Annotated in this window: 62 protein-coding genes and 2 tRNA genes (2 of these 64 cut by a window edge); 39 read left to right on the top strand and 25 right to left on the bottom strand. The window is 62.0% G+C overall.

Annotated features, from left to right (window positions below):
* Nucleotides 1-340, top strand: partial view of a 2-isopropylmalate synthase gene (locus C5F53_RS01885; protein ID WP_105259629.1) — the 3' portion only. Its footprint begins 1,199 nt before the window's first position; the window shows 340 of its 1,539 coding nt (coding positions 1,200-1,539); the start codon falls outside the window, past its left edge; it ends in the stop codon at nucleotides 338-340.
* A 150-nt stretch (nucleotides 341-490) separates the two neighbouring features.
* Complete coding sequence (pbpG, locus tag C5F53_RS01880; protein ID WP_370446696.1) at nucleotides 491-1,516, top strand: D-alanyl-D-alanine endopeptidase; 1,026 nt, start codon at nucleotides 491-493, stop codon at nucleotides 1,514-1,516.
* 38 nt (nucleotides 1,517-1,554) lie between these two features.
* On the opposite strand, the gene C5F53_RS01875 is transcribed toward pbpG, so the two are convergent.
* The 3 genes from C5F53_RS01875 to aat are packed head-to-tail and all read right to left on the bottom strand — an operon-like array spanning nucleotide 1,555 to nucleotide 3,929.
* Nucleotides 1,555-2,340: an IclR family transcriptional regulator gene (locus tag C5F53_RS01875; RefSeq protein WP_105259627.1), complete on the bottom strand. Its 786-nt coding sequence runs from the start codon at nucleotides 2,338-2,340 to the stop codon at nucleotides 1,555-1,557.
* A 20-nt stretch (nucleotides 2,341-2,360) separates the two neighbouring features.
* A complete protein-coding gene (locus C5F53_RS01870) occupies nucleotides 2,361-3,167 on the bottom strand; it encodes an arginyltransferase (protein ID WP_105259626.1) in 807 nt (268 codons plus the stop codon).
* A gap of 12 nt (nucleotides 3,168-3,179) precedes the next feature.
* Complete coding sequence (gene aat / locus C5F53_RS01865; protein WP_105259625.1) at nucleotides 3,180-3,929, bottom strand: leucyl/phenylalanyl-tRNA--protein transferase; 750 nt, start codon at nucleotides 3,927-3,929, stop codon at nucleotides 3,180-3,182.
* A 70-nt stretch (nucleotides 3,930-3,999) separates the two neighbouring features.
* Here aat and C5F53_RS01860 point away from each other — a divergent pair.
* Both C5F53_RS01860 and C5F53_RS01855 read left to right on the top strand, forming a co-directional pair.
* Nucleotides 4,000-4,076 (top strand) — tRNA-Pro (locus tag C5F53_RS01860).
* 40 nt (nucleotides 4,077-4,116) lie between these two features.
* Nucleotides 4,117-4,193: transfer RNA gene (locus tag C5F53_RS01855), tRNA-Arg, on the top strand.
* A 40-nt stretch (nucleotides 4,194-4,233) separates the two neighbouring features.
* On the opposite strand, the gene murI is transcribed toward C5F53_RS01855, so the two are convergent.
* On the bottom strand, nucleotides 4,234-5,055 hold the full coding sequence (murI, locus tag C5F53_RS01850; RefSeq protein ID WP_105259624.1) for a glutamate racemase: 822 nt from the start codon (nucleotides 5,053-5,055) through the stop codon (nucleotides 4,234-4,236).
* A 22-nt stretch (nucleotides 5,056-5,077) separates the two neighbouring features.
* Nucleotides 5,078-6,631: a fumarate hydratase gene (locus C5F53_RS01845; protein ID WP_105259623.1), complete on the bottom strand. Its 1,554-nt coding sequence runs from the start codon at nucleotides 6,629-6,631 to the stop codon at nucleotides 5,078-5,080.
* 110 nt (nucleotides 6,632-6,741) lie between these two features.
* Here C5F53_RS01845 and fumC point away from each other — a divergent pair, with 110 nt between their 5' ends.
* Both fumC and acs read left to right on the top strand, forming a co-directional pair.
* Entirely contained in the window at nucleotides 6,742-8,139 is a 1,398-nt protein-coding gene (gene fumC, locus C5F53_RS01840) for a class II fumarate hydratase (protein WP_105259622.1), read from the top strand.
* Nucleotides 8,140-8,340: 201 nt separating this feature from the next.
* Nucleotides 8,341-10,338: an acetate--CoA ligase gene (gene acs / locus C5F53_RS01835; protein ID WP_105259621.1), complete on the top strand. Its 1,998-nt coding sequence runs from the start codon at nucleotides 8,341-8,343 to the stop codon at nucleotides 10,336-10,338.
* A 113-nt stretch (nucleotides 10,339-10,451) separates the two neighbouring features.
* On the opposite strand, the gene C5F53_RS01830 is transcribed toward acs, so the two are convergent.
* Nucleotides 10,452-10,766: a c-type cytochrome gene (locus C5F53_RS01830; protein ID WP_105259620.1), complete on the bottom strand. Its 315-nt coding sequence runs from the start codon at nucleotides 10,764-10,766 to the stop codon at nucleotides 10,452-10,454.
* A gap of 96 nt (nucleotides 10,767-10,862) precedes the next feature.
* On the opposite strand from C5F53_RS01830, the gene C5F53_RS01825 reads away from it, so the two are divergent.
* A complete protein-coding gene (locus C5F53_RS01825; RefSeq protein WP_105259619.1) occupies nucleotides 10,863-11,108 on the top strand; it encodes a TIGR04438 family Trp-rich protein in 246 nt (81 codons plus the stop codon).
* Between the two features lie 86 nt (nucleotides 11,109-11,194).
* Here C5F53_RS01825 and ilvD read toward each other — a convergent pair whose 3' ends face one another.
* Nucleotides 11,195-12,889 carry a dihydroxy-acid dehydratase gene (ilvD, locus tag C5F53_RS01820; RefSeq protein WP_105259618.1) on the bottom strand — a complete coding sequence of 565 codons (1,695 nt, stop codon included), beginning with the start codon at nucleotides 12,887-12,889 and terminating at the stop codon, nucleotides 11,195-11,197.
* Nucleotides 12,890-13,002: 113 nt separating this feature from the next.
* On the opposite strand from ilvD, the gene C5F53_RS01815 reads away from it, so the two are divergent.
* The 8 genes from C5F53_RS01815 to C5F53_RS01780 all read left to right on the top strand — a co-directional run bounded on the left by C5F53_RS01815 (nucleotide 13,003) and on the right by C5F53_RS01780 (nucleotide 21,619).
* Nucleotides 13,003-13,956, top strand: a complete 954-nt coding sequence (locus C5F53_RS01815) for a LysR family transcriptional regulator (RefSeq protein WP_105259617.1) — start codon at nucleotides 13,003-13,005, stop codon at nucleotides 13,954-13,956.
* On the top strand, nucleotides 13,934-14,746 hold the full coding sequence (gene lgt / locus C5F53_RS01810; RefSeq protein ID WP_105260363.1) for a prolipoprotein diacylglyceryl transferase: 813 nt from the start codon (nucleotides 13,934-13,936) through the stop codon (nucleotides 14,744-14,746). The genes C5F53_RS01815 and lgt overlap by 23 nt, the downstream gene beginning before the upstream one ends.
* A gap of 115 nt (nucleotides 14,747-14,861) precedes the next feature.
* Nucleotides 14,862-15,530: a GntR family transcriptional regulator gene (locus C5F53_RS01805; RefSeq protein WP_105259616.1), complete on the top strand. Its 669-nt coding sequence runs from the start codon at nucleotides 14,862-14,864 to the stop codon at nucleotides 15,528-15,530.
* Nucleotides 15,527-17,026: a malonyl-CoA decarboxylase domain-containing protein gene (locus C5F53_RS01800; protein ID WP_105259615.1), complete on the top strand. Its 1,500-nt coding sequence runs from the start codon at nucleotides 15,527-15,529 to the stop codon at nucleotides 17,024-17,026. Before C5F53_RS01805 ends, C5F53_RS01800 begins: the two co-directional genes overlap by 4 nt.
* Nucleotides 17,027-17,082: 56 nt before the next feature.
* A complete protein-coding gene (locus tag C5F53_RS01795; RefSeq protein ID WP_105259614.1) occupies nucleotides 17,083-18,090 on the top strand; it encodes a tripartite tricarboxylate transporter substrate binding protein in 1,008 nt (335 codons plus the stop codon).
* Nucleotides 18,091-18,123: 33 nt separating this feature from the next.
* Complete coding sequence (locus C5F53_RS01790) at nucleotides 18,124-18,945, top strand: enoyl-CoA hydratase/isomerase family protein (RefSeq protein WP_105259613.1); 822 nt, start codon at nucleotides 18,124-18,126, stop codon at nucleotides 18,943-18,945.
* A 22-nt stretch (nucleotides 18,946-18,967) separates the two neighbouring features.
* Entirely contained in the window at nucleotides 18,968-20,500 is a 1,533-nt protein-coding gene (locus tag C5F53_RS01785) for a malonyl-CoA synthase (RefSeq protein ID WP_201740771.1), read from the top strand.
* Between the two features lie 54 nt (nucleotides 20,501-20,554).
* Nucleotides 20,555-21,619 (top strand): HD domain-containing phosphohydrolase, encoded by a 1,065-nt coding sequence (locus tag C5F53_RS01780; protein ID WP_105259612.1) that lies wholly within the window; start codon nucleotides 20,555-20,557, stop codon nucleotides 21,617-21,619.
* 36 nt (nucleotides 21,620-21,655) lie between these two features.
* On the opposite strand, the gene C5F53_RS01775 is transcribed toward C5F53_RS01780, so the two are convergent.
* The gene (locus C5F53_RS01775) at nucleotides 21,656-22,099 is read right to left on the bottom strand and encodes a universal stress protein (RefSeq protein WP_105259611.1); all 444 of its coding nucleotides are present in this window, start codon (nucleotides 22,097-22,099) and stop codon (nucleotides 21,656-21,658) included.
* Nucleotides 22,100-22,203: 104 nt separating this feature from the next.
* On the opposite strand from C5F53_RS01775, the gene C5F53_RS01770 reads away from it, so the two are divergent.
* From C5F53_RS01770 to C5F53_RS01735, 8 genes are all read left to right on the top strand, one after another.
* On the top strand, nucleotides 22,204-24,528 hold the full coding sequence (locus C5F53_RS01770) for a cation-translocating P-type ATPase (protein ID WP_105259610.1): 2,325 nt from the start codon (nucleotides 22,204-22,206) through the stop codon (nucleotides 24,526-24,528).
* A complete protein-coding gene (gene ccoS / locus C5F53_RS01765; RefSeq protein WP_105259609.1) occupies nucleotides 24,528-24,668 on the top strand; it encodes a cbb3-type cytochrome oxidase assembly protein CcoS in 141 nt (46 codons plus the stop codon). Before C5F53_RS01770 ends, ccoS begins: the two co-directional genes overlap by 1 nt.
* 116 nt (nucleotides 24,669-24,784) lie before the next feature.
* On the top strand, nucleotides 24,785-26,221 hold the full coding sequence (gene ccoN, locus C5F53_RS01760) for a cytochrome-c oxidase, cbb3-type subunit I (protein ID WP_105259608.1): 1,437 nt from the start codon (nucleotides 24,785-24,787) through the stop codon (nucleotides 26,219-26,221).
* Between the two features lie 13 nt (nucleotides 26,222-26,234).
* Entirely contained in the window at nucleotides 26,235-26,861 is a 627-nt protein-coding gene (gene ccoO, locus C5F53_RS01755) for a cytochrome-c oxidase, cbb3-type subunit II (protein WP_105260361.1), read from the top strand.
* Nucleotides 26,862-26,879: 18 nt separating this feature from the next.
* Entirely contained in the window at nucleotides 26,880-27,017 is a 138-nt protein-coding gene (locus C5F53_RS01750) for a cbb3-type cytochrome c oxidase subunit 3 (protein WP_105259607.1), read from the top strand.
* A gap of 19 nt (nucleotides 27,018-27,036) precedes the next feature.
* Nucleotides 27,037-27,951, top strand: coding sequence for a cytochrome-c oxidase, cbb3-type subunit III (gene ccoP, locus C5F53_RS01745; protein WP_105259606.1), 915 nt, complete (start codon nucleotides 27,037-27,039; stop codon nucleotides 27,949-27,951).
* Nucleotides 27,952-27,977: 26 nt separating this feature from the next.
* A complete protein-coding gene (ccoG, locus tag C5F53_RS01740) occupies nucleotides 27,978-29,447 on the top strand; it encodes a cytochrome c oxidase accessory protein CcoG (RefSeq protein ID WP_236635174.1) in 1,470 nt (489 codons plus the stop codon).
* Between the two features lie 9 nt (nucleotides 29,448-29,456).
* Nucleotides 29,457-29,735 carry a FixH family protein gene (locus tag C5F53_RS01735; RefSeq protein ID WP_105259605.1) on the top strand — a complete coding sequence of 93 codons (279 nt, stop codon included), beginning with the start codon at nucleotides 29,457-29,459 and terminating at the stop codon, nucleotides 29,733-29,735.
* Between the two features lie 16 nt (nucleotides 29,736-29,751).
* Here C5F53_RS01735 and fnr read toward each other — a convergent pair whose 3' ends face one another.
* Nucleotides 29,752-30,471, bottom strand: coding sequence for a fumarate/nitrate reduction transcriptional regulator Fnr (gene fnr / locus C5F53_RS01730; protein WP_105260359.1), 720 nt, complete (start codon nucleotides 30,469-30,471; stop codon nucleotides 29,752-29,754).
* Between the two features lie 190 nt (nucleotides 30,472-30,661).
* Between fnr and hemN the strand changes: the two genes are divergently transcribed.
* From hemN to C5F53_RS20220, 4 genes are all read left to right on the top strand, one after another.
* Nucleotides 30,662-32,062, top strand: a complete 1,401-nt coding sequence (gene hemN, locus C5F53_RS01725) for an oxygen-independent coproporphyrinogen III oxidase (protein ID WP_105259604.1) — start codon at nucleotides 30,662-30,664, stop codon at nucleotides 32,060-32,062.
* A 9-nt stretch (nucleotides 32,063-32,071) separates the two neighbouring features.
* Nucleotides 32,072-32,755, top strand: coding sequence for a sulfite exporter TauE/SafE family protein (locus tag C5F53_RS01720; RefSeq protein WP_105259603.1), 684 nt, complete (start codon nucleotides 32,072-32,074; stop codon nucleotides 32,753-32,755).
* A 39-nt stretch (nucleotides 32,756-32,794) separates the two neighbouring features.
* Nucleotides 32,795-33,865, top strand: coding sequence for a diguanylate cyclase (locus C5F53_RS01715; RefSeq protein ID WP_105259602.1), 1,071 nt, complete (start codon nucleotides 32,795-32,797; stop codon nucleotides 33,863-33,865).
* A 586-nt stretch (nucleotides 33,866-34,451) separates the two neighbouring features.
* Nucleotides 34,452-34,838, top strand: coding sequence for a hypothetical protein (locus C5F53_RS20220; RefSeq protein ID WP_161499866.1), 387 nt, complete (start codon nucleotides 34,452-34,454; stop codon nucleotides 34,836-34,838).
* A gap of 23 nt (nucleotides 34,839-34,861) precedes the next feature.
* Here the strand turns inward: C5F53_RS20220 and C5F53_RS01710 are convergent, their stop codons facing one another.
* From C5F53_RS01710 to C5F53_RS01645, 15 genes are all read right to left on the bottom strand, one after another.
* Nucleotides 34,862-35,098 carry a pyocin activator PrtN family protein gene (locus C5F53_RS01710; RefSeq protein ID WP_146097269.1) on the bottom strand — a complete coding sequence of 79 codons (237 nt, stop codon included), beginning with the start codon at nucleotides 35,096-35,098 and terminating at the stop codon, nucleotides 34,862-34,864.
* The gene (locus C5F53_RS20215; RefSeq protein ID WP_161499865.1) at nucleotides 35,095-35,268 is read right to left on the bottom strand and encodes a hypothetical protein; all 174 of its coding nucleotides are present in this window, start codon (nucleotides 35,266-35,268) and stop codon (nucleotides 35,095-35,097) included. Before C5F53_RS20215 ends, C5F53_RS01710 begins: the two co-directional genes overlap by 4 nt.
* Nucleotides 35,265-35,519 (bottom strand): hypothetical protein, encoded by a 255-nt coding sequence (locus C5F53_RS01705; protein WP_105259600.1) that lies wholly within the window; start codon nucleotides 35,517-35,519, stop codon nucleotides 35,265-35,267. The genes C5F53_RS20215 and C5F53_RS01705 overlap by 4 nt, the downstream gene beginning before the upstream one ends.
* Nucleotides 35,516-35,761, bottom strand: coding sequence for a hypothetical protein (locus tag C5F53_RS01700; RefSeq protein WP_105259599.1), 246 nt, complete (start codon nucleotides 35,759-35,761; stop codon nucleotides 35,516-35,518). Before C5F53_RS01700 ends, C5F53_RS01705 begins: the two co-directional genes overlap by 4 nt.
* Entirely contained in the window at nucleotides 35,758-36,261 is a 504-nt protein-coding gene (locus C5F53_RS01695) for a hypothetical protein (RefSeq protein ID WP_105259598.1), read from the bottom strand. The genes C5F53_RS01700 and C5F53_RS01695 overlap by 4 nt, the downstream gene beginning before the upstream one ends.
* On the bottom strand, nucleotides 36,258-36,887 hold the full coding sequence (locus C5F53_RS01690) for an HD domain-containing protein (RefSeq protein WP_105259597.1): 630 nt from the start codon (nucleotides 36,885-36,887) through the stop codon (nucleotides 36,258-36,260). Before C5F53_RS01690 ends, C5F53_RS01695 begins: the two co-directional genes overlap by 4 nt.
* The gene (locus C5F53_RS01685) at nucleotides 36,884-38,989 is read right to left on the bottom strand and encodes a ParB/RepB/Spo0J family partition protein (RefSeq protein WP_161499864.1); all 2,106 of its coding nucleotides are present in this window, start codon (nucleotides 38,987-38,989) and stop codon (nucleotides 36,884-36,886) included. Before C5F53_RS01685 ends, C5F53_RS01690 begins: the two co-directional genes overlap by 4 nt.
* Nucleotides 38,986-39,210, bottom strand: a complete 225-nt coding sequence (locus C5F53_RS01680; RefSeq protein WP_146097268.1) for a hypothetical protein — start codon at nucleotides 39,208-39,210, stop codon at nucleotides 38,986-38,988. The genes C5F53_RS01685 and C5F53_RS01680 overlap by 4 nt, the downstream gene beginning before the upstream one ends.
* Entirely contained in the window at nucleotides 39,198-39,584 is a 387-nt protein-coding gene (locus C5F53_RS01675) for a hypothetical protein (RefSeq protein ID WP_105259594.1), read from the bottom strand. Before C5F53_RS01675 ends, C5F53_RS01680 begins: the two co-directional genes overlap by 13 nt.
* Nucleotide 39,585: 1 nt before the next feature.
* A complete protein-coding gene (locus C5F53_RS01670) occupies nucleotides 39,586-39,885 on the bottom strand; it encodes a hypothetical protein (protein ID WP_105259593.1) in 300 nt (99 codons plus the stop codon).
* The gene (locus C5F53_RS01665) at nucleotides 39,882-40,208 is read right to left on the bottom strand and encodes a hypothetical protein (RefSeq protein WP_105259592.1); all 327 of its coding nucleotides are present in this window, start codon (nucleotides 40,206-40,208) and stop codon (nucleotides 39,882-39,884) included. Before C5F53_RS01665 ends, C5F53_RS01670 begins: the two co-directional genes overlap by 4 nt.
* On the bottom strand, nucleotides 40,205-40,624 hold the full coding sequence (locus C5F53_RS01660) for a hypothetical protein (RefSeq protein ID WP_105259591.1): 420 nt from the start codon (nucleotides 40,622-40,624) through the stop codon (nucleotides 40,205-40,207). Before C5F53_RS01660 ends, C5F53_RS01665 begins: the two co-directional genes overlap by 4 nt.
* Before the next feature lie 87 nt (nucleotides 40,625-40,711).
* Nucleotides 40,712-41,323, bottom strand: a complete 612-nt coding sequence (locus tag C5F53_RS01655) for a BRCT domain-containing protein (protein ID WP_105259590.1) — start codon at nucleotides 41,321-41,323, stop codon at nucleotides 40,712-40,714.
* A complete protein-coding gene (locus C5F53_RS01650; RefSeq protein WP_201740770.1) occupies nucleotides 41,320-41,637 on the bottom strand; it encodes a hypothetical protein in 318 nt (105 codons plus the stop codon). Before C5F53_RS01650 ends, C5F53_RS01655 begins: the two co-directional genes overlap by 4 nt.
* A gap of 62 nt (nucleotides 41,638-41,699) precedes the next feature.
* On the bottom strand, nucleotides 41,700-42,095 hold the full coding sequence (locus tag C5F53_RS01645; protein WP_105259588.1) for a hypothetical protein: 396 nt from the start codon (nucleotides 42,093-42,095) through the stop codon (nucleotides 41,700-41,702).
* A gap of 58 nt (nucleotides 42,096-42,153) precedes the next feature.
* Here C5F53_RS01645 and C5F53_RS01640 point away from each other — a divergent pair, with 58 nt between their 5' ends.
* Nucleotides 42,154-42,456, top strand: coding sequence for a transcriptional regulator (locus C5F53_RS01640; RefSeq protein WP_370446695.1), 303 nt, complete (start codon nucleotides 42,154-42,156; stop codon nucleotides 42,454-42,456).
* A gap of 218 nt (nucleotides 42,457-42,674) precedes the next feature.
* Here the strand turns inward: C5F53_RS01640 and C5F53_RS01635 are convergent, their stop codons facing one another.
* The gene (locus C5F53_RS01635) at nucleotides 42,675-43,013 is read right to left on the bottom strand and encodes a hypothetical protein (protein ID WP_105259586.1); all 339 of its coding nucleotides are present in this window, start codon (nucleotides 43,011-43,013) and stop codon (nucleotides 42,675-42,677) included.
* A gap of 153 nt (nucleotides 43,014-43,166) precedes the next feature.
* On the opposite strand from C5F53_RS01635, the gene C5F53_RS01630 reads away from it, so the two are divergent.
* The 11 genes from C5F53_RS01630 to C5F53_RS01580 all read left to right on the top strand — a co-directional run.
* The gene (locus C5F53_RS01630; protein WP_105259585.1) at nucleotides 43,167-43,622 is read left to right on the top strand and encodes a phage regulatory CII family protein; all 456 of its coding nucleotides are present in this window, start codon (nucleotides 43,167-43,169) and stop codon (nucleotides 43,620-43,622) included.
* On the top strand, nucleotides 43,619-43,921 hold the full coding sequence (locus C5F53_RS01625) for a hypothetical protein (RefSeq protein WP_105259584.1): 303 nt from the start codon (nucleotides 43,619-43,621) through the stop codon (nucleotides 43,919-43,921). The genes C5F53_RS01630 and C5F53_RS01625 overlap by 4 nt, the downstream gene beginning before the upstream one ends.
* A gap of 80 nt (nucleotides 43,922-44,001) precedes the next feature.
* Nucleotides 44,002-46,710, top strand: a complete 2,709-nt coding sequence (locus C5F53_RS01620; protein WP_105259583.1) for a VapE domain-containing protein — start codon at nucleotides 44,002-44,004, stop codon at nucleotides 46,708-46,710.
* Between the two features lie 384 nt (nucleotides 46,711-47,094).
* Nucleotides 47,095-47,430, top strand: coding sequence for a hypothetical protein (locus tag C5F53_RS01615; protein WP_105259582.1), 336 nt, complete (start codon nucleotides 47,095-47,097; stop codon nucleotides 47,428-47,430).
* Nucleotides 47,417-47,821: an antiterminator Q family protein gene (locus tag C5F53_RS01610; RefSeq protein ID WP_105259581.1), complete on the top strand. Its 405-nt coding sequence runs from the start codon at nucleotides 47,417-47,419 to the stop codon at nucleotides 47,819-47,821. Before C5F53_RS01615 ends, C5F53_RS01610 begins: the two co-directional genes overlap by 14 nt.
* A 473-nt stretch (nucleotides 47,822-48,294) precedes the next feature.
* Complete coding sequence (locus C5F53_RS20750) at nucleotides 48,295-48,654, top strand: HNH endonuclease (RefSeq protein ID WP_105259580.1); 360 nt, start codon at nucleotides 48,295-48,297, stop codon at nucleotides 48,652-48,654.
* A 122-nt stretch (nucleotides 48,655-48,776) separates the two neighbouring features.
* Nucleotides 48,777-49,343, top strand: coding sequence for a phage terminase small subunit P27 family (locus C5F53_RS01600; RefSeq protein WP_105259579.1), 567 nt, complete (start codon nucleotides 48,777-48,779; stop codon nucleotides 49,341-49,343).
* The gene (locus C5F53_RS01595) at nucleotides 49,340-51,061 is read left to right on the top strand and encodes a terminase large subunit (RefSeq protein ID WP_105259578.1); all 1,722 of its coding nucleotides are present in this window, start codon (nucleotides 49,340-49,342) and stop codon (nucleotides 51,059-51,061) included. Before C5F53_RS01600 ends, C5F53_RS01595 begins: the two co-directional genes overlap by 4 nt.
* A gap of 26 nt (nucleotides 51,062-51,087) precedes the next feature.
* Complete coding sequence (locus tag C5F53_RS01590; protein ID WP_105259577.1) at nucleotides 51,088-52,386, top strand: phage portal protein; 1,299 nt, start codon at nucleotides 51,088-51,090, stop codon at nucleotides 52,384-52,386.
* Nucleotides 52,383-53,123 (top strand): head maturation protease, ClpP-related, encoded by a 741-nt coding sequence (locus C5F53_RS01585; RefSeq protein ID WP_105259576.1) that lies wholly within the window; start codon nucleotides 52,383-52,385, stop codon nucleotides 53,121-53,123. The genes C5F53_RS01590 and C5F53_RS01585 overlap by 4 nt, the downstream gene beginning before the upstream one ends.
* Before the next feature lie 76 nt (nucleotides 53,124-53,199).
* Nucleotides 53,200-53,292, top strand: partial view of a phage major capsid protein gene (locus tag C5F53_RS01580; RefSeq protein WP_105259575.1) — the beginning only. It continues 1,110 nt past the right edge of the window; the window shows 93 of its 1,203 coding nt (coding positions 1-93); the start codon lies at nucleotides 53,200-53,202; its stop codon lies off the right edge, out of view.

Raw genomic sequence — 53,292 nt, 5'->3', positions numbered from 1 at the left:
GCACAGCGAAACCGGTGAGCGCCCCCATGCGGCGGTGGTGTTCACGGTGGCTGGCAAAGAGGTGAAGAGTGACTCGGATGGCAATGGCCCCGTCGATGCGTCCCTGAAGGCGATTGAGGCCCATGTGAAGAGCGGGGCCGAGATGGTCTTGTATTCGGTCAACGCCATCAGCGGATCGACCGAGAGCCAGGGCGAAGTGACGGTGCGCCTCCAAAACAGCGGCCGCGTGGTGAACGGCGTGGGAGCCGACCCCGACATTGTGGTGGCCTCGGCCAAGGCCTATTTGAGCGCTTTGAACAAGTTACAAAGCAAATCCGACCGGGTGGCAGCCCAGGGTTAAGGCCAGACATACAAATATTCTTGAGGTTTGGCCTGCAAGTTGTTGATCTAGCATAGGTTTTCTGTTTAAACTGTAGTTCACGACTATTGGGTGTGTAAGGAAATTACGGTTTTCTTACTTCTGGAAGGACTTATGTTGAAACGCGGACTTATGCAACTCTGTGTTGGCGGCTTGGTAGCAGCCTTCATGTTTTTGCCCCAAGAAGGGGCAGCCGCTGCGCAGCGTAAGAAGCCGCGTACCGTTCAGCCGGTAGCCAAACAAGCTTTGGCGAAGAAAGCGGTAGTTAAAAAGACCGCCCGCCCCAAGCTGGTTCGCAAAGTTGTCGCTGTGGCACCCCCCAGGCCTTCGTATGGGCAGTTGGCGGGATTGCACGGTATGCAAGACGAGCTGGATCTGAAGTCCAGCGTGGCGCTGGTCGTCGACCAGGACACCAATGAAGTCTTGTTCAGCAAAAATGAATCGGCGGTGTTGCCTATCGCCTCCATCACCAAGCTCATGACGGGTGTACTGGTCAGCGAAGCCCAACTGCCAATGGATGAAATCATCACGATCACCCAGGCGGATGTGGACACCGAAAAAGGCAGCTCCTCCCGTTTGCGCGTAGGCACCGAACTGAGCCGTGGCGAGTTGTTGCATTTGGCCCTGATGGCCAGCGAAAACCGCGCTGCGCATGCCCTGGGGCGCACATTCCCAGGCGGTTTGCAGGTTTTTGTTACCCAAATGAACATCAAGGCCAAGCTGATGGGCATGCAGGACACCCGTTACGTAGAGCCAACCGGCCTGTCGAGCAAAAATCAGTCCAGCGCCAAGGATTTGGCCACGCTGGTCAACTATGCCCACAGTGACCCTGTTCTGCGGGAGCTGTCGACCTCCACCGGCTACCAAGTGGCTGTTGGCAACCGCACCTTGCAGTACAACAACACCAACCGCTTGGTCAAAAATCCATCGTGGGATATCGGTTTGCAGAAAACCGGCTACATCACCGAAGCGGGCCAATGTTTGGTGATGCAGGCCAAAGTGGCCGGCCGCAAGCTCATCATGGTGTTTCTGGATTCGGCGGGCAAACTCAGCCGCATTGGTGATGCAGAGCGTGTGCGCAAATGGGTGGAAACCAACCACACGCCTGGGGTGCGCCCAGCACCTTTGGCAAGCCGGGAACACGCCCGCCGCGGGTGATGTGAGATGCAACACCTAGCGCCGTCTGGCGCTGGGTGTTATTTTCTGTGGCCCCGGTACCCCAAGGTTTCCGAGATTTGCTTGGCAGTTTCCTGCAACTTGGGCAACCAGTCATCTTCCAGTCGCCCTGAGGGGGCCGAAATCGACAGGCCTGCAACGAGCTTGGCTTGGTCGTCGTAAATGCCTGCGGCCATACAGCGCACTCCCAACTCCAGTTCTTCGTTGTCGCTGGCTTGGCCATACTGGCGCACCTTGGACAGCTCTCGCTCCAGGGTTTCCAGGTCGGTGATGCTGTTTTTGGTGTGGCCCTGCAAACCCGTGCGTGTGGCATAGGCCCGTGTGCGCTGGGGGTCGTCGGCAGCCAAAAACAGCTTGCCTACCGAGGTTAGGTGCAAGGGGGCCCGGCCACCAATGGCGCGCACGACTTGCATGCCGGAGCGTTCGCTGTAGGCACGCTCCACATAAATGATTTCGTCCCCCTGGCGCATGCTCAGGTTGACTGGCTGTTGTGTCAGCTTGTGCAGTTCGCGCATGGGAATCAGCGCTGCGTCGCGTACGTTCAAACGTGCCTTGACCAAATTGCCGAGCTCCAGCAGGCGCATGCCCAGGCGGTAGCTGCCCGATTGCGGCCGATCCACATAACGCCCCGCGACCAAGTCATTCAGGATGCGGTGGGTGGTCGAGGGGTGCAGGCCCGCTTTCTCGCTGATTTCCTTCAGGGGAATGGCTTCCTCGCGCGAGGCCAGCACATCAATCAGGGTGAACATGCGTTCAATCACTTGCACCGTGGGGGTGTTGGGCGGGTCGAGGTCTTTTTTGGTCATAGTCGGTCAGTCGTCCGATGTTAACCCTGTGTCGGCCCCGTGGCGGCTGGGGTGTGGTGTCCGTCAGACGTATTTGCGTGTGTGGCGTCCGCAGTGCCGCCAACCCATTGCCCGTTTTGCAGCAGCTCGTAGGGGCGAAACAGCGACTTGTAGCGCATCTTGGGGCTTTGTTCGATCCAGTAACCCAGGTAGACATAACGCAGCCCCAGGCGTTTCGCCTGGGCCAGTTGCCATAAGACGTTGAATGTGCCGTAGCTGGCTTGTGGGTCGGGCGAGAAGAAGGTGTAGACGGCGGAGATGCCGTCGTCGAGCACATCAAGGATGGACACCATCTTGAGCTCGCCCAGTGTCCCCGCGGCCGAGGGTTCGCGGAACTCCACCAAGCGTGAATTCACCCGGCTCTGCAGCAAGAACTGGATGTACTGGTCCACACTGTCCTCGTCCATGCCCCCGCCCGCATGGCGGCTGGTCTGGTAGCGCAGGTAGAGCGCGTAATGCTCGGCCACGTAGCCCAGCTTCAGCACCCGCACTTCCAGCTGCGCGTGTTGCTTCCAGGCCCTGCGCTGGCTGCGGTTGGAGGTAAAGCTTTCCGCGTTCACGCGCAAGGGGGTGCAGGCCTGGCAGCCATCGCAATAGGGGCGGTAGGTGAACATGCCGCTACGGCGAAAACCTTTGGCCACCAGTCCGGAGTAGGCATTGTTGTCGATCAGGTGGCTGGGCGTTGCCACCTGCGACCGCGCCTGGCGATCGGGCAGGTAGCTGCAGTCGTACGGCGCAGTGGCGTAAAACTGCAGGGCCTGGAGCGGGAGGTCAGTCAGGTCTGTCATGGAGGCGTGGCATCAAGCAGACAAAAGTTCGTTCCAGTATAGAGGGCTGAACTCCCACTGGGGCGCTTGGCCCTCTCGGGCCTGGCGGACGTGGTGCACAAAATCGGCACGCGGCATTTCACGCGCACCCAGAGACGCCAGGTGCTGGGTATTTTGTTGGCAGTCCACCATCTGGATGCCCGTGTGCCGACAGAACGCGACCAGTGCTGCGAGGGCAATCTTGGATGCATCGGTCTGGCGCATGAACATCGATTCGCCGAACACCGCCTGGCCGATACCGATGCAGTACAGCCCCCCCACCAACACGCCATCACACCAGGTTTCCACGCTGTGGGCCAGGCCCAGCGTGTGCAGTCGCGTGTAGGCGGCCACCATGTCATCCACGATCCAGGTGCCGGACTGTCCGCGGCGGGAGGACTCGGCGCAGGCCTGGATGACTTGGGGGAACGCGGTGTCCATGCGCACTTCGCAGCCCGCCGTGGCTATAAACGTGTGCAGGGTTTTGCGCAAGGAACGATGCAGGCGAAAGTCCTGCACCCGCAACACCATGCGTGGGTCTGGGCTCCACCACAGAATGGGCTGGCCGTCGCTGAACCAGGGGAAGATGCCTTGTGCGTAGGCCGCTTGCAGGGTGTGGGGCAGCAGGTCAGCGCCTGCGCACAACAAGCCCGGTGCATCGCTTTCCTGGCCCCAGGCCACAGTGACAGCGGGGAAGGGTTCTCCGGGGTCTAGCCAGGTGAGCGGGGGAGGGAGTGATGCCATGGCGGGCGCAAAAAATTAATTGGGGCACCCCGCTGAAGAGGGTTTTATCAGCGGTTAGAATACCAGCTGTCGGCGTGTAGCGCAGCCTGGTAGCGCACCTGCTTTGGGAGCAGGGGGTCCAAGGTTCGAATCCTTGTACGCCGACCACCATTCAAAAACAAAGGCCCTTTCAGGGCCTTTGTTCTTTCTGTCCGTAGCTCAGTTGGATAGAGCAACAGCCTTCTAAGCTGTAGGTCACAGGTTCGATTCCTGTCGGACAGGCCACCTGGCTTACTGTTCCGTTTCTGCCTATTTCCCCCGTTTTTCAGACCCCCAAGGCGCCGACCTGGGTGTCCAGCTGCAACCAGCGCTGCGCTGCGCTGCGCAGGTCTTCCACATGGCCGGTGGTCAAAAACTGGGTGGGTGCCACCGACTGCCCTGCCGCCGTCGGCGCCAGCAGCCCAGCTGCATCGAGCAGACGCCGGGTCTGGCGGGCTACCGGGGCGCCGCCTTCCAGCAGGGTGACCTGCTCGCCAATGGAGCGCCGCAGTACGGATTCAACAAACGGGTAGTGGGTGCAGCCCAGCACCAGCGTGTCCATGGCGGCAGAATTTAAGCCAAATAGGCCCATAGCCCCCGTGTACTCTGCGCAAAGCGCTTCTATTTTGATAGCATCGTTGTGTTCAATGGCAATCGCCAAGCCGTCGCAGGGCTGCAGCACGAAGGTGGCTTGCCCGTGCAACGAGGCCAACAGGGCCTGGAATTTCTCGCTCTGCAGGGTGCCGCGTGTGGCCATCACGCCCACAGTTTTGGTCTGGCTGGCCGCCGCCGCGGGCTTGAGCGCGGGCTCGATGCCCACCAGCGGAATGCTGGGGTAGGCCGCGCGCAGGGTTTTGATGGCCGCCGCCGTAGCTGTGTTGCAGGCCACGACCAGCGCCTTGATCTGGTGCTGCCCCAGCAGGTAGTCGGCAATCGCGTGCGAGCGGGTGGTGACGTGGTCATCGTCCCGCTCGCCATACGGTGCGTGGCCGCTGTCTGCCACGTAGACAAACTGCTCGTGCGGCAGCTCGGCGCGCAGCGCACGCAGCACGCTCAAGCCGCCCACGCCGCTATCAAACACCCCGATGGGGCGGGTGGCAGCAGACATTGCCGTGGTGAGCACCAAGGGCTTAACGCGAAGTGACAGGAATCTGCTTGAACTCGCCCGTGGCAATCTTCTTTTGCCATTCGGCCGGGCCGGTGATGTGGGCGCTGGTGCCACCCGAATCCACAGCCACGGTGACGGGCATGTCGACCACGTCAAATTCGTAAATCGCTTCCATGCCCAGGTCTTCAAAGCCCACGACCTTGGCGGCCTTGATGGCCTTGGACACCAGGTAGGCGGCGCCCCCCACGGCCATCAGGTAAGCGCTTTTGTGTTTCTTGATCGCCTCAATGGCGACCGGGCCGCGCTCGGCCTTGCCGACCATGCTGATCAGGCCGGTTTGCGCCAGCATCATCTCGGTAAAGCCGTCCATACGTGTGGCGGTGGTGGGGCCGGCGGGGCCGACGGCTTCGCCCTTAATCGGGTCTACGGGGCCGACGTAGTAGATGACGCGGTTGGTGAAGTCCACCGGTAGTTTTTCGCCTTTGGCCAGCATTTGCTGGATGCGCTTGTGCGCAGCATCGCGGCCGGTCAGCATCTTCCCGTTCAAGAGCAGGGTCTGGCCGGGTTTCCAGCTCGCTACTTCGTCTTTGGTCAGCGTGTTCAGGTCCACCTTTTTGCTTTGCTGGTAGTCGGGGGTCCAATTGACGTTGGGCCACAAGTCCAGCGAGGGCGGAGTCAGGTAGACCGGTCCGCTGCCGTCCATTACAAAGTGCGCGTGGCGGGTGGCCGCGCAGTTGGGGATCATGGCGATGGGCTTGCTGGCGGCGTGGGTGGGGTACATCTTGATTTTGACGTCCAGCACCGTGGTCAGGCCGCCCAAGCCCTGGGCGCCAATGCCCAGTGCGTTGACTTTTTCAAACAACTCCAGGCGGAGTTTTTCAACGTTGTCGAGTTCTGCACCGGAGGCTTGTTTGGCCTGCAACTCGTACATGTCCAGATCGTCCATCAGGCTTTCCTTGGCCATCAGCACGGCTTTCTCGGCGGTGCCGCCAATGCCGATGCCCAGCATGCCGGGCGGGCACCAGCCCGCGCCCATGGTGGGCACAGTTTTCAAGACCCAGTCGACCACGTTGTCGCCGGGGTTGAGCATGTACATCTTGGATTTGTTTTCAGAGCCGCCGCCCTTGGCGGCCACGGTCACTTCCACGGTGTTGCCGGGCACGATCTCGGTAAAGATCACTGCGGGCGTGTTGTCCTTGGTGTTCTTGCGCAGGAATTCGGGGTCAGCGACGACCGAAGCGCGCAGCGTGTTGTCGGGGTGGTTGTAGCCTTGGCGCACGCCTTCGTTGACGGCGTCGTCCAAGCTGCCGGTAAAGCCTTCCCAGCGCACGTCCATACCCACTTTGAGGAACACGTTGACGATGCCGGTGTCCTGGCAGATGGGGCGGTGGCCGGTGGCGCTCATCTTGCTGTTGGTCAGGATCTGCGCGATGGCGTCCTTGGCCGCGGCGCTTTGCTCACGCTCGTAGGCGCGGGCTAGGTGGGCGATGTAGTCGGCGGGGTGGTAGTAACTGATGTACTGCAGCGCAGCGGAGATGGATTCGATCAGGTCGGCTTGGCGGATGGAGGTCGTCATGGCGGTGGGCGGTGAGGGCAATCCCCTTGGGCGGGGTATTGCTTTGATTGAGGGCTATGCTGAAAATCTTCCAACCGCTATTTTGACAGGTCAGCCCTGCCAAGCCTTCCATGCGTCTTACAAGCCCTACCCGCACCGAACGTGACACCTTTGGTCCCATTGAGGTGCCCGCCGACCGGCTGTGGGGCGCACAAACCCAGCGCTCGCTGCAAAACTTCGACATTTCGGGCGAGCGCCAGCCCACCGAGATCATCCGCGCACTGGCGCAAACCAAGCGCAGCGCGGCGCGGGTCAACCACGCGCTGGGTTTGCAGGATGCGACCAAGACCCAGGCCATCATGGCCGCGGCGGATGAGGTGATAGCCGGCCAACACCCGGATGAATTTCCGCTGGTGGTCTGGCAAACCGGCTCGGGCACGCAGACCAATATGAATGTGAACGAGGTGCTGGCCAACCGCGCCAGCGAGCTGTTGGGCCGCCCGCGCGGGGAAGGGCGGCTGGTGCACCCCAACGACGATGTGAACCGCAGCCAGTCCAGCAACGATGTGTACCCCTCTGCCATGCACGTGGCGGCGGTGGACGCGATCACGCACCGGCTGCTGCCCGCTATCGCCAAGCTGCGTGCGACGCTGGCGCAGAAGTCTGCCGACTTTGACGACATCGTGAAGATTGGCCGTACCCATTTGCAGGACGCCACGCCGCTCACACTGGGTCAGGAGTTCTCAGGCTATGTGGCGCAGCTCAGGCATGGCGAGGCCCATGTGCGCGCCGCGTTGCCCCACCTGTGTGAACTGGCGCTGGGCGGCACGGCCGTGGGCACGGGTCTGAATGCACCCAAGGGGTATGCCGAGCAGGTGGCTGCCGAGTTGGCCGCACTTACTGGCCTGCCGTTTGTCACCGCGCCGAACAAGTTTGAGGCGCTGGCCAGCATGGATGCGCTGGTGCATGCGCATGGCGCGCTCAAAACGCTGGCCGCCAGCCTGATGAAGATTGCCAACGACGTGCGCTGGCTGGCCAGCGGCCCGCGCAGCGGCATTGGCGAGCTGAGCATTCCTGAGAACGAGCCAGGCTCCAGCATCATGCCGGGCAAGGTGAACCCTACGCAGAGCGAGGCTTTGACCATGCTGGCGGCCCAGGTCTTTGGCAATGATGTGGCCATCAACTTTGGTGGCGCGTCGGGCAACTTTGAGCTCAATGTGTTCCGCCCCCTGGTGGCGCACAACTTTTTGCAAAGCGTGCGCCTGCTGGCGGATGGCATGGTCAGTTTCAACGACCACTGCGCCGTGGGCATTGAGCCCAACCGCGAACGTATCGCCGAGCTGGTGGGTCGCTCGCTGATGCTGGTAACCGCCCTGAACCCGCACATTGGCTACGACAAGGCGGCCGCCATTGCCAAAAAGGCGCACAAGGAGGGCAGCAGCCTGCGTGACGCGGCGGTGGCCAGCGGCTACCTGACGGCGGAACAGTTTGACCAGTGGGTGGTGCCCGCGGACATGACGGGGCGTTGAGTTGGTGCGCTGCTTGCTATTGAATTAATAGCTGTTTGCGCAATATCCACGGGGGCTAGATGCCGATTTGGCTTGTATTTAGTGGCCGGAGGCCGTTGCCCCGGTTTTGGCGCCCATTTGTAAGCTTTCAGCCAGTCAGTGGCTTGTAAGTGCAGACTACGACAGTCCGGGCAGTTTTGATACGTTCGAGGAGACAAAAATATGAGTACATCCACATCGGCCATGGAATCCCTGTTGGTTGAAAACCGCGTGTTCCCCCCCAGCGAGGCCATGGTCAAGGCCGCCCGCGTGTCTGGCATGGAGGGCTACAACGCCCTGTGTGCCGAGGCTGACAAAGACTTTGAAGGTTTCTGGGCCCGCCTGGCGCGTGAAAACGTGGTCTGGAACAAACCCTTCACCCGCACGCTGGACGAATCCAACGCGCCGTTTTACCAATGGTTTGACGATGGCGAACTTAACGCCTCCGCCAACTGCCTGGACAAACACATCGGCACGCCGACCGAAAACAAGGTGGCTGTGATTTTTGAAGCCGACGACGGCACGGTGACCAAAACCACCTACAAGGAGCTGCTGGCCCGCGTGAGCCAGTTTGCCAACGCGCTCAAGGCCGATGGCGTGAAAAAGGGTGACCGCGTGTTGGTCTACATGCCCATGACGCTCGAAGGCGTGATCGCTATGCAAGCCTGCGCCCGCATTGGCGCCACGCACAGCGTGGTGTTTGGCGGTTTCTCGGCCAAGGCCTTGCAAGAACGCATCATTGACGCCGGTGCCGTGGCCGTGATCACCAGCAACTACCAGATGCGTGGCGGCAAAGAGCTGCCCCTGAAAGCCATTGTGGACGAGGGCTTGGGTTTGGGTGGCTGCGACACCATCAAGACTGTGTATGTCTTCCAGCGCACCAAGACCGCCTGCAACATGGTGGCCGGCCGCGACAAAACCTTTGACGAAGCGCTGGCTGGCAAAAGCACCGAGTGCGCACCCGTGCCCGTGGGCGCGGAGCACCCGCTCTTCATCCTTTACACCTCGGGCTCCACTGGCAAGCCCAAGGGCGTGCAGCATTCCACCGGCGGCTATCTGCTGTGGGCCAAGCTCACGATGGACTGGACCTTTGACTTGAAGCCCGCTGATGTGTTCTGGTGCACCGCCGACATCGGCTGGATTACCGGCCACACCTATGTGGCCTATGGCCCCTTGGCCGCAGGCGCCACACAAATCATTTTTGAAGGCGTGCCAACCTTCCCGAACGCAGGCCGCTTCTGGCAGATGATCGAGCGCCACAAGTGCAGCATCTTCTACACCGCACCCACCGCCATCCGTTCGTTGATCAAGGCCGCGGAAAGCGATGCTGCCGTACATCCCGACCGGTCTGATTTGAGCAGCCTGCGTATCCTGGGTTCGGTGGGTGAGCCCATCAACCCAGAAGCGTGGATGTGGTATTACAAAAACGTGGGCCATGAGAACTGCCCCATCGTGGACACCTTCTGGCAAACCGAAACCGGCGGCCACATGATGACGCCGCTGCCCGGCGCCACACCGCTGGTGCCCGGCAGCTGCACGTTGCCCCTGCCCGGCATCATGGCCGCCATCGTGGACGAGGTGGGCAATGACATTGCCAATGGCACCGGCGGCATTTTGGTTGTCAAGCGCCCCTGGCCGTCGATGATCCGCACCATCTGGAACGACCCCGAGCGTTTCAAGAAAGCCTACTTCCCTGAAGAGATGGGCGGCAAGTTGTACCTGGCCGGTGACGGTGCCGTGCGCAGCGCCGACCGTGGCTACTTCCGTATCACTGGTCGTATTGATGACGTGCTCAACGTGTCGGGCCACCGCATGGGCACGATGGAAATTGAATCTGCGCTGGTCTCCAAAACCGACCTCGTGGCCGAAGCCGCCGTAGTGGGCCGCCCGGATGATTTGACGGGTGAAGCCATCTGTGCGTTTGTGGTGCTCAAGCGTCCTATGCCCAAGGGCGATGAGGCGAAGGCGATTGCCAAAGAGCTGCGTGATTGGGTGGCCAAAGAGATTGGCCCGATTGCCAAGCCCAAGGACATCCGTTTTGGCGAGAACCTGCCCAAGACGCGCTCCGGCAAGATCATGCGCCGTCTGCTGCGTTCGCTGGCCAAGGGGGAGGCCGTGACACAAGACACGTCCACACTGGAAAATCCGGCCATCTTGGATCAACTAGGCCAGGCCTACTAAAAGATCGTTGGGGCGATTTATATCGCCCCAAATAAAAAGCCGCAGCACTTGCGTGTTGCGGCTTTTTCCGTTGGCGGCCGGCTTTGGCAAGCGGGCCGTTGTCTCCTCGGGGCTTATTTGGTGGCCAGTATCCAGGTTGCCAGTTTTTTGGCATCGGCTTCGTTCACCTGGGCGTTGGCGGGCATGGGCACCGCGCCCCACACACCACTGCCGCCCTTGATGATTTTGGTGGCCAGCTTGTCCACGGCGGTCTTGTCGCCTTTGTATTTGGCCGCCACGTCCTTGTAGGCAGGGCCCACCAGCTTCTTGTCCACGGCATGGCAGGCCATGCAGTTTTTGGAAGTGGCCAGCGCCAGGTCTGCAAAGGCGGGTGCAGCGGACAAGAGGGCGCTTGCGCCCAGTGCCAAGGTGATCAGGGATTTTTTCATCGAGACCTCGTGGGTTGGTTTACAGTGCTTCAACGCCATTGTAGTAACAGCGGTTGACGCCACCCTTGCGCTGGCGCAACCCAGCAGGAGAGAGTCATGTATTTTTTGGGAATCGGTTTGGTGCTCTTGGCGCTGAAATACCTGGAAGTGGACCCCGTGGCCGCCTGGTCGTGGTGGCTGGTGCTCACGCCGTTTGGTCTGGCCGTGGCCTGGTGGTCCTGGGCCGATAGCTCGGGGTACACCAAACGCAAGGCCATGGAACGTGAAAACGCACGCAAGCAGGCGCGCATTGACAACAACCGCAAGGCCATTGGCACGCTGGGGAGCAAAAAGCGACGTTGATGGTCGGGTGAACGTATTGCCCCATAAAAAAAGCGCCGCATTGCGGCGCTTTTTTGTTGGTGGCAGGGCATAAGCCCTGCAACGGATCAGTAATTGTCCAACACGGCACCCTTGCTGGCGCTGGAGGCATTAAACGCAAACTTGGCCTGCACACCGCGGTTGTAGCGCGGCGTAGGGGCCGTCCACGCCGCGCGGCGCTTGGCAATCTCGGCCTCCGGTACGTTCAGCTCCAGAATCAGCTGGCGGGAATCGATGGTGATGGAGTCACCCTCCTGCACCAGCGCGATCACACCACCGGCTGCGGCTTCGGGCGCCACGTGGCCCACCACCATGCCCCAGGTACCGCCGGAGAAGCGGCCATCGGTGATCAGCCCCACGCTTTCGCCCAGGCCTTGACCAATCAAGGCGCCGGTGGGCGCCAGCATCTCTGGCATGCCGGGGCCGCCCTTGGGGCCCAGGTAGCGCAGCACCATCACATCGCCCGGAACAATCTTGTTGTCCAAGATAGCTTTGAGTGCGGACTGTTCGTCTTCAAACACCCGGGCCGGGCCGGTCATCACCGGGTTCTTCAGGCCGGTGATCTTGGCGACCGCGCCTTCGGGGCTCAGGTTGCCCTTCAGGATCGCCAAGTGGCCTTGTTTGTACATGGGGTTGTTGATGGGGCGGATCACGTCCTGGTCGGCGCGTGGCACATCGGGAATGTCCTTCAGCACTTCGGCCACGGTCTGGCCGGTGATGGTGATGCAGTCACCGTGCAGCAGACCCGCGGCCAGTAGCGTCTTCATCACTTGCGGAATACCACCGGCGCGGTGCAGGTCCACGGCCAGGTACTTGCCGGAGGGCTTCAGATCGCACAGCACGGGCGTCTTCACGCGCACACGTTCAAAGTCGTCAATGGTCCAGTCCACGCCGGCGGCGTGGGCGATGGCCAAAAAGTGCAGCACGGCGTTGGTGGAGCCACCAGTCGCCATGATCACGGCCACGGCGTTTTCGATGGACTTTTTGGTGACGATGTCGCGGGGCTTCAGGTCCTTCTTGATGGCTTCGACCAGCACCTTGGCAGATTCCTTGGCCGAGTTCATTTTCTCGTCGTGCGGGTTGGCCATGGTGCTGGAGTAGATCAGCGAAATGCCCAGCGCCTCAAAGGCCGACGACATGGTGTTGGCCGTGTACATGCCGCCGCAGGAGCCCGTGCCGGGGATGGCGCGGCGTTCGATCTGCAGCAGGTCTTCGTCGCTCATGCGGCCGGCGGCGTTTTCGCCCACGGCTTCAAACACGCTGACGATGTTCAGGTCTTTGCCCTTGTAGGTGCCGGGCAGGATGGTGCCGCCGTACACATAGATGGCGGGTACGTTGGCGCGCAGCATGCCCATCAGGCCGCCGGGCATGTTCTTGTCGCAGCCACCGACCACGACCACACCGTCCATCCACTGGCCCTGTACACAGGTCTCAATACAGTCTGAAATCACTTCACGGCTCACCAGGCTGTACTTCATGCCTTCGGTGCCCATGGCCATGCCGTCGGAAATGGTGGGTGTACCAAACACTTGCGCGTTGCCACCGGCTTCTTCAATGCCGGCAATGGCCGCATCCGCCAGCTTTTGCAGGCCGCTGTTGCAAGGGGTGATGGTGCTATGGCCGTTGGCCACGCCGACCATGGGTTTCTTGAAGTCGCCTTCTTCGTAACCCATCGCGTAGTACATGGAGCGATTCGGTGCGCGGCTCTTGCCTTCGGTGATGTTTTTGCTGCGGGGGTTCAGGACGATGGGTTTGGTGGTCATGGTGTCTCTCTCGGGATGCCAGGCTGGCGTTGTTCAAAAAGCTGGGCGGAGTATGCCCGCTGTCGGTGATTCGTTCCAATCCATTTTTCAAGGTGTATTAATATGTTTTTCATATGAGTAAACCCCATGCATCCACCCCCTGGATAGAACTGCGCTTGTGGCGCCAGTTCGTCACCGTGGCCGAAGAGCTGCACTTTGGCCGCGCGGCCCTGCGCCTGCACATGACACAGCCGCCACTCACGCAGGCGATTGCCCAGCTGGAGCGCAGCCTGGGCCTGCCTCTGTTCGCGCGCACCAAGCGCAGCGTGCAACTCACGCCCCAGGGCCTGGCCTTGTTGCCGCAGGCGCAGGAACTGCTGCAGCGTGCCCAAGGGCTGGTGGTGCAGGCACGCGCGCTGGCGGTAGGGGAGTCGGGGCGACTGCGGTTGGCATTTGTATCCACCGTGGGGTTCTCGCTGCTGCCGCAGTGGGTGATGGCGTTCCGCCAGGAGTTTCCCGGCGTGCAGCTCGACCTGGTGGAGGCCACGGGTGATGTGCAGCTGCAGTTGTTGAAGTCTGACGAGGTGGACGCGGGCTTTGTGCTGCACGCCAGTGGTTTTGCCACCGCAGGCCTGCAGCGCCTGACGGTGGCGCAGGAGCCGCTGGTGCTGGCTTTGCCCGAATCGCACCCGTTGGCGAAGCGCAAGACGCTGCGCCTGCAGGACGTCTGGGCCCAGCCGCTGGTGACCTTTCCGAGGCGCATCGTGCCCTCGTTGTTTGATGCCATCTTCGGCATGTACCACGACGCGGGCAAGTTGCCCGTGGTGGCGCAAGAGGCAATCCAGATGCAGACCATTGTGAATCTGGTATCTGCAGGGCTGGGTGTGGCTTGGGTGCCGGCTAGCGTGCAACAGTTCCAGCGGCCGGGCGTGGTCTACCGCAGCGTAGTGGGCGCAGTCCCGGGTTGCGAGACCAGCCTGGTCTGGCAGCGCAGCAGTCCGGCCCTGGAGCGGTTCATGGCCTTTCACGATATTGCCCATGCCTCCAACGGGCACAATGCGGCCCATGCTGATCCATCCCCAAATTGACCCCGTTGCCCTGCAACTCGGCCCTGTGGCCGTGCACTGGTATGGCCTGACCTACCTGGCAGCCTTTGCGCTGTTCATGTTTCTGGGCAGCCGCCGGCTGCGCCACGCGCCGTTCAACACGCTGACCGGCCCGCAGGCCTGGTCGTTCAAGGATGTGGAAGACATCCTGTTCCTGGGCGTCATGGGTGTGGTGCTGGGTGGGCGTATTGGTTATTGCCTGTTCTACAAGCCTGGCTACTACGCCACGCATCCGCTGGAAGTGTTGTACGTCTGGCAGGGCGGCATGAGTTTCCACGGCGGAATGTTGGGCGTGATTGCCTCCATGGTCTGGTTTGCGCGGTCTCGCGGCCGCTCGTTCTGGCAGGTGGCGGACTTTGTGGCGCCGTGTGTGCCCACCGGCTTGGCAGCCGGGCGTTTGGGCAACTTCATGAACGGCGAGCTGTGGGGCCGCGTGGCTGACCCTTCGTTGCCCTGGGGCATGGTGTTCCGCGGCGCGGGCGATGCACCACGCCACCCCTCGCAGGTCTACCAGTTCCTTCTGGAAGGGCTGTTGTTGTTTGTGCTGCTCTGGTGGTACGCCAGTACACCACGCAAGCAGGGGCAGGTGGCGGCGGTCTTTTTGTTTGGCTACGGCGTGTTCCGCTTCATTGCTGAATTTTTCCGCGAACCCGATGCACACCTGGGCCTGCTGAGCTTGGGCATGAGCATGGGCCAGTGGCTCTGCGTGCCGATGATCGTGGCCGGTGCTTTGTTGTGGCGTTGGGCTGGTCGCCGCACCGCAGCATCCTGATCACACGCTAGGGTAAGTCCCCATGCCCGGACCACGTCAGGGCTCTTTACGGCGTTCAGGTAATTACCCATAATTACGCAAAATTATGGTCAATTGATTCCCTCACCCATCCACCATGCGCCTGGTCCACAACTCCTTGCACGATGAAGTCGCCGATGGCCTGCGTGCGCGGATCTTCGAGGGGCTGCTGGCGCCGGGCAGTTTTATTGACGAAGCAGCGTTGTGCACCGAGCTGGCGATCTCCCGCACGCCGTTGCGCGAGGCGCTCAAGGTGCTGGCGGCCGAGGGCTTGGTGCGCCACGAGCCGCGCCGCGGCAGCTTTGTGAACCAGGTGACCGAGCAGGACCTGGATGACATCTTCCCCGTGATCGCGCTGCTGGAAGGCCGTTGCGCGCTGGAGGCCACGCGCAACGCGACGGATGCCGACATTGCCGCGCTGGAAACGCTGCACACCAGCCTGCAGCAGCACGCTGCGGCCAAACGCATCACCGACTACTACGCGGTTAACTTTCAAATCCACGAGGCCATCATCACCCTGGCCAACAACCGCTGGTTGGCCCAGGTGATTGCTGATCTGCGCAAGATCTTGAAGTTGGCCCGCCTGCAGCAGCTGCACGCTCCGGGCCGGCTGGAGCAAAGCCTGAGTGAACATCTGGCGGTGTTTGCCGCCATCAAGGCGCGCGACGGCGAAGCTGCCGACGCCGCCATGCGCACCCATTTGCTGCGCCAGCGCGAAGCGCTGCGTGAACTCTCCCGTACCCAAAAAAGCAGGCTGCTCGCATGAATCAAGACTCGTGGATCAACCGCAATGTGGCACGGCTCATGCCCAAGAGTTCCAAGCCAAAAGAGGCTGTAGCGCCCGCGGATTCTGCGCAAGCAGCTCCTAAAAACGTAGCAAATGGCGCGACAGGTGCCGCAAATGCCAAAGCCCCCGGGGGCCAGCGCAGCACCCGGGCGCGCCTGCAGGCCACCTTGCGCCACACCGGCGAGGCGCTGTCGCCACGCATGTTGCGCCGCACGCTGCAAGAGCTGCAGGCCGTGATTGACGACCGCGTGAGCGAGGTGGAGGGTGGGCGCCGCGCCGCCGCGCTGATGGCCTGGTACGAGGGGGCTACACCGGCCCGCCGCCAGGACATGTGGCTGCTGATGAGCGAAATGTTTGTCGCCGATGCCGAGAAGGTGAAAGCCGCGCAGGCCAAGTTTGCCGCCGCGCTGGGCACCCCGGACGAAGCCGCGGCCGAGGTGCACTACCGCCGCGCCACCGTGTCGCCGCGCCGGCGTGTGCTGCAGCGCTTCAGCGCCGACGCCACCGGCATCCGTTTTCTGGTGAACCTGCGGGCCGAGATGCAACCCGCACTTAAGGGCGACAAACGCCTGCAGGCGCTGGATGTGGAGATGGAATACATGTTCTCCACCTGGTTTGACGTGGGCTTTCTGGAGCTACGCCGCATCAGCTGGGACTCACCGGCCTCGCTGGTGGAAAAACTCATCCGTTACGAAGCGGTGCACGACATCAAGAGCTGGGCCGATGTGAAGAACCGGCTGGATTCGGACCGCCGTTGTTACGGCTTCTTCCACCCGCGCCTGCCCGATGAGCCGCTGATTTTTGTGGAAGTGGCGCTGGTTGATGCGCTGGCCGACAGCATCACGCCGCTGCTCGACGAATCGGCCGATGCCTCGGACCTGGGTGCGGCTACCACGGCCATTTTTTACTCCATCAGCAACACGCAGGAGGGGTTGCGTGGCGTGAGTTTTGGCGACTCGTTGATCAAACGGGTGGTGGAAACACTCAAAGCCGAATTCCCCAAGCTCAGGACCTTTGCCACGCTGTCGCCGATTCCGGGTTTTCGCTCCTGGTTGGGTAAAAACGCGACCGGTTTGCTGGAGCGGCTGGACGCCAAGAGCCGTCAGGAGCTGGGGCGTGCTGTCGGTTATGAGCCGGTCACGGCGGCGCATTTTCTGGCCGCAGCCGAATCGCCGCTGGCACTCAAACCCGCTTCGCCCGTGTGCCAGATGCTGCTGCGTTGTGCGGCGCATTACCTGGGGCAAGAGACCGTGCAGGGCCGCCCGCTCGATGCGGTGGCGCGTTTTCACCTGGGCAATGGCGCCCGCGTGGAGCGCCTCAACTGGGCCAGCGACCCCTCGGCCAAAGGGCTCAAGCAATCGTATGGCCTGATGGTCAATTACCTCTACGATCTCAAACGTTTGGACAAACACCGCGAGTTGTTGTCCCAGGGCAAGATTCCGGTGGCACCGGCCATCAGTGAGTTGTTTTTTTAGCGAGCTGTTTTTTCAGTGTGATTCAGTGTTTTACAGATAACAAACAGGAGACAAACATGACCCGATTCCCCACCCCTGGCGGCACAAGCCGCCGCAGCCTTCTCACCACCGGTGCCGCTGCGGCCGCCGCCTGGGCGCTGTCGCCCCTGGCCGCGCTGGCCCAGGCCAAGTGGCCTGCCAAGCCCGTGGGCCTGGTGGTGCCGTTCCCGGCCGGTGGGGGCACCGATGCGTTTGCGCGCCCCATGGCAGCCCAGTTTGCCAAACTCACCGGCACCCAGCTGGTGATTGACAACCGCGGCGGCGCCGGCGGCACGCTGGGCGCCAGCATTGCGTCCAAGGCCGCACCCGATGGGTACACCCTGTTCATGGGCGCGGTGCACCACGCCATTGCCCCCAGCATGTACCCCAAGCTGGACTACGACATCCAGAAAGACTTCATTCCCCTGGCGCTGGTGGCCAACGTGCCGCAGGTGCTGGTGGTGAACCCGAAAAACGTGCCCGGCGACTTCAAGGCGTTTCTGGCGCAGGTGAAAGCCAACCCCGGCAAGATGAACTACGGCTCGGCCGGCGGCGGCACCTCGCACCACCTGGCGGGCGAGCTGTTCAAGCAGCAGACCAGCACCTTCATCACCCACATTCCCTACCGCGGTGCAGGCCCCGCGCTGCAAGACCTGATGGCGGGCAGCGTGGACATGATGTTTGATGGCCTGGGGTCATCCGCCGCCCACATCAAGGGTGGACGTATCAAGGCGCTCATGGTGTCGGGCACCAAACGCAGCCCGGCATTCCCTGATGTGCCTTGCGCGGCCGAGCTGGGTCTGCCCGACTACACGGTGACCACCTGGTACGGCCTGTGGGCGCCCAAGGGCACACCGGCCGATGTGCAGGCGCGCATTGTGGAAGAGGTGAACCGCCTGGCCGCGGCCGACGAAATCAAGACCAGCTGGGCCAACAACGGGGCCGAGTTTGGCAAGCTCACGCCCGCACAGTTCGGCACCTTTGTGGCCGCCGAAGTGAAACGCTGGGCCGCGGTGGTGAAAGCGTCTGGCGCCAAGCTGGACTAAGACAGAGACAGACCTACGCAGGACAAGGCAAGCATGGCAGGAAGCATCCAGGTTACGCATGGCACGGGTGAAGGGCAGGGCGTGGTCAGCATTACGCTGTCCCACCCTGGCAAGTTCAACGCCATGTCGCGTGCCATGTGGCGTGAGCTCAAAACCGTGTTCACCGCCCTGCAGACTGACCCCGAGGCGCGCTGCGTGCTGCTGCGCGGGGAGGGCGGCCACTTCTGCGCGGGTGGCGACATTGCCGAGTACCCCAGCTTCCGTTTCAACGAGGCCGCGCTGCGCCAGTTCCACGAGGACGAGGTGTGGGGCGGCCTGCAGGCGATGCTGGACTGCGATGTGCCCATCGTTGCGCAGATTGAAGGCAACTGCATGGGCGCGGGCGTAGAGATTGCCAGCTGCTGCGACCTGCGCGTGGCAGGCCAGTCAGCCCGCTTTGGCGCGCCGATTGCGCGGCTGGGTTTTCCCATGGCGCCGCGTGAAGCCGCTCTGGTGACGCAGGCTGCGGGCGGCACGGTAGCGCGTGCCATGTTGCTGGCGGCCGAAGTGTTCGAGGCCCCGGCCATGCTGGCGCGCGGCTTCCTCCTGCAGGTATTGAATGATGCCGAGGTGGCCACACACAGCCAGGCCCTGGCGCAGCGTGTGGCCAGCCTGGCCCCACAGGCCGCACGTTTGAACAAACAAACCCTGCGCGCACTTCAAGCATCAAATCGGCCTCTAGCCCTCTTAGATACTGCGCAAGCAGCTACTGATTCGATAGCGGACCTGACGGCTACGGCCTATGCCTATGCCGACAGCGCTGAGCACCGCGAAGGCATAACCGCCTTTCTGGCTAAGCGCCGTCCGCAGTTTTAATCCCGATATCCGAGACCCGACCATGGCCACCAAAATCGAGAACGCCAACCTGTTTGCCGCCTTGCGCGCTGCATTTCCTGCCGACCTGAGTGCTTGCGCCGTCGAGACCGACGCCGGCCTGCAGTACAGCTGGCAAGACCTGGACCAGGCCACCGCCATGATGGCCAACCTGTTTGAATTTCTGGAGCTGCCCAAGGGCGCGCGCATTGCCGTGCAGGTCGAAAAATCGGTGGAGGCGCTGGTGCTGTACCTAGCCACGCTGCGCGCCGGCCTGGTTTACCTGCCGCTCAACACCGCCTACCAAAGCGCCGAGATGGCCTACTTCATCGAAGACGCCAAGCCGGCCGTGGTGGTGTGCAGCGGGCGCAACTTTGGCTGGCTCAGCAAGATGGCCTTTCTGGCCGGCACCAGCCATGTGTTCACGCTGAACGACGACCGCACCGGCTCGCTGCTGGACCGCGCCACCCAGTTCCCCACCACCCACACCATCGCGCAGCGCGGGCCCGATGACCTGGCCGCCATCATCTACACCAGTGGCACCACCGGCCGCAGCAAGGGCGCGATGCTGAGCCACGGCAACCTGCTGAGCAATGCCCGTGTGCTGCAGACCTACTGGGACTGGAAACCCGGCGACGTGCTGATCCACGCGCTGCCCATCTTCCATGTGCATGGCCTGTTTGTGGCCATCCACGGCGCGCTCATCAACGGCAGCAAGATGGTCTGGTGTGCCAAGTTTGACCCCAAGGTTGTGTTGCAGCACCTGCCGCGCGCTACCGTGTTCATGGGCGTGCCCACGTTGTATGTGCGCCTGCTGGCCGAAGCGGGGCTGACCGCCCAGGTGACGAAAAACATGCGTCTGTTTGTCTCCGGCTCCGCGCCCATGCTGGTGGACACCCACCACCAGTGGCAGGCCCGCACCGGCCACACGATTCTGGAACGCTACGGCATGTCCGAGACCGTGATGCTGACCTCCAACCCCGGCCGTGCTTCGGATGGCCAACGTGTGGTGGGCAGTGTGGGCAAACCCCTGCCGGGCGTGCAGCTGCGCGTGCGCGGCGAGGCGGGTAAAGACCTGCCCCAGGGCGAAACCGGTGGCATCGAGGTGCGTGGCCCCAATGTGTTTCTGGGCTACTGGCAGATGCCCGAGAAAACCGCACAAGAGTTCACGGCGGACGGCTTTTTCAAAACTGGCGACGTGGGCCAGGTGGATGCCAAGGGTTACGTGACCATCGTCGGCCGCAGCAAGGACCTGATCATCAGCGGCGGCTACAACGTCTACCCGGCCGAGATCGAGGGCTACATCAACAACCTGCCCGGCGTGGCCGAGAGCGCGGTGGTGGGTGTGCCCGATGCCGACTTTGGCGAGGTGGGCGTAGCCGTCATTGTGCCGCTGGCTGGTGCCACGGTCGACCCCGCACAAGTGATTGCCACGCTGAAATCCATGCTGGCCAACTTCAAGGTGCCCAAGCGCTGCGTGGTGGTGGCCGAGCTGCCGCGCAATGCCATGGGCAAAGTGCAGAAGAACCTGTTGCGGGAGCAATACCGCCCGGCTTAACCGTCGCTTGACATGTGTCGGCTACAGTAGACCGGTCTTTGTCATATTTTGGTCATGCAGCACGTACTCATCGTTGACGATACCCCCGCCACCCTGGCTCTGTTGAGCGAGCTGGTGGAAAAACTGGGGGACTGCCGGGCCATCCCGTTTGCCAGTCCGGATGAGGCATTGGCCTGGGGCGAGCGCAAAGCTGTCGATCTGGTGATCGTGGACTACACCATGGCAGGCATGGATGGGCTGGAGTTCATCCGCCGGTTTCGCCGGATTCCGGGCTGCGACATTGCACCCATCATGATGGTCACTGCCAACGACCAGAAGCCGGTGCGCTACCGTGCGCTGGATGCCGGGGCCAACGACTTCATGGCCAAACCGGTGGACAAGGTGGAGTTTCTGGCGCGTGCCAAGAACCTGCTGATTCTGAGTGACGCGCGTACCAAGCTGGCCGACCGCGCCGCCTGGCTGGCAGACGAGGTGCAGAAAGCCACGGCCGAGATTTTGGCGCGCGAACGCGACACCGTCATGCGCCTGTCGCGCGCTGCCGAGTTCCGCGACCCTGAAACCGGCGCCCACATCTCACGCATGGCGCATTACTCCCGATTGATTGCCAAAGGGCTGGGCCTTACCGAGGCCGAACAAGACCTGCTGCTGGAAGCAGCGCCCATGCACGACCTGGGCAAGGTGGGCATTGCCGACAACATCCTGCTCAAGCCCGGCCGCCTGACGGAGGCCGAATTCATCATCATGAAGCAGCATGCGATGTATGGCTACGAGCTCTTGCAGGGCAGTGCGTCCCGCGTGTTGCAGACCGGTGCCGAGATCGCACTGGGCCACCATGAGAAGTTTGACGGTAGCGGTTACCCCCAAGGGCTCAAGGGCGAGACCATCCCGCTGTTCAGCCGCATCGTGGCGGTTGCTGATGTGTTTGACGCACTGACCTCCGAGCGGCCTTACAAAAAAGCCTGGACGCTGGAGGAGGCGGTGGACTTTCTCACCGCTGGCTCCGGCACCCACTTCGACCCCCGCTGTGTGCAGAGCTTTCTCAACGCCTGGGACGATGTGTTGGCGGTGCGCGACCTGCACGCGGATGCAGGCGAATCAAAGCTGCTCTCTATTTTGTAGCTGCTTGCGCAGCATCTACGGGGGCTAGAGCCCGATTTACTTCAAAATCAGCACGGGAATCGGGGCGTGCGTCAACACGTGCTGTGTCTCGCTGCCCAGCAGCAGGCGTTTGATGCCCTTGCGCCCGTGCGAGGCCATGACCACCAGGTCACATTGGTGCTTCTTGGCGGCGGCCAAGATGGCATCGGACACCACATCGGAACGCACCACCACGGCCTTGGCCTCAATGCCTTTGGCGGCCGCGGCTTTTTTTACCGCATCAACCACGGCCTGCCCGGCGTCGCCCCAGGTCTTTTCGACCTGCTTGACCTCTGCGGGCGCTAGCGCAATACCGCCTTCAAAGTAGGACTGCGGGTAGCGTGGCACCACCTTCAGCGCCACCAGCTCGGCATTGCACAGTTTGGCCAAGGCAATGGCGCTGTTCACGGCTTTTTTGGAGAGAGCGCTGCCATCGGTGGGAACAAGAATACGCTGGTACATAAGGACTCCTTGTGACTTGGAAGCTTTCAGATTACGCTCTCCGCCACCGCATGGCTTGATCTGCATCAAGCTTTCCACGCATCAGACTGGGCACACTCCCTACCATGATTGCTGCAACGCTGGCTTCCACTGCGCCCATGCCCCACCCGGTGGCGGCATTGGCCTTGCTGGACGACCCGCAGGAGTGGAGCAGCTTCAGCCATGCGGACCGCCACGACCCCGCCCAGTGGGAGTCGAGCGTGGTGATTGAAGGCATGCACTGCGCAGCCTGCTCCCTGACGGTAGAAGACGCCTTGCGCCAGGTGCCGGGCGTACTCAGCGCCCAGGTCAGCGCCGCCAGCCAGCGTGCCCGTGTGGTCTGGTCATCGGCGGTGGTGCAGCCCTCGCGCTGGATGCAAGCGGTGCAACAGGCCGGTTACCGCGCGGTGCCCGCCAACGATGTGTTTGCCAGCGAGCGCCGCCGCAAAGCCGCACGCCAGGCGCTGTGGCGCTGGCTGGTGGCGGGCCTGTGCATGATGCAGGTGATGATGTACGCATGGCCGGCCTACGTGGCCCAGCCCGGCGATTTGACCGGCGAGATGGAGCAACTGCTGCGCTGGGCGTCCTGGGTGCTTACGCTGCCGGTGATCCTGTTTTCTTGCGGCCCGTTTTTCAAAAGTGCGCTGCGTGATGTGGCGCAACTGCGCATCAGCATGGACCTGCCGGTGGCGCTGGGCATGGTGATCACCTTTGTGGTCAGCACCGCGGGCACCTTTGACCCCCAGGGCATTTTTGGGCGCGAGGTGTATTTCGACTCGCTCACCATGTTCGTTTTCTTTTTGCTCACTGGCCGCTGGCTGGAGCTGCGCCTGCGCGACCGCACCGCCGGCGCGCTGGAGGCGCTGATGAACCGCCTGCCCGACAGCGTGGAACGCCGCACGGCGCAGGGCGACTTTGAGCGCGTGGCCGTGCGCCGCTTGCAGGCGGGTGACCTGGTGCGCGTGCAGCCCGGCGAAGCCTTTGCGGCCGATGGGGTGGTGGAGCAGGGCAGCACCCTGGTGGACGAGGCGCTGCTCAGCGGTGAATCGCACCCGCTCCCACGCGCGGTGGGCGCCGCTGTGGTGGCGGGCAGCCACAACCTGCTGGCCACCGTGTTGGTGCGGCTCACCCAGGTGGGGGCCGCCACGCGTTTTGCCCAGATCGTGGCGCTGATGGAGAGTGCCTCCACCACCAAACCACGTAGCGCCTTGCTGGCCGACCGCCTGGCCAAACCTTTTTTGCTGGCCGTGCTGGCGAGTGCGGCGCTGGCCTGTGCCTGGTGGTGGCCGCAGAACCCGGGCCATGCACTCATGGTGGCCGTGGCCGTGCTGGTGGTGACTTGCCCCTGCGCCCTGTCACTGGCCACACCGGCGGCCATGCTGGCGGCTGCGGGCAGCCTGGCACGCGCGGGCCTCTTGGTGCGCAACCTGCCCAGCCTGGAGGCGCTGGCCGCGGTAGACACGGTGGTGTTTGACAAGACCGGTACGCTGACACGTGACGCCATGGCCCTGCAGGCGGTGCAGGCCCGCGCGGGTGTGTCGCGCAGCGATGCCCTGGCCATGGCTGCCGCGCTGGCCCAGCATTCTTTGCACCCGGCTTCCAAAGCCTTGGTGCGTGCGGCCAGCCAAGAAGAGGGGCTGGTGGCCTGGGCCTGCACCGCAGTGCAAGAGTCCGCCGGGCAGGGCGTGGCGGGGCAGGTGCAGAGCGCCGGGGGTGCGGGGCTGCTGGGGGGCGCCATGCGCCTGGGTTCAGCCCGTTTTTGCCAGCTGGCCGCCAACGACGAGTTACCAGACGGGTTGTGTGTGCACCTGGCCGACGCCCAGGGCTGGCTGGCCACCTTTGTGTTGCAGGAAGACATGCGGCCCGAAGTGCCTGCTGTGGTGGCGGCCCTGCAGGCGCAGGGGGTGCAGGTGCACCTGCTCTCTGGCGACCGGCCCGAAGCTGTGCTGCAGGTGGCTGCCCAGGCCGGCATTTCGCAGGCGCTGGGCGGCTGCTCGCCAGCCGACAAGCTGGCCTATTTGCAGCGCCTGCAAGCCCAGGGCCACACCGTGGCCATGGTGGGTGACGGGCTCAACGACGGCCCAGTGCTGGCCGGGGCCCATGTGTCGTTTGCGTTTGGCCAAGCCGTGCCGCTGGCCCAGGCGCAGTCGGACCTGGTGGTGCTGGGCGGCAGCCTGGATGCGGTGGTACTGGCGGTGCAACTGGCGCGCAAGACCCAGCGCATCGTGCGGCAAAACCTGTGGTGGGCATTGGCCTACAACGCGGCCTGTGTGCCGCTGGCGGTGGCGGGCTACCTGCCAGCGTGGCTGGCGGGTTTGGGCATGGCTTGCAGCTCCTTGCTGGTGGTCCTCAACGCCTTGCGCCTGGCCCGTACACCGCGCACTGCGCCACTGCAACCTTCGGAGGTCTGATGGACATTCTGTATTTGCTGATTCCTTTGTCCGTGGTGTTGGTCTTCTTCATCCTGGGCGGGTTGTGGTGGGCCATCGACCGCGGGCAGTTCGAGGACATCGAGTCCGAGGGTGAGCGCATCTTGCGTGACGAGGTGTGAGCCCCCACGCTCCGGCGCTGAAACCACGTTTTATTTAGTCCGCAGTTGACATGGGTCAACCCGGGCCGGTGAGGGCGGGAAGACACTCGGTAGCAGTAATCCAAGAAGAGGTAACTATGGCATTTTCAAATCAACAGGCGACGGTTTACAACGATACCGTTGTGCGCCAGTTCGCCATCATGACCGTGGTGTGGGGCGTGGTCGGCATGCTGGTGGGCGTGATCATCGCCGCCCAGCTGGCCTGGCCCGAGCTCAACTTCGGCATCCCGTGGCTGTCGTATGGGCGCTTGCGTCCCTTGCATACCAATGCAGTCATTTTTGCCTTTGGTGGCTGTGGCTTGTTTGCCTCGGCCTACTACGTGGTGCAGCGCACCTGCCAAGTGCGCCTGTTTGGCGACAAGCTGGCCGCCTTCACGTTTTGGGGCTGGCAACTGGTGATCTTGGCAGCCGCTGTTTCACTGCCGCTGGGCTACACCCAAGGCAAGGAATATGCGGAGCTGGAGTGGCCCATCGACATCCTGATCACGCTGGTGTGGGTGTCGTTTGCGGTGGTGTTTTTTGGCACCGTGGGCACACGCAAGGTTAAACACATCTACGTGGCGAACTGGTTCTTTGGTGCCTTCATCCTGGCCGTGGCCATCCTGCACCTGGTTAACGGTGCTGCCATTCCCGCAGGCTGGATGAAAAGTTACTCCGCCTACGCTGGCGTGCAGGATGCCATGGTCCAGTGGTGGTACGGCCACAACGCGGTGGGCTTTTTCCTGACCGCGGGTTTCCTGGGCATGATGTATTACTTCATCCCCAAGCAGGCAGGCCGCCCGGTCTACAGCTACCGCCTGTCCATCGTCCACTTCTGGGCGTTGATCTTCACCTACATGTGGGCCGGTCCCCACCACCTGCACTACACCGCCTTGCCTGACTGGACCCAGTCCGTCGGTATGGTGTTCTCCCTCATCCTGCTGGCACCTAGCTGGGGCGGCATGATCAACGGCATCATGACGCTGAGCGGTGCCTGGCACAAGCTGCGTGACGACCCCATCCTGCGTTTCCTGATCGTGTCCTTGTCCTTCTACGGCATGTCCACCTTCGAAGGGCCCATGATGTCCATCAAGACCGTGAACGCCTTGAGCCACTACACCGACTGGACCGTGGGCCACGTGCACTCCGGCGCTTTGGGTTGGGTGGGCTTGGTAACCATGGGTTCCATGTACTACCTGATTCCGCGCCTGTTTGGCCAGAAGCAGATGTTCAGTGTCAAAGCCATCGAGCTGCATTTCTGGGTGGCCACCATCGGCATCGTGATTTACATCGCCGCCATGTGGATTGCCGGTGTGATGCAGGGCCTGATGTGGCGGGCCATCAACCCCGATGGCACCTTGACCTACACCTTTGTGGAGTCGGTGAAAGCCACCTATCCCTTCTATGTATTGCGCCTGCTCGGCGGCCTGCTCTACCTGAGCGGCATGCTGATCATGCTGTGGAACACCCTCAAGACGGCCACTGCAGGGCGCGCCAGCACCGTGACCATTCCTGCTGCCGTTGCCCACGCCTAAGGAGAACAAGAACATGGCTAACGAAACCAAAAGCTCTGGTGTGTCGCACGAGAAGATCGAGACCAACAACTTTCTGATGATTGTGTTGATCCTGCTGGTCTTGCTGGTGGGCGGTATGGTGGAAATTGTTCCGCTGTTTTTCCAGAAGTCCACCACCGAGCCGATCAAGGGCATCCAGCCCTACACCGCACTGCAACTGGCCGGACGCGATGTGTACATCCGCGAGGGTTGTTACAACTGCCACTCGCAGATGATCCGCCCCTTCCGTGCCGAGACACTGCGCTACGGCCACTACTCGGTGGCGGGTGAGTCGGTGTATGACCATCCCTTCCAGTGGGGCAGTAAACGCACCGGGCCCGACCTGGCCCGCGTAGGCGGCAAGTACAGCGACGAATGGCACCGCATCCACCTGGTGAACCCGCGCGACGTGGTGCCCGAGTCCAACATGCCCGCCTACCCCTGGCTGGAGAAAACCCCGGTGGCCGCTGCCGAGATGCCCGCCCGCATGAAGGCCCTGCGCACGGTGGGTGTGCCCTACACCGACGAGCAGATTGCCAAGGCACCGGAAGAGGTGAAGGGCAAGACCGAGCTGGAGGCCACCATCGCCTACCTGCAGGTTCTGGGCTTGGCACTCAAGTAACGCGAAAGAGAGATTTCCATGGACATCAATACCCTGCGTTCCGTGACTACGGTGGTTAGTTTGCTGGTGTTTGTCGGCATTGTCTGGTGGGCCTGGTCCAAGCGCCGTTCGGGTGATTTTGCGCAAGCCGCCAACCTGCCTTTTGAGCAGGATTGAACCCGCATAAGGAATAAAAATGAGCGACTTTACAAGTAGTTTCTGGTCCGTCTATGTGGCGGCCATCACGATCATTGGCATCGTGGCCTGCCTGCTGCTGCTGTGGTTCAGCGGCAAAGCCAAGGCCATGACCGCCAATGACAACACCACCGGCCACGTGTGGGACGGTGACCTGCGCGAGATGAACAACCCCCTGCCACGCTGGTGGGTGTGGCTGTTCATCATCACCATCGTGTTTGCCGGTATTTACCTGGCGTTGTACCCCGGCCTGGGCACTGCGGCTGGCACGCTGGGCTGGACCCAGGAAGGCCAATACCGGGCCGAGGTGGCCAAGGGCAACCAGGAGGTGGCCCCGCTGTACGCCAGGTTTGCGTCCATGAAGCCCGAAGAGGTAGCCAAGGACCCGCAGGCCCATGCGATTGGTGAGCGCCTGTTCATGAACAACTGCTCCCAGTGCCACGGCTCGGATGCGCGCGGCTCCAAGAGTTTTCCCAACCTGACCGATGCCGATTGGTTGCACGGTGGTACGCCAGACAAAATTGCTGAAACCCTGACCCAGGGCCGTATCGGCCAGATGCCTCCCATGGCTGCGGCGGTCGGCACGGGGGATGATGTGAAAAACGTGGCGCACTATGTGCTGAGCCTGTCTGGCAGCCCGCACGACTCGGTGCGTGCGGCATTGGGCAAGCCCAAGTTTGCCGCCTGTGCGGCCTGCCACGGTGGCGACGGCAAAGGCAATGTGGCCCTGGGTGCCCCCAACTTGGCTGACGACATCTGGCTGCACGGCTATGGTGAAAATGCCATTGTGGCCATGATCAACAACGGCAAGGTCAACCAGATGCCTGCCCAGGCCGACAAGTTGACCGCGGCGCAAATCCAGGTGCTGGCTGCCTATGTCTGGGGTATGTCCAACAACGGCGGGCCCGCCAAGTAAGCACACTGCATTCTCAGGACCTTGTGTTGAACACCACTTCCGATCCCTCGCGCAAAGTCATTCCGATTGCGCCGTCCCCGGACCGTGGCCCGATAGAGCCACCGCCCGGCGCCGACGCCGAGATGGTGGCTTTGTACGAGGCCCACAAGAAGATCTACCCGCGCAGCGTGTCGGGGTATTTCACCCGGTGGCGTTGGGCGTTGGTGTTCCTCACGCAGCTGGTTTTTTACGGCCTGCCTTGGCTGCCCTGGGGTGACCGACAGGCGGTGCTGTTCGACCTGGTGGCCAAACGGTTCTACATCTTCTCGTTGGTGCTGTACCCGCAAGATTTTGTGTACCTCACGGGCCTGTTGGTGATCTCGGCGTTGTCGCTGTTTCTGTTCACCGCCGTGGCCGGGCGCCTGTGGTGTGGTTACGCATGCCCCCAAACGGTGTACACCGAGATTTTTCTCTGGCTGGAGAAGTTCGCCGAAGGCGACCGCTCCGCCCGCATGCGCCGGGATGCAGGCCCCTGGGGCTGGGACAAGCTGGGCCGTAAGCTGGCCAAGCAGGGCATGTGGTTGGCCGTGTCGCTGTGGACGGGTTTCACCTTTGTGGGGTATTTCACGCCCATCCACAGCCTGGCCAGCGCGGTGTTGGGCTGGGGCCTGGGCCCGTGGGAAACCTTTTGGGTGCTGTTCTACGGTTTTGCCACCTATGGCAATGCGGGGTACCTGCGTGAACAGGTCTGCAAATACATGTGCCCCTATGCGCGCTTCCAGAGCGCCATGTTCGACCGCGACACCCTGGTTGTCACCTACGACGAGGAGCGTGGTGAGCCGCGCGGTGCGCGCTCGCGCAAGGCCGACCCCCTGTCCCTGAATCTGGGCGCCTGTGTGAACTGCAGCCTGTGTGTGCAGGTGTGCCCCACGGGCATTGATATCCGCGATGGCCTGCAATACGAGTGCATAGGCTGTGGCGCCTGCGCCGATGTGTGTGACACCGTGATGGACAAGATGGGTTACGCGCGCGGCCTGGTGAAGTACTCCACCCAAAACGCCGTCAACCAGCACTGGACCCGCGCCCAGACCCTGCGCCATGTACTGCGCCCGCGGGTGCTGGTGTACACCGGCATTCTGGTGGCGGTGGTGGTGGCCATGCTGGTGAGCCTGGCGCTGCGTTCACCGTTCAAGGTGGATGTGGTGCGCGACCGGGGTACGCTGGCCCGCATCGTGCAGGGCGGCAAGATCGAAAACGTGTACCGCCTGCAGATCATGAACGCGACCGAGCAGGACCTGGACTTCAGCGTCAGCGCCAGCGGCATCGAGGGCATGAGCACCCAGATGGACGCGCCGACTGTGGCCGTGGCCTCCACCCAGGCGCGCTGGGTGGCGGTGCGGGTGCAAATCCCTTACGAGGCCGCACCTGCAGGCTCCCACCCCATCCACTTTGAAGTGACCAACGGGGCCCCCAACGGCACCGTGACCGAGAAGTCGGTATTTATTGTTCCCCGTTAAGGATTCCCCATGGACACCCAAGCCCCTTCTTTGCAGCAGCCCTGGTGGCACTTTGGTTATGTCTGGCTGGTGTTGTCCGGCCCGGCTGTTGTGGTGGTGGCGGGGTTTGTCACGCTGTATCTGGCGGTGTCGGGGGCCGACCCGGTGGTGGACCAGAACTACTACCAAAAGGGCATAGAGATCAACCGCACGCTGGCCGAGACACCCGAGAGCCTGGCACCCGCGGTGCAGGCGCGCAACCATGCGGCCACGGGTGTGAAGCCCCCGGCCGCTCCGGCCACACCCTAAGCCCCGTGCGGGTGGCTTAGTTGCAGACCTTGGGGTTGACGATGTCCTTGAGGGCCTCGGTATTGAGGATGCGCACGTGGCGTTGTTTGACTTCCACAATGCCGTCTTCCACAAATTTGGAGAAGGTGCGGCTCACGGTTTCGAGCTTCAGGCCCAGGTAGCTGCCAATCTCTTCGCGCGTCATGCGCAGCACCAGCTCGGACTGCGAGAAACCCCGCGCGTGCAGGCGCTGCACCAGGTTCAACAAAAAGGCTGCCAGGCGCTCTTCGGCCCGCATGCTGCCCAAGAGCAGCATCACACCGTTCTCCCGCACAATTTCGCGGCTCATGATCTTGTGTACGTGGCGCTGCAGCGCATTCACTTCGCGTGACAGTTCTTCAATACGGTCAAACGGCATGACACACACCTCGGCGTCTTCCAGCGCCACGGCGTCACAGGTGTGGTGGTCGTTGACGATGCCGTCCAGGCCCATGACCTCGCCCGCCATCTGAAAACCCGTGACTTGGTCACGCCCGTCTTCGGAGGCCACGCAGGTCTTGAAGAAACCTGTGCGAATGGCATACAGGCTGGTGAACTTTTCGCCGTTGCGGAACAGGGCACCGCCGCGTTTGATCTTGCGGCGACTGGCCACCACGTCGTCAATCTTGTCCAGCTCGCTGGGGCTCAGGCCCAGGGGCATGCAGAGTTCGCGCAGGTTGCAGTTGGAGCAGGCCACCTTAATGGTGTGGGGCGTCAGGGGCGTGGCCGGCGCAATGGCAATGGTGGCATGTGCCTCGGCGGCTTTGGTGGTGGGTGCGATTGGCTCAAACATATGGTTCCCCTGATGCAAGTCAATTATGTTCCTGGTCATGCGCTGGCTCCTTGATGTAGATCAAGCAGTTTGTGCAGGGCTTGCGTCACAGTCTGTGCGGTAGCTTGGAGTATTCATGAACGCCGTCGTAGACACCACCCCCATCTCGGAAAATTTGTTGACCCGTTTCGACGTTGCAGGGCCGCGGTACACCTCCTACCCCACGGCAGACCGCTTTGTCGAGGCCTTTACCGCCGACGACTACGCCCAGGCCCTGGCCCAGCGCCGCAGTGGTGCGGCGGCGCTGGCCTTGCCGCTGTCGCTGTATGTGCACATTCCGTTCTGCGAATCGCTGTGTTACTACTGCGCCTGCAACAAGATTATTACCAAACACCACGACAAGGCCGCCACCTACCTGCGCTACCTGAGCCGCGAGGTGGACCTGCACACCGAACGTATGGGCACTGGCCAGACCGTGAGCCAGCTGCACCTGGGCGGTGGTAGCCCCACGTTTTTGAGCGACACCGAGCTGCGCGAGCTGATGGGCATGTTGCGGCGCAACTTCAACTTTGCGCCGGGTGGCGAATATTCCATTGAGGTGGACCCGCGCACCGTGGACGCCGCCCGGCTCGACACGCTGGCCGAACTGGGTTTTAACCGCCTGAGTTTTGGCGTACAAGACTTTGACCCCGCGGTGCAGAAGGCGGTGCACCGCGTGCAGCCGGCCGAGCAGGTGTTTGCGCTTGTTGCGGCGGCGCGCGCGCGGGGTTTTGAGTCCATCAATATAGACCTGATCTACGGCCTGCCGCAGCAAACCCCGGAGTCGTTTGACCGCACGCTGGCCCAGGTGAACCAGCTGCGGCCCGACCGGATTGCGCTGTACGCCTACGCCCACCTGCCCGAGCGCTTCAAGCCGCAGCGTCGCATTGCCACGGTGGAGTTGCCTAGTGCGGGCTCCAAGGTGTCGATGTTGTCGCGCTCGCTCGCCGCTTTTATGGGAGCAGGTTATGTGTATGTGGGCATGGACCACTTTGCGCTGCCTGAAGACTCGCTGGCGGTGGCCAAACGCCAAGGGCGGCTGCACCGCAACTTCCAGGGCTACAGCACCCAGCCCGACTGCGATTTGATTGCGCTGGGCGTGTCGGCCATTGGCCGCATCGGCGCCAGCTACAGCCAAAACGCCAAGACGCTGGACGAGTACTACGACTACCTGGACCAGGGTCGTTTTCCGGTGGTGCGGGGCCTGGCCGTCACGCGCGACGACCTGGTGCGCCGCGCCGTCATCATGGCGCTGATGTGCCAGGGCCAGTTGCAGTTCGAGTCCATCAACCTGGCCTACCTGGTGGACTTTAAAAGCTACTTTACCACTGAGATGGAGGCGCTGCAAACGCTGGCCGGGCAGGGCCTTGTGGTGCTGGACGACAGCAGCATCCAGGTCACCGCGCAGGGCTGGTTTTTTGTGCGGGCGGTGGCCATGGTGTTTGACAAGTACCTGCAGTCTGACCGCACCCGTGCCCGCTTTTCCAAGATCATTTAGCATGGCCTGATGCAATCTTCTTTGGCACTCACGGCCCTGGTGATGGGCCTGGTGGGCGGGCCGCACTGCATGGCCATGTGTGGTGCTGCCTGTGCGGGTATTGGGCAGGCGGCGGGCCCGCGCCAAACCTCGGCACTCATCACGTTTCAAATCGGGCGCGTGCTCGGTTATGCCTTGCTGGGTGGGCTGGCGGCCGCGTCCATGCAGGGTTTGGGATGGCTCACGGTGCAGAGTGCCGCGCTGCGGCCTGTGTGGTCCATGGTGCATGTGGCGGCGCTGGTGCTGGGGTTGCTGTTGCTCTGGCAGGGGCGCCAGCCGCTGTGGCTGCAGGCCGGTGCCCGCACGGTATGGGGCTACACCCGCAGCCTGGGTTTGCGCTGGGGCCGCGGGGCACCGCTGGGGTTGGGCATGCTGTGGGCGCTGCTGCCCTGCGGTTTGTTGTATTCGGCGTTGCTGGTGGCGGCGTTGGCGGGTGACGTGGTGAGTGGGGCCGCAGTCATGGCCCTGTTTGCCCTGGGCACCTCGGTCACCATGCTGCTGGGGCCCTGGTTGTGGCTGCGCCTGCAGGGCGGCCAGATGGGTGACGGCAAATGGGGCGTGCGCCTGGCCGGGGCGGCGCTGGCGGCCAGCTCGGCATGGGCTCTGTGGATGGGATTGGTGCACAATCAGGCTCCATGGTGCATCACACCTTGATGCACATCAAGAACCACCCCCTGTTGGAGGGCGCCCCCCATGGACCAAACCGCCTACGCTGCCGAAGCCTTGCGACTGGCAGAGCTGCGCAGTCTGGGGGTGCTGGATACTGCGGCCGAGCAAGCCTATGACGACGTTGTCAAGCTCGCCGCCTTCATTTGCGACACCCCGATCGCGCTGATTTCCCTGATTGACGAAGACCGCCAGTGGTTCAAGGCCCGGGTGGGCCTGAACGCGATGGAAACGCCGCGTGGCATTGCGTTTTGTGCGCACGCCATTACCGAACCCGACGCCCTGATGGAAGTGCCCAATGCGCTGGACGACAGCCGCTTTGCCACCAACCCCTTGGTCACTGGCGACCTGGGTATCCGCTTTTATGCCGGTGCACCGCTGCTGACCGCCTCGGGCGCTGCGCTGGGCACCGTGTGTGTGATCGACCAAGTTCCCCGCAAGTTGACCGAGGCGCAGGCCGAGGCGCTCAAAGCCCTGTCGCGCCAGGTGGTGCAACTGCTGGCCCTACGCCGTGCCAATGCCGAGCTGGAGCTGCTGTCGCGTGCACAAAGCCTGCGCCAGCGCGAACTGGAAGACGCGCAAAAACAGCTGCAGGAGCTCAACGACGAGTTGTCCGAGCAAAGCCTGACCGACGCGCTGACCAACCTGAAGAACCGCCGCGCCTTCGACCGGCTGCTGGCCAATGAATACGCCCGCGCCCTGCGCACCCGCTCGCCGCTGGCATTGCTGATGGTGGATGTGGACCACTTCAAGGCCTATAACGACCAGTATGGCCACCTGGCCGGCGACCAGGCCCTGCAGGCAGTGGCCGCGGCCATCAAATCGCAGGCCCGGGCCTATGACCATGTGGCCCGCTACGGCGGCGAAGAGTTTGCCGTCATCCTGCCCGACACCCAGGTGGCCGACACGCGTGCGGTGGCCGAACGCATCCGCCAGGCGGTGCAAGCCCTGCAGGGCTTGCACCGGCCAGTGACCGTGAGCGTGGGCGCCGCCATGGCCGAGGCCAAGACCGACCCCGCCGACCTGGTGAACCGCGCCGACCAGGCGCTTTACCAGGCCAAGCAGGCAGGACGAAACCGGGTGCACACACTGCTGTGATGCCCGGGCTGGGATAATCCTGCCCATGTCTTCTGTCTTGCCACTCTCTGGCACCCCCACGTCTGCTCCCAATCCTTGGCGTCTGTCCGTCGCCCCCATGATGGATTGTGCAAACGTATAGATTCCATGCGGGTTTGCGGATGATCTGTAGCAATTTGATAGCTTTTATATTGAATTGGTAGGCGATCTGCTGGCGCTCAAGGGGGTATGGATTTAATGAGTGCTATTGAAAATAGAGCGTATTGCCCATGCAATTTGTCTGATTCAAGCCTTATTTGATGAATGGCTTTACACATCGTGTAGCAGTGTGGTTTATGTGTTGCGTTAAACTAGATCCACCCAACAAAACCGTGCCCGCCATTGAAGCGGGCTTTGTCTTTGTCTAGAAAGGAGTCCAAGATGTCTGAACTACTATTGCGTGCTTTGGCTCGTGCTGGTCGTAGCATCAATAACCCGTTCTCGATGAACCATGGATATGTCCACCCTAGACCTGGTGATGCCCAAAGGGATTTCACTAGGATCGTTGGTGATATGCGTAAAGTTGGCAAGGATCTGACAACCGTGGCGAAACGAGAGCTTAAGAGTAATGAGCGGTAAGCATACGCAAGTACGTGCCAACAGAAATGAAGTTGCTGTATCGCACACAACTACTGACTCACCACTCCTTCCCATAGAGCAAATCGAGCGCCTGCAGGCTATAGCGCCACATAGGGTCGAATGGGTTTTCGATCAGACACAAATAGAGTCAGAAGCTAGACGCAAAGAGACGCGACGAATCAACACCATGATATTCATGGAAAGAATCGCTGGCTTAGTCTTTGCCTTGGTCATTTCACTCATTGGTTTGGGTGCAGCTACCTATCTCGCCTTGAGTGGGAGTGAAGTACCTGCCTCCATCATTGGTGGCACCACATTGGTTGGAATAGTTACTGCGTTTGTCGCTGGCAAGAAGTCAGACACCTCCAAAAAATAGTCTTTAGGCTATTTTTTGGAGGGTTACTGCATGAGTTTTGCAGCTTCCTCACGCTGGTTGTCAATGTGTGTGGCCACGTCAGACACGTGTGCAACCCACTCGCCAGAGTCCGCCAGTTTGAACACGGGGAAGGGCAGATCCTTCTTGTAGATGCGGTTCTGCACGCTCCTGGGCGTGAGGTTTAGCAGCTTGCTCATGTCGGCCACCGTCATGGTGGGGCATCCATCCGTCTGGATCAGCAGCATTAGTTCTGTTTTCACGCTACAGACTCCTGGTAAGCGGTCCACAGCAGCGCGCCTGCCTGGCAGCGCTGGCCGTAGCCCGTGCCGGCGGCAATGCACACCGGGCAGTTGAAGTGGTGGGCGTGGTACGACTGCGCCAGCGCTGGCCACTCGCGGGTGGCGGGTGGTGGTGTTTCGGTTTCAGTCACGCCTGGCCCCCAAACAAATCCGCCGTGTCGGTGTCGGCCTGGCTGGTGTTGATGGCCTTCTCGCGGGCCAGCCAGCCGGGGATGGTGAGCGTGGCGCGTGGGTGGCCGGCGGTGGCCACCTCCACGCCCATGGCGATGATCTCGCTGCGGGGAACCCACACGGTCTTGTGGCCGTCGTAGATCATGATGGCCAGCTCTGACCGGGCGCGGATTTCGCAGTTGATCTCGATGGTGTCTTGGGCTTCGGTCATTGCTTGTCGCCCTTCAGTCGAGTCACTTCCGCGTGCAAGTGTTCAATCAGGTCATAGACAGTGGTGACGCCGTACTGCTGCATGATCAAGTTGACGCGGACGAACTCAAGAGCCCGTTGATGGTCCTGCTCACGACGTTGCTTCAATTTTTCGCACGCAGCTACTTTGTTTGTCTTCAGCCTTGGGTCGTCGCCGCAGTCATTCAGGCAATCGCAGGCTGGCAATGCGTTGGTGGTGCTCATGCCGCCATCCTTTCCAAATCCCGCGCCAGCGTCACGGTGTGGCCCTGGGCGATGGTGTCTTGTTGGGCCGCGTCGATCGCGGCCAGGAACTCTGCGCGGCCCAGCTGCTCGACCTGGAAGGTGTGCAGCTCCAGCAGTAGGCGCAGGGCGTCCACCTCCTGGATGGTGAGGGTGGGGCGCAGCCACATCACGCTGGTGCGGCAGCGGTCGTAAACGGCCTGTAGCGCGGCCTCAGCGCTGGCCAGGTGCTCACCCAGCCCGCGCACGATGCCCTGGCGCTCCACGGCCTGCGCCACGCTCGCCGAGCCGGCGGCAATAGACCAGTCCAGCTCTGTGGCCACGCCAGCGCACAGGGCCTGCACCGATGCAGACAGCTTGCCCAGCACATCAGCGCGGTCGCTGCGGGCAGGCTTGGCGGCACGCCACAGCGCCACCTGCAGGGTGTTGACCGCGATCTGGCGGGGGCGGTAGGCCTTGCGGGGTTTTTTGTTGCGGCTCATGCAGCCACCGCCTTCTGCTCTTCCTGCATGCGTTGCTCCAGCAGCATGTTCACCTCAAAGGCCATGCGGTCGCGCCAGTACGACCAGGGGCTGTGGATGCGCCAGGGTTGGTTCAGATCCACGCCCACGGGCAGCACCTCGCTGCCAGGCGTGTCAATCACGGGCCACGGGGTGTGCAGGGCGGGGTTGAACGGCAGCAGGTCGCGCCGCTCGGTGGCCAGGGCTTCTAGGTCCCACTGGCGGATGGCCCACTGGTGGCTGCGGCTGACCTGCAGCAGGCCGTAGTGGGCCAGCAGGCGCTCTTGCTGCGGCCCCTCGAATGCGCTCCAGGGCTGGCCGATCTCGCGCTTCACGGGCGATGTGCAGTCCCCGGTGACGCTCTCGTGTGCATCGTGCATCAGCGCGGCCAGCTGCAGCGAGGTGTCGGCGCCGGCGGCCACTGCCAGCCAGTAAACCAGCAGCGAGTGCTCGGCCACGCTGTAGGGGCGGCTGGTGTGGCCGGTGTACCGGTTGATCATGCTCAGGCTGTGCGTGAATTCCTGCACGCCTGGCACGTTATCCGCCGTGGCCATGGGGCCCGAAAACCAGTGCTCTCGGGCGGTGGAGGTGATGATCCATTGGCTCATGCTGCAGCCCCTTCCACCAGGCTGATCTCATCCTCATCGAACGAAGCCACGCCACCGCTGCGGCCTTTGAAGGTCACGTCCCATGCCTTGCCGATGTGGGCGGTGATGGTGCCTTTCTTGCCACACCACTTGTGCATGGCCAAGCGGGCGCCGAACTTGGAGCTGTCGGTGGTCACCTGCACCACCTGGCCGATTGCAAACCCCACCGCCAGACCCAGCTGGCTGGGCTGTGGCGCCACCGCTTTAGCGGAAGCCACAGGTTCGATGCCCTGCATCGCGGCAGCGATGCCTTGTGTTGCCTCCTCGGCCGTCAGCTTCGCAGCGCGGGCGGGCGATTTTTTGGCAGCAGGCCCTTTGCCCTTTGCTCCTCCCGCTCCCTCCTCTTGCGGCGCAGCCGGAGCGGTCGCGTTTTTTGCCGTTTTTGCAACCTTCGGCCAGATCTTGGCCTTCACCTCGCCCTTAATTTCGGTAATCACCTGTTCAAGCTGGGCACCAAACACATTGCCCGCCACCAGCATCAGCCCCTCATTGGGCACGCGCCCGCCGTAGGTGTGCGTTTCGGTGTCGCTGGCCTCTTGCATGATGATCAGCAGGTGCAAGGTGTCAGGGTCCAATGTCTCACGGGCATAGTCCGTCACTGCGCTGACGGGGGATACCTTGCCCAGATCCAGCAGTTGACAAATGGCGGCGGCATCATCGGTGCTCAGGTTGCGGGCGGCGCGGACTACCAAGTAGCGGTGCAATTCGGTATTGAAGGTCGCCGGTGCATCGCCGTCCATGAGCATCGATTGCCATGCATCCTTCACCAGAGTGGCACGCCACTCGCGCTCATACTGCTGTTTCGCCTTAGCCTCTGCCTTGGCCTTCTTATCGCTCACCAGCTTTTGCACCTCGGCACTCACCTTGGGGGCCTTGTCACCCGCGCTGGCCTGGCTGGCTGCTGCGGCTTGGGCCTCCACGGTCTTGAGCAGTTTCAGCACGGTCTCGTTGGCCAGACACTCCAGAAACTCGCCCTTGTTGCGCGGGTCTTCAATCAGCACCGGCTTGATGCCATCCACCTTCATCTGCGCTCCAATGATTTTGCGCAGCGGCTTGTCGGTTGGGCTGTCCTCTGCGCTGTCCAGGCGGCGGTAGCCCTTCAGCTTTTCGTTGTAGCCTGCAGTGCGCAGTTCCTGGGCTTCCTTGCCGGCAATCACCGTCAGGCCTTTGGCTTCGGCAGCGGCCACCTGTGCAGCGGCGTGGGCCTCTTCCTTTTTGTGGAAGCACGATGGGTCTGTGCACACATCTGCATTCTTCACATCGCTGAAAAGATCGGGTGCGGCGCCGGTGCGCTTGGGGCACACATCGCAGGCTCCAGCTGCTGGCACTAGGTCTGCCGCAATAATTGAGAAGGTGGCGCTGCTCAGCTTGAGCATGTAGTTGTCTTGCACCAGCTTGAGGGCCTTGCGGTGCGACAGGGGCACGCGCTTGCCTTCCTGGTAGTCGTGTTCTCCGTCCAGGATCTCTTTCAGCGCCTTGGCCTGCAGCTTGCTGTCGGGGATGCGGGCCACCAGCAGCGCTGTGCTGGCCTCGATCTTGCCGGCGCTCAGAGCGGCGCGGGCATCGCTTCCCAGGTCCAGCAGCTTCAGGCGGGCATAGACGTGGGCGCGGCTGCGGCCAATCTTGGCGCCTACCTGGTCAGCGTTCAGGCCGCTGTGTTGCATCAGCTGCTGAAAGCCCTCTGCCTCCTCCAGCTCGCTCAGGTCGTCGCGCTGCAGGTTCTCCACAATCTGGATCTCGCGCACCTGGTCGTCTGTCAGCTCGCGGATCATGGCGGGAATGTCGGCCACGCCTGCCAGTTTGCTGGCCCGGTACCGGCGCTCGCCGGCCACCAGCTCGTGGGTGGGCAGCACCGTGCGCTTTTTGCCGGTGGCGGGGTCCAGGTGGGTGTCTTCCAGGCGGCTGCCGGGCAGGGGGCGCACCAGCACGGGCTGGTGTACACCGCTGGCCTTGATGCTGTCAGCCAGCTCCTGCAGCTTGGCCGCGTCAAAGGTCTTGCGCGGGTTGGTAAGGCTGGTCTCGATGAGGGCCAGCGCCAGGCGGGCGAATGTTTCGGTGGTCACAGGTCGCTCCCGCATGGATTGACTTCACTGCGAATGACGTCTGGCAAGGGCTTCAAGCGTGAGGAGGGCGGCAGGCCGTACTCGCGGGCGGTGCGGTTCATGATCTCCAGCGCGGCGCTTTGGGCCAGGCTGCAGGGGCTGCCAATGGCGGGTTTGAAGTTGCTGTGTACGGCCACGGTGCCGTCGGGCGTGTCTTCCAAGATGAGGGTTACGCTTGCCATAGCTCTGGCTCCTGTGGGTTTGGGGTAGGTGCTGCGGGCGCAGCGGGTGGGGTGTCGATGGGCGTGATCTCGCTGGCGTTGCGGGCCACCAGGCGCATGTCCAGCGCTGGGGCCTTTACGCGCACTTGCATGCCGCGCTTGAACTTGGCGGCCTCGGCCGCTGCCTGGGCGTGCTGGCCCATGCCAAAGGGGTGCTCAACGTGCAGGGTGGTGCGCATGTCGTTGTCCAGCTCCACATCCATGCACACCACTGGCACGGCGTGGTCGGCGCCGTCCAGCAGCTTGGTGCGCACCTCGGCCTTGTGCAGCAGGGTGCCGGTGTAGAACATGTCGAACGCGAAAGCGCGCAGGGCGGTTTGGGCTGCGGCGTTCATGTCAGAAAATCCAACGCCCGTAGACAAAGCCCATGCCCATTCCCATGAGTGCTGCAGCTACTGCTGCGGCTACTGCAGAGCGCGCAAGGTCGGCTATCCACTCCCATGGGGTCATGTAGTCGGGCTGCACATCGCGGGCCGCTTCGTGGGTGTCTGGTTCGGCAGTAGCTGCTTGGTATGGCTCTTCGGTGCTCAAGCCAGTCATGTCAATGTGAGCGGCGCCCGCAATCTGCATGGCAGTGCCGCGGGCAGGGCAGTTGTTGCCACGGGTGCAGTGGGCGTAGTCGTTGCAGCAGTTCATGGGGCCACCTCGGCTACTTGCAGCTCGGCGCCAGCTGGAGCGGGGCCTTTGCGTGGGGTGCAGCGGACGGTGGTGGCATCCACTTCGGTGAAGCTGGCGTTGCCACACATTTGGCCTGCAGCCCTCTCAAACCGTGCGCGGGCAGCTTCGGTTTTGATAGCGTCTTGCGCGGCGGTAGATTGGGCCCACTCGGCGCGCCGGTCTTCCATGGGGTTTAACGCTGTCATGCCGACGATGCACGCTGCAAGCAGCAAGGCCAGCACCCAGTTGCCCACGGTGCTCACGTCTTTTTTGAGCTCGTTGAAGGTTTCGCGGTAGGTCATTCGGCCACCTGCACCAGGTTGCCGAAGTCGTCGCAGATGTGGACGCCCAGGTCGCGCTTCCATTTGGCCCCTGTGCCATCCACCATGGTCTGGTCGCCGTACCACCGAGCGGGGCTCCAATAGCCGACCATGTTCTCGCTATTGCGCCAGTACTCGGGCTCCTGATAGCAGCGGTACAGGCTGATGCTGTTGCCTGTGCGGTCGTAGATTTCGATGCGCGCGGAATTCGTATCCACAACCCTGGTGTCGGCATCAAAGCCATGCAGGACGACGATGGCGTCTTTGGCGCTGAGTTCTGTGAGTAGCTTGTCGCGCGCTTCGGTCTGAATCTGCTCTACGAGCTTGGCGGCTGTGGCGCTGAGGTGGGCCGCTGCGGGCTTACGGGTGCGGGTGGACCGCTGTATAGACGTGTGCACTATTCACTCCTGACCGCCGGGAATGGGCGGGTTGGAGTGAATTATTAGGTATTACCTAAGTATTTGCAAGGCAATGCCTAAATTATTTTAGGTAAGAGCTGACTTCCAGCGTTCCTCACTGATGATTTTTACCTTGCTGCCCTCGCGCTGAGCCTCTATGGCTTGCTGGATCTTGCGCCCGAATGACGTGTGTGCCCAACTGGGTGATGCGTTGGCGCCCAACACAAGGTAGTCGGTTTTTCCGTTAACGGTGCTGCGGAGTTCGGCTCCGGCTTGTACGGTAAGTTGCTCGCAGAAGCCGCGGGTTCCGTGTGCAAATTCGCCAGTGAGGCATACGCGAGCACTCTTCAGGTTCACGCTGCATTCGTTGTCAACCGGCAGAGCAATGACTTCCGGGCTGGCAGAGCCGGTTTCAGCAAACTGGTTGGCTGCAAGTCCAGTCAGCAGATCGAGCAGCTTGGTGCGTTCATTGGCATCGATGCTGCCGTCTGCAATGGCGGCCTCAATGACGGCTACAACGGCAGAGCCGGGCCATGTGCTGGCAACTGCCTGATTGTCGGTGAGCCATGTGTGCAGCATCTTCACTTCCAGATCGTGAAGGGCTCCGTCTGCCACGATGCCTGTGATGATGCCAAGCAGCATGGCGATGCCTTTGTCCTCGCGGCTTCTGATTTGGCTTTGCGAGGTTGCTGTGGTCATTTTGTGGAGTCTGTTTCGGCCAGGAGTTTCTTTAAGTCGCCAGTGAACAGAACAGTGACTTGTGTACGTGTGCAGGTCATTGAAACTTCGTCATTCATATCGACGTCCAGGTCTTCTCCCCGCAGCCCTTGCCAGGCAGCAAGGTAGTGGAGTGCCCCGATTTTGCTGCCCTTAATGGCCCGTTCCACGCCCCCCTTCCAGGGAAGAGGCGGCAGCTCGCCGGCTCGGGCTTTAGCTGCCAGAGCGGGTTCCTCTTTGGCCTTTTCGATTCCGCGTAGCCAGCTGGCGATCAAGCCTTTGTCCTTGCCTTCCATGCGATCTTCCCAGCGCTCAGCGAGGCTGGGAGGTCTGGTAATGCTTTGTTGTATCCGCATGGTCAGGCTGCGTTTCTGCGCGACAAAAGTTCTTCAATCACCGAGTCGTAGTGGTGTTTCTTCTCCGTAAGGGTCCTGATCAGTTCATCTTGTTCTTTGGTGGGGAGTCCATCGAAAAGGTCAAGTAGCACATGATGACGTGGATCAGGGCTGTGATACGAAATGCTTTCTTCACGTGCCACAAAACCCTCTTCTCCCAAATCAAGCCACCAGTCAATGCTTCGGCCAAATACGGTGACCAGGGTCGGGTAGTGCTTCTTGTGTATGCGGCCGTGTTCGTACCAGTCGTACACAGACGGTGGCTTAACGCCGAATTTTTCGGCCAAATCTTTGGGCTTGAGGCCCAGGCGTTCGGCTTCTTCTTTGAGCTTCACTCCCATGTGAATTGCTTTTTCCATGGGAGGAATTAGGCAATCTCGAAAATTATTCGGCAATGCCTTGTGAAAACCGTAGGTAATGCCTAATAATGTAGGCATGCAAAACACATCACCTGTCGGTTGTGCCGCCCAGTTTGTTGGTGGGTTGACTGTGCTGGCCCGCATATTAGAAGTTGCACCACCCACCGTGCACGAGTGGAAGGTGGGCAAACGCCCTGTGCCTGCCGCTCGGTGTCTGGCTATCGAGCTCGCCACCAAAGGTACTGTCACGCGTAAGCAGTTGCGGCCAGATGATTGGCACAAATATTGGCCAGAACTGGCCCAAGCCCCCGCCAACACTGCGCAAGCAGCTACTGAAACCGTAGCAGGGCAGGGGGCTTGACGTGGCAACTACAAACCGCGCTCCCCGCCGTGATTGGGTGCACCACCGTTTGGAGCAGTGGGGCAGGTGCTCCAGGTCGGGGGTGATGTACACGTCACGCACTGCCCGTTTTTTGGCGTGGCTGGTGTTTTGCCCGCCTTTCAATTGGATTGGCAACATGCAGACGCATGTGTCATCCGCGCAGTTGAAACAGATTTTTGGTGAGTACGACGCGCAGCCTATTTCCACGGCGACGGTTTTTCGCGGGCCGCCCGTATCACCGTTGTGGCCTGCCACTCCATTAGACCTGGATGGGTCGAAATGATGTTGTCGTCCAGCTGCAGCACGCTGATGTTGTCGCCAATTTTTGGCGCTATCGCTTTGGTCAGCACCTTGTGCAGGTCGCTCACCTCTAGCGGTGTGAACCCGACAAAGCCGAAGCAAATGTTGGAGTTCAAAAAGGCCGCTGAATCGGTCAGGTTGCTCTGCACTGCTGCGATGGCCGTTTTGCCAATTTGCAAGAAAGCGGCGCCCTCTCGCTTGGCGGTGAAGTGGATCAGTACCAGTACACGTTTCATGTTTTCGAGTTCCCCTTTTAGTGGCGTTGGTGGTGGTGAGAAGCTCCCATTGTCCGCTTGTAGGGGGCTCACCTTTTTCGCGTCTTGGGTACATGGCCGCAGTGTCTGCGCCGCTGTGCTGCCCGTCTATCACTACAACAGGAGCCCACAGCCATGACCACTCTGCGTGATCAAGCCCTCAACCTGGCCCGCGCCTACCCCGGTGGCGCTGCCGCCCTGGCCCTGCGCATGGGTAAGAACCCCACCACCCTAAACCACGAGCTGGTGGGGCAGGGCAGCGCCAAGCTGGGCCTGGAGGACGCGGCCACCATCACCGCTCTGACCGGCGACTTGCGCGTGCTGGAGGCCTGGAACGCAGAGCACGGCTTGGTGGTGATCCGCATGCCGCAGATACCCACCGGGCCCGTGGGGAGCTGCCTGGACAAGCTCAGCTCCACCGCCCGCGAATTTAGCGAGCTGGTGACCGAGGTGGCTGGCGACCTGGGTGATAACCGGCTGAGCGACAACGAGCTGCAGCGCATCGAGCGCGAGGCCGCCGAACTGCTGGCTGCTGTGCACCAGCTGCTGGGCGCAGCGCGCACCCTGAACGCTGAGGAGCACCGCCCATGAGGCCGGCCGGCGATGTACGTCAGGCCCTGTTCACAGCCGCCTGCAGTTACCACAGCGAGGGCCGTGCTGCCACGTTGCGTGAGCTGGCCCACTCCAGCCAGGTGGGGCTCAGCGATGCCCGCCGCTGCGTGGACAACATGAAGCGCGCCGGTGCGCTGCAGATTGTGGGCACCCGCCGCGTGGACTACCGTAACCGCCCGGTAAGCGAGTACGCCCCGGCTGCAGCTGACCCAGTGGCCAATGAGATCCAGCAGGGCTGGGTTGACCTTGGCAACTGCATGGCCGACTGGGTGAGGTAAGCCCCGCATGACGTTGACAAAGACCCCGGTGGTGGTCCTGCCGGTCTGGATGTTTGCCCCCTGCAGATTGGGGGCGCTGTATGGCAGAGCGTGAGCCGCTTCCCCCCATCCGCTTTGAAGCACTGAACGACGCGCTGCTGGATCGCATCGACTCCCTGGTGCCCGCCTGGCTGGATGGCGGCAGCATGAAGGGCAATGAGTACTTTGTGCACAGCTTCTGGCGGTCTGAAAAGACGCCAAGCCTATCGGTGTGCATGAAGGGCGCCCGCATTGGCAAGTGGCAAGACCACGGTGGCGAGCACAAGGGCGGCGACCTCATCTCTCTCTATGCAGCCATCCATGGAATGACTAACGGCGCGGCAGCGGTGCAATTGGCGCGCGAGCTGGGTCTAGAGTCTGTGGCCGGCGTGATGCCAGCGCAGGGTGCCCCCAAACTGGCTAAGCCTACCCCTGCGCCCGCACCAGTGGCGCCCCGCGTCAAACTGAAAGAGCCGTGGGTGACAGTGGCCCCGGTGCCCGATATGGCGCCCAAAGCCAATTTCAAACACGAGCACCGTCAGCCAGAGGACATTGAGCACCTAGCCACTTACATGGTGGACGGTGCCCTGTATGGCTACGTGGTCCGTTTTCGCACCAGCGATGGCGGCAAAGAAACCTTGCCCCATACCTGGTGCCAGAGCCAAGCCAACAGCACGCTGGCCTGGAAGTGGCGCACCTGGGTGGAGCCCCGGCCGCTGTACTTTCCTGGCGGTGTGTCGCCAGCTGCTGCCAAGGCTGCGGGGCGAGTGGTCACCGTCGTGGTGGTGGAGGGCGAAAAGAAAGCCGACATTCTGCAGAACCTGCTGGATGCCCGCGCGCCAGGTGTCTACCTGGTGGCCAGTTGGGCAGGGGGCTGCAAGGTGTGGGACAAGGCACTGTGGGAGTGGGTTGCCGGCACCGATGTGATCTTGTGGCCCGACTGCGATGGCAAGCGCGAGAAGCTGACCAACGCGGAGGCTGCTCAGTGCCTGGACGATGCGGCGCGTGACATAGCCGCGGCGACGAAGCCGCTGCTGCCTGCCAACAAGCAAGTGGGCATGAAGGCCATGCTGGGCATTGGTGCGCTGCTGCAGGGCACGCACGGGTGCAAGGTCCAGATCCTGCCCATTCCCGAGCCGCTGGCCGTGCCCGATGGTTGGGACTGTGCCGATGCCATCCAGACCGATGGCTGGGGCTTTGACCAGGTGCTGCAGTTCTTTGGCCGCGCGCAGCCACTCCCCGCTGCAGACGCGAAGCCAGAGGCCAAGGCGGCAGCTGGTGGATCGGGTGGCGGTAAAAAAATCGATCCCCCCGGTGGCCCTGTGGCCGGTGAAGATGAGTTTGACGGTGATGGCGATGCCTTCCAGGGCCACCTGGACTGGCTGTGCGATCAGCTCAAGTGCAAGGTGCACGAGATCGGCATCAACCGCCGCGCTGTGGTCACCGCACTGCGCAAGGCGCCCGCGCTCAAGCGTTGTCTGGGCCTCAACACACTGACCGGCGCACCCAGCACGCAGGTGCCATGGCCATGGCGTGAAAAGGCGGGCCCGCTGGAGGAGACCGATGCCTTGCGCCTGGGCGATTGGCTCAGCACGATCTACAAGGTCAAGGCTGCCAGCAAGGCCGCGCTAGAGGAGGCCATCGACACCGTGGCCGATGAGCGGCGCTTTCACCCCATCCGCGATTGGCTGCAGGGCCTGGAGTGGGATGGCACAAGCCGCATCGACAAGTGGTTGATCCATATCCTGGGCAAGGGCCCAGACAAAGATAAGCCAGGCACCACCGAGCTGGAGCGTAAACCCAAGCTCAAGCGCTATCACGAGCTGGTGGGGCGCTTCCTGCTCATGGGCCTGGTGGCGCGAGTGATGGAGCCTGGCTGCAAGTTCGATTACTCACCTGTATTTGAGGGCCTGCCAGGCCGTGGCAAGTCCACCCTGGTCAAGACGCTCGTGGGCGTGGAGTTTTTCAGCGACACCCACTTCGATGTGGGCAACGGCAAAGACGGCATGGAGCAGCTGGAGGGCCTGTGGGGCTACGAGCTGAGCGAGTTGACCGCCCTGCGCAAAGCCGATAGCGAGCAGGTCAAGCAGTTCTTCAGCTCCACGATTGACCGCTTCCGTGGCGCCTATGGCAAGTATGTGCAGGCCCACCCACGCCAGTGCGTGATCTTCTGCTCCACCAACAAGAAACAGTATCTGTACGACCTGACCGGCAACCGCCGCTTCTGGCCCATCTGGATCGAGCAGTTCATCAAGCTGGAGTGGCTGCAGAAGTGGCGTGAGCAGCTGTTTGCCGAGGCGTATCACCTGTACTCGCAAGGCGAGCGGTACACACCCACGCCACAGGAAGAAGCTGAGTTTTTCGAGCCTGAGCAAAAGAAGCGCCTGGTGGAAACTGCAGTGCAGTCCCGCCTGTACGAGATGCTGACCCGCGAAGGTTCACCAGGAGCTGAAGGCAAGGTAAGCAGCGACCTGAACGTGAACGCCACGTTTGTCACGTTGGACCGGCTGGTGGCAGCCCTGGGCACCGATGCGGCCAAGTCCAGCAGCTTGCTGGAGGCCCAGATCCGTGGCTGGCTGGAGGCCCACGGCTGGACGTATGGACGCGAGGGCGGTGGCCTGCGTCGCAGGGGCTACAAGCAGCCCAAGATGTGGCCACCCAAATTTGCGGATGAAGATGAAGAGGCACCGCCACCGGCGGGCCCAAGCAAACCCACTGGCGGCCCTGCACAGGGCACTGACCATGAGGACGATGACAATGTACCGTTTTGAGCAGCGATGGGCCTGTGCGCCCGAAAAGCTCTCGGTGCAGCAAACGCGCCGCAGCGCACCGGGTATGGGAGGCGAGATTCGCGATCCCCGGTGTGGTGCGGTAGCGGGGAAGTCATTGCACGCGCCTATGACGTAGCCAACCCAGTCGGCCCAGGGTGTAGGCGTCCACACGTCCACCCTTTGGCATGGAGCACACAGCGCGGTCCTATTCCTCCGAATACCGAGTTGAAGCTGCTGCATTGCCCGGTGGGTTTGGGCAACCCCGCATGCGCCTCCTTATATGTGGGCACGTGATGCAGGCAGGCGTGCGCTCGCACGCGCGCTCCCGAGCGATTTGTGTGTGTGTCATGTACTCAGTAATAAATAGTGGACGGATGGACGGCAATGAATATTCAGGACCAAATCCAGATCATCAAGACCAAGATGCCCGAGACCTACAAGGCCATCCAGGACCGCGAGAAGGGCGTCACGGATGTGATCGACGGCAAGCGGGTGACCGTGATCCCAGTCTATGGCGCGGAGGTCTATGCACTGGTGCGCCGTGGCCTGCGTGGTGAGCCCAACTGTTTCTGGGCCATGGAGGCAGGCTACGTCATGGGCACCCCCTTCAACATGCCCACCGTAAGCCGCGACATTGCCTGGTACATGGTGTCCTTCGGCTGTCTACACGTCTGCACGTTCCCCTTGCTGCCTTCGGAGGTCACCAATGGCACGCATTGAGTACATCCGCCACCGCTTGGAAGAGTGGGGCCGCTGGTGCCAGCAGTCCGAGTCCGGCGCCCTGGGCTACCCCAGCCAGTCCGCCTTTGCACGCATGGGCCCATCCGCCGGCCGCAATGAATCGGTGGTGCCCACCATTGCACTGCAGGCCAGCGAGATTGACGACGCTGTCAAGTCCCTGCAGCTCACCCAGTCGCACCTTTACCTGGTTGTGAAGCTGACCTATGCCGATGGTCTGCCGCGCCACTTGGTGGCCAAGCGCATGGCGCGTGCCGATTCCACCATCAAGGCCAACCTTGCAGCTGCCGACCAGGCGATTAGCCGCTGGCTAGAGGACAAGGCCGAACTGCAGCGCAAGGCCGCTGATAGCAGGCAACGCGCCACGCAGTGATTGACGCAAGGGGGTTTTACGTCATAGACCTTTTCGGTACATTTCAGGCAAGCTGTCTCGTTCGTGCGACCACCCCGAACATGACAGCCCGACAAACCCCGCAGGCCACTACCTCGCGGGGTTTTTCTTTGATCAGTTCAGCGCTGGATGATGAGTAGGGAAATCCTCCCCAGCGCTTAATGCAAGCAACTGACGCACTTGGCGAGCCCTGCCTTTCCTTGTGTGGGTGGTTGCAGATCGAGCGGAGAGTGAGAGCAGCGGGTGGAAGCCCCGCACCAATACAACCACGCCGAGAAGGGCAACGGTTGTGTGTCAACGCCAGGGGCTTCGGTCCCTGGCTGAGACTTGCACCAAGCCCATGATGTTCTGAGAAAACCAGAAACATCCCCGAGCGGGGAACCGATCGCAGGGCAGTTCAACACCACTCATTGATGGCCACGGCCTTCTAACCATTCTGAACTGACCCTGCCCCTATGCCCATCAGCGCACCAAAGCCTTGCGGCCATCCTGGCTGCGGTGTGCTGGTCCGTGATGGCACAAGCCGCTGCCCCAAGCACCCTAAGCCTGCATGGGCCAAGCCTGTCAAGGCGACCAAGCGCATCACAGGCAGGCGGCTGCAGCGAATGCGTGCCGACCTTTTCCAACGTGACCCGCTCTGTGCTGAGTGCAGGCGCCATGGTCGCGTGACCTTGGCAACACAGCGCGACCACATCAAGCCATTGGCGGAAGGTGGCGCGGATGACGAAACCAATGAGCAGGGCTTGTGTGACGACTGCCACGAAGAGAAGAGTCTTGCCGAAGCCCTGAGAGGCCGCCGCCGATCCGCAGGGTAGGGGGGTGGTCAAAAGTCTAGAACCCACCCACCGGAAACCGGCCGCTTCCTCATTTTTTTACGCGCGCAGGTTTTGGGAGGGGGGGTACTCCCCTGCGCTGAACTGACCCGAAGGAAAACACCATGACTGGATCACGCGGACCGCTGCCCAAGCCTACCGCGCTGAGGCTGCTCGAAGGAAATGCGGGCAAGCGCGCCCTGGACTTGTCGGCTGGAGTAAATCCCCAGATCGTTGTGCCAAGTGCCCCCAAGCACCTGGGTCCAGAGGCTCGCAAAGAGTGGAAGCGAATCACGCCCATCTTGTTTGAGCTGGGCCTGATCAGTGGACTCGACCGCGCTGCACTGGCTTTGTACTGCCAGGCTGTGGGTCGTTTGTCCGAGCTGGAGACTGCCTTCAATGGTCAGGTCGATCGTTTGGTCGCTGATAAAAAAATGCCGTACTCGGATGCAGTCTATGAGGCCAGCTACTCAACTACGCCATCAGGCTACGCCCAGCAGAGCGTGATTGTTCAGCTGCTCAAGTCGCACCGCGAGCAGGTCAACCGCTACCTGATGCACTTTGGCCTGAGCCCTGCGGCCCGCGGCCGTGTCCAGGCCAGCAACTATGTGCAGCCAACGCTGCCAGGCATCGACCCCAAACCTGAGACGCGGCCCACCGGCTTCGCCATGTTCACAAATCCGAATCGATGAACCCATACGTCGAACGCGCGCAGCAGTACATGCGCGATGTCCTCGACGGCACGATCCCAACCTGCAAGTGGACCCGCCTGGCTGTACAGCGCCAGGTGGATGATTTGCAGCGCCAACCCAGTGAGGACTGGCCCTGGGTGTTCGATGCCGACATGGCATCGCGCCCCTGCGCCTTCATTGAGCTGCTGCCGCACATCAAGGGTAAGTGGGCGCGCGATGGCCGACTGCTGGAGCTGGAGCCCTGGCAGTGCTTCATCCTCACCACCGTCTTCGGCTGGGTTCATCACGAGACCAAACTGCGCCGCTTCCTGGAGGCCTACGAAGAGGAAGCCCGCAAGAACGGCAAGAGCGCCAAAGGCTCTGGGCTGCTGCTTTACATGCTGGCTGCTGACGGTGAGCACGGCGCAGAGTGCTACACCGCCGCGACAACACGCGACCAGGCGCGCATCGTGTTCGATGACGCCAAGGCCATGGCAGAGCGCTCGCCCGGCCTACGCACCCACCTGGGCGTGGCCATCATGCAGCACAGCCTGACGGTGGCCCACACCTCCAGCAAGGCCGCACCGCTGGCCGCTGAAGGCAGCACGCTGGACGGTTTGAATGTCCACTTTGCGCTCCTGGATGAGCTGCACGCTCACAAGACGCGGGCGGTGTACGACGTGATCGACAGCGCTCGTGGTGCCCGTGAGCAGTCGCTGTTGTGGACCATCACCACCGCCGGCACCGACCGCAGCGGCATCTGCTACGAGCGCCGCACCCATGTGACCAAGATCCTGGATGGCGTCATCACGGATGACCGCGTTTTCGGGATCATTTACACACTGGACGACGGTGATGATCACTTTGACCCGGCCGTCTGGATCAAGGCCAACCCCAACTTGGGCAAGTCCGTCCAGCTCGACGAGATGAAGGCGCAGGCCAGCAAGGCGCAGGCGATGCCCAGTGCGCTGAGCAACTTCCTGACAAAGCGCTTGAACGTCTGGGTATCTGGTGAGAGCCCCTGGATGGACATGCGCGCCTGGGACCGCTGCGGAAGCAAAGAGGTCAGCATCGAAACCATCCCTGACGGCGTCAAGCTGTACATGGGCCTGGATCTCGCGCAGAAGAAAGACTTTGCTGCGCTGACGCTGTCCTGGGAAGAGGACGTGCTGGTGCCAGGCGCAGACGGTGTTTACGCACCAGAGCGCAAGCGTGTGTGGCGCGTGTGCACACGCCTGTACTTGAACGAGCTGGCGATCCAGGAGAGCGGCAACGCCCACCTGGCCGGCTGGGCCCGCCAGGGTTACGTGGTTGTGACCGATGGCGACCTGACCGACTTCGACGTCGTGGCCGACGACATGCGCAAGTATTGCCGGCGCTTCGATGTGCAAGAGATCGCCTTTGACCCGGCGTTGTCTATGTACTTTGCGGGCAAGTTGATCGAGGAAGGCCTGCCACTGGTTGAGATCGCGCAGCGCTCAGTCTTTTTCACCCCGGTGCTCATCCAGGTGGAGAACATGGTGCGCGAGGGGACGCTGCAGCACGAAGGCAACCCGGTGATGGCGTGGATGGTCAGCAACCTGGTGGTGAAGCAGTCCAAGTTCAATGAACTGATGGCGCCGACCAAAGAGCGACCTGAAAACAAGATCGACGGCCCCATGGCCATGCTGATGGCACTGGGCAGAGCACTGGCGACTGTAGAGAGCAACGAAATCCAACAAGGCTTTGTAATACTGTGAAAACTCAACCCACTACTTGGAGCGCCGTGCAAGGTCGCGCTGCCGAACCCGGCAGCACCATCTTGAATCAGTGGCGAGCCACGCGTGAAGCGGGGCGATCGCAGGCGCTGCAGCCGGTGGAGAACGCTGCGACCGTCAGCACGGCCGACAGCACTGCGGAGATCCTGGACTTCTTTGGCGTGCGTCCTGGTGCATCCGGCATGCACGTGACGCCAGACTCCGCCATGCGTGTCTCGGCTGTAGCTGCGTGCGTGCAACGGATCACGGGCGCTGTCACCAGCATGCCTATCAACCTGTACGAGCGTACAGAAAAAGGGCGCCAACCCTTGGAGGGGGATGCCAAGTGGTGGCTGCTCAATGAGTCGCCCACGGCCGCCTGGACAGCTGCCAGTATGTGGGAGCAAGTTCTCGCAGACATGCTGCTCAAAGAGAGCGGCTTTGCTTTCATTGGCCGCAGCAACAGCGGCGAGATCCGGGAGCTGGTGCCCATCCCCTGGAGTGCCATTCTGGTGGAGCGGTACAAAGGCTCTGGCCGGCTCAAGTACTACGTCAACGACATCACCACCTACGGTGCTGACCAGGACGACATCCTGCACTTCCCCGGTTTTGGCTTCGATGGCCTCCGTGCCAAGAGCGTGATCGCTTTTGGTGCACGCAACGCCACCGGCAATGCCATGGCCATGGATGAGTACAGCGGCAAGTTCTTTGGCGGTGGTGCCCACCCGAGCATCGTGCTCAGTACTGAGAAGGGGATGAAAGATCCCCAGATCTCGACGCTGCAGCAGATGTTTCTTGCCAAGTACTCGGGCATGGACAACGCGCACCGCCTGCCACTGGTGCTGACCGAGGGCCTGAAGGCCAGCAATCTGAGCCTTACAGCCGAGGACGCCCAGCTCATTGAAAGCCGCAAGTACCAGGTGGTGGACATAGCCCGCGCCTTTGGTGTGCCGCCGCACCTTATTGGTGAGACCAGCGCCAGCACCAGCTGGGGCAGTGGCCTGGAGGAAATGAGCCGCGCGTTCATCGCCTTCACCGTCAACCAGCACCTCAAGCGGATTGAGCAGGAGCTGAACCGCAAGATCTACCCACGGTCCCAACGCTTCTACCTGGAGTTTTTCCGAGACGCCCTGATGGAGGGCAACAGCAAAGCCCAGAGCGAATACAACCGCGCTGCCATCGGCGGCCCTGGCAGCGGCCCCGGCTGGATGACGGTGGATGAGGTACGCAAGACCCGCCACCTTCCACCGCTGGGCGGCGAGGCAGACAAGCTGTTCACACCCGCAACCCCTACCAAAGCGCCCGGCGCTGGAGAACCGAAGCCATGAAAAAACTACTGCAGTTCCTGCGCGACAACGCAGCCAACGAGCGCAAGCCGCTCAACCTGATCCGCAACGAAGCGAACAGCGAGGCCACGCTCTACATCTATGACGTGATCGACGCCTGGTGGGGTGTGTCTGCATCGCAGATCGCGCCAACCATTGCGGCGCTGGACCCCAGCACCACGCTGCACCTGCGCATCAACTCCCCCGGTGGTGATGTGTTTGAAGGCCGCGCCATCCGCACTGCCATCCAGCAGTTCAAGGGTAAGACCATCGCCCACATCGATGGGCTGGCAGCCAGTGCAGCCACCAGCATCGCTGATGCGGCTGATGAGGTCGAGATCACCCAGGGCGGCTTTTACATGATCCACAACGGGTGGACATACGCCATGGGCAACAAGTCCGAGCTGGCCAAGACCGTGGAGCTGCTGGCCAAGGTTGACGCCTCCATCATTGCCGACTACACCACCCGCACCGGCAAGACCTCGGTGGAAATTGCAGCCTGGATGGATGCAGAAACCTGGTTCAGCGCTGACGAAGCGGTGGCCAATGGCTTTGCTACCCGTCTGGCCGCGCTGCCGGACAAGACCGAGAACCACGCCCAGGCCAAGACCTGGAACCTCACTGCCTACGACAAAGCGCCAAAGGCGCTGCTGGAGGCCAAGCCACCAGAACCCGCCCCCGACTACGAAGCACAGCGCGCCCTCAATGAGCGCCGTCTGCGGCTTCTGCAGAACGCCTGAAGCGCTCGCCGCATCAGCGATCCCTGCCGCCTTCGGGCGGCTTTTTTATTTGTTGCTCACTTTTTAAGGAACCCCCATGAAGAGCATTCAAGCACTGCGCGAGCGCAAAATCGAACTCGCACGCCAAGCCAACCATATCCTCGCCGAGAAGGGCGACCAGACATGGACC

The organism is Rhodoferax sp. TS-BS-61-7 (assembly GCF_002943465.1).
In the GTDB taxonomy this organism is placed as follows: domain Bacteria; phylum Pseudomonadota; class Gammaproteobacteria; order Burkholderiales; family Burkholderiaceae_C; genus Allorhodoferax.
Note: the sequence above shows the minus strand (reverse complement) of the source record. Positions and strands in the feature narration are given on the sequence as shown.

What these genes read in the sequence shown, in the direction of transcription:
- pbpG (WP_370446696.1), top strand. Translation starts at nt 491, where the DNA reads ATGCAACTCTGTGTTGGCGGCTTGGTAGCAGCCTTCATGTTTTTGCCC.
- C5F53_RS01875 (WP_105259627.1), bottom strand. Translation starts at nt 2,340, where the DNA reads ATGACCAAAAAAGACCTCGACCCGCCCAACACCCCCACGGTGCAAGTG.
- C5F53_RS01870 (WP_105259626.1), bottom strand. Translation starts at nt 3,167, where the DNA reads ATGACAGACCTGACTGACCTCCCGCTCCAGGCCCTGCAGTTTTACGCC.
- aat (WP_105259625.1), bottom strand. Translation starts at nt 3,929, where the DNA reads ATGGCATCACTCCCTCCCCCGCTCACCTGGCTAGACCCCGGAGAACCC.
- murI (WP_105259624.1), bottom strand. Translation starts at nt 5,055, where the DNA reads ATGTCTGCTGCCACCCGCCCCATCGGGGTGTTTGATAGCGGCGTGGGC.
- C5F53_RS01845 (WP_105259623.1), bottom strand. Translation starts at nt 6,631, where the DNA reads ATGACGACCTCCATCCGCCAAGCCGACCTGATCGAATCCATCTCCGCT.
- fumC (WP_105259622.1), top strand. Translation starts at nt 6,742, where the DNA reads ATGCGTCTTACAAGCCCTACCCGCACCGAACGTGACACCTTTGGTCCC.
- acs (WP_105259621.1), top strand. Translation starts at nt 8,341, where the DNA reads ATGAGTACATCCACATCGGCCATGGAATCCCTGTTGGTTGAAAACCGC.
- C5F53_RS01830 (WP_105259620.1), bottom strand. Translation starts at nt 10,766, where the DNA reads ATGAAAAAATCCCTGATCACCTTGGCACTGGGCGCAAGCGCCCTCTTG.
- C5F53_RS01825 (WP_105259619.1), top strand. Translation starts at nt 10,863, where the DNA reads ATGTATTTTTTGGGAATCGGTTTGGTGCTCTTGGCGCTGAAATACCTG.
- ilvD (WP_105259618.1), bottom strand. Translation starts at nt 12,889, where the DNA reads ATGACCACCAAACCCATCGTCCTGAACCCCCGCAGCAAAAACATCACC.
- C5F53_RS01815 (WP_105259617.1), top strand. Translation starts at nt 13,003, where the DNA reads ATGAGTAAACCCCATGCATCCACCCCCTGGATAGAACTGCGCTTGTGG.
- lgt (WP_105260363.1), top strand. Translation starts at nt 13,934, where the DNA reads ATGCTGATCCATCCCCAAATTGACCCCGTTGCCCTGCAACTCGGCCCT.
- C5F53_RS01805 (WP_105259616.1), top strand. Translation starts at nt 14,862, where the DNA reads ATGCGCCTGGTCCACAACTCCTTGCACGATGAAGTCGCCGATGGCCTG.
- C5F53_RS01800 (WP_105259615.1), top strand. Translation starts at nt 15,527, where the DNA reads ATGAATCAAGACTCGTGGATCAACCGCAATGTGGCACGGCTCATGCCC.
- C5F53_RS01795 (WP_105259614.1), top strand. Translation starts at nt 17,083, where the DNA reads ATGACCCGATTCCCCACCCCTGGCGGCACAAGCCGCCGCAGCCTTCTC.
- C5F53_RS01790 (WP_105259613.1), top strand. Translation starts at nt 18,124, where the DNA reads ATGGCAGGAAGCATCCAGGTTACGCATGGCACGGGTGAAGGGCAGGGC.
- C5F53_RS01785 (WP_201740771.1), top strand. Translation starts at nt 18,968, where the DNA reads ATGGCCACCAAAATCGAGAACGCCAACCTGTTTGCCGCCTTGCGCGCT.
- C5F53_RS01780 (WP_105259612.1), top strand. Translation starts at nt 20,555, where the DNA reads ATGCAGCACGTACTCATCGTTGACGATACCCCCGCCACCCTGGCTCTG.
- C5F53_RS01775 (WP_105259611.1), bottom strand. Translation starts at nt 22,099, where the DNA reads ATGTACCAGCGTATTCTTGTTCCCACCGATGGCAGCGCTCTCTCCAAA.
- C5F53_RS01770 (WP_105259610.1), top strand. Translation starts at nt 22,204, where the DNA reads ATGATTGCTGCAACGCTGGCTTCCACTGCGCCCATGCCCCACCCGGTG.
- ccoS (WP_105259609.1), top strand. Translation starts at nt 24,528, where the DNA reads ATGGACATTCTGTATTTGCTGATTCCTTTGTCCGTGGTGTTGGTCTTC.
- ccoN (WP_105259608.1), top strand. Translation starts at nt 24,785, where the DNA reads ATGGCATTTTCAAATCAACAGGCGACGGTTTACAACGATACCGTTGTG.
- ccoO (WP_105260361.1), top strand. Translation starts at nt 26,235, where the DNA reads ATGGCTAACGAAACCAAAAGCTCTGGTGTGTCGCACGAGAAGATCGAG.
- C5F53_RS01750 (WP_105259607.1), top strand. Translation starts at nt 26,880, where the DNA reads ATGGACATCAATACCCTGCGTTCCGTGACTACGGTGGTTAGTTTGCTG.
- ccoP (WP_105259606.1), top strand. Translation starts at nt 27,037, where the DNA reads ATGAGCGACTTTACAAGTAGTTTCTGGTCCGTCTATGTGGCGGCCATC.
- C5F53_RS01735 (WP_105259605.1), top strand. Translation starts at nt 29,457, where the DNA reads ATGGACACCCAAGCCCCTTCTTTGCAGCAGCCCTGGTGGCACTTTGGT.
- hemN (WP_105259604.1), top strand. Translation starts at nt 30,662, where the DNA reads ATGAACGCCGTCGTAGACACCACCCCCATCTCGGAAAATTTGTTGACC.
- C5F53_RS01720 (WP_105259603.1), top strand. Translation starts at nt 32,072, where the DNA reads ATGCAATCTTCTTTGGCACTCACGGCCCTGGTGATGGGCCTGGTGGGC.
- C5F53_RS01715 (WP_105259602.1), top strand. Translation starts at nt 32,795, where the DNA reads ATGGACCAAACCGCCTACGCTGCCGAAGCCTTGCGACTGGCAGAGCTG.
- C5F53_RS20220 (WP_161499866.1), top strand. Translation starts at nt 34,452, where the DNA reads ATGAGCGGTAAGCATACGCAAGTACGTGCCAACAGAAATGAAGTTGCT.
- C5F53_RS01705 (WP_105259600.1), bottom strand. Translation starts at nt 35,519, where the DNA reads ATGACCGAAGCCCAAGACACCATCGAGATCAACTGCGAAATCCGCGCC.
- C5F53_RS01700 (WP_105259599.1), bottom strand. Translation starts at nt 35,761, where the DNA reads ATGAGCACCACCAACGCATTGCCAGCCTGCGATTGCCTGAATGACTGC.
- C5F53_RS01695 (WP_105259598.1), bottom strand. Translation starts at nt 36,261, where the DNA reads ATGAGCCGCAACAAAAAACCCCGCAAGGCCTACCGCCCCCGCCAGATC.
- C5F53_RS01690 (WP_105259597.1), bottom strand. Translation starts at nt 36,887, where the DNA reads ATGAGCCAATGGATCATCACCTCCACCGCCCGAGAGCACTGGTTTTCG.
- C5F53_RS01680 (WP_146097268.1), bottom strand. Translation starts at nt 39,210, where the DNA reads ATGGCAAGCGTAACCCTCATCTTGGAAGACACGCCCGACGGCACCGTG.
- C5F53_RS01675 (WP_105259594.1), bottom strand. Translation starts at nt 39,584, where the DNA reads ATGAACGCCGCAGCCCAAACCGCCCTGCGCGCTTTCGCGTTCGACATG.
- C5F53_RS01670 (WP_105259593.1), bottom strand. Translation starts at nt 39,885, where the DNA reads ATGAACTGCTGCAACGACTACGCCCACTGCACCCGTGGCAACAACTGC.
- C5F53_RS01665 (WP_105259592.1), bottom strand. Translation starts at nt 40,208, where the DNA reads ATGACCTACCGCGAAACCTTCAACGAGCTCAAAAAAGACGTGAGCACC.
- C5F53_RS01655 (WP_105259590.1), bottom strand. Translation starts at nt 41,323, where the DNA reads ATGACCACAGCAACCTCGCAAAGCCAAATCAGAAGCCGCGAGGACAAA.
- C5F53_RS01650 (WP_201740770.1), bottom strand. Translation starts at nt 41,637, where the DNA reads ATGGAAGGCAAGGACAAAGGCTTGATCGCCAGCTGGCTACGCGGAATC.
- C5F53_RS01645 (WP_105259588.1), bottom strand. Translation starts at nt 42,095, where the DNA reads ATGGAAAAAGCAATTCACATGGGAGTGAAGCTCAAAGAAGAAGCCGAA.
- C5F53_RS01640 (WP_370446695.1), top strand. Translation starts at nt 42,154, where the DNA reads ATGCCTAATAATGTAGGCATGCAAAACACATCACCTGTCGGTTGTGCC.
- C5F53_RS01635 (WP_105259586.1), bottom strand. Translation starts at nt 43,013, where the DNA reads ATGAAACGTGTACTGGTACTGATCCACTTCACCGCCAAGCGAGAGGGC.
- C5F53_RS01630 (WP_105259585.1), top strand. Translation starts at nt 43,167, where the DNA reads ATGACCACTCTGCGTGATCAAGCCCTCAACCTGGCCCGCGCCTACCCC.
- C5F53_RS01625 (WP_105259584.1), top strand. Translation starts at nt 43,619, where the DNA reads ATGAGGCCGGCCGGCGATGTACGTCAGGCCCTGTTCACAGCCGCCTGC.
- C5F53_RS01620 (WP_105259583.1), top strand. Translation starts at nt 44,002, where the DNA reads ATGGCAGAGCGTGAGCCGCTTCCCCCCATCCGCTTTGAAGCACTGAAC.
- C5F53_RS01615 (WP_105259582.1), top strand. Translation starts at nt 47,095, where the DNA reads ATGAATATTCAGGACCAAATCCAGATCATCAAGACCAAGATGCCCGAG.
- C5F53_RS01610 (WP_105259581.1), top strand. Translation starts at nt 47,417, where the DNA reads ATGGCACGCATTGAGTACATCCGCCACCGCTTGGAAGAGTGGGGCCGC.
- C5F53_RS20750 (WP_105259580.1), top strand. Translation starts at nt 48,295, where the DNA reads ATGCCCATCAGCGCACCAAAGCCTTGCGGCCATCCTGGCTGCGGTGTG.
- C5F53_RS01600 (WP_105259579.1), top strand. Translation starts at nt 48,777, where the DNA reads ATGACTGGATCACGCGGACCGCTGCCCAAGCCTACCGCGCTGAGGCTG.
- C5F53_RS01595 (WP_105259578.1), top strand. Translation starts at nt 49,340, where the DNA reads ATGAACCCATACGTCGAACGCGCGCAGCAGTACATGCGCGATGTCCTC.
- C5F53_RS01585 (WP_105259576.1), top strand. Translation starts at nt 52,383, where the DNA reads ATGAAAAAACTACTGCAGTTCCTGCGCGACAACGCAGCCAACGAGCGC.